Genomic DNA, 57,671 nt, shown 5'->3' with positions numbered 1-57,671 from the left:
GTAAAAAATCGGGGCGCCTCGAAAACCGAGATCGTAAGCCAGCTGGCCGGTGCGCCTTGCGGCATCCTCGAAGGTGGTGCGGTAGCCGTGGATGAAGAGCAGAGCGGCGCGGCTGCCGCTGGCGGCGATGGCCTGGCGCAGTTCCGCCATATAGCTTTCGCGCTCGGCCAAATCGGCCGAAAGCAACACCACATGCTGCTCCGGATCCTGGCGGAATTCCATCCGCAGCAGGGAAGGCGATTCCAGTTCGCCCATGCGGTGGTCGCGCGGAATGCTCACTTCGCAACTGCCATAGCGCAATTGCCCGCGGGCGGCACCGAACAGCCGCGCCGGATGGCGGTCGCCGCTCAGTTCGCGGTCGGTGGCGAAGAAGACTTTCATGACAGCATGATTAGGCGCGCCATCCAGACTGGCCGTCGCCGGCGTGCGCGCATTGCGGCGCCGTTCGACCTCATCGATCAGGTTGCGCGCGGCGGCGCGCAGGTAGCGGTCGCCGGCCAGGCCGGCCGATGCCAGGGCGTCGCTCAGGGCAAACTGGCGCGAACGCGAGCCGGGATCTTCTTCCACATCGGCAATGGCGTCGGCGACAGACGACGACTGCGCCGACAAGCGGGACTTCAGCATTTGATAGGCGGCACTGACGCCGCCTTCGCCGGCACCTGCCGTCACTGCTGTCGTAATGACGTCCATGCTGTCTCCTGGCTAATTAGTGCATATCTGACCACACACACAACGCCAAGTCCAGCACCGCGTGCATCTAGTGTTCGGGGGCCAGTTCCAGCCGGTTGATGCGGGCAGCCTTGTTGAAATCGATAGCGATGCGCAAGGCCTGCGGCTGGCATTTCGCACGGTACACGTACAAACGGTCTTCGCCATACACATTGCGCGACAGCAGTTCCAGCGCGACGGGGCGTGCGCAGCCCTTCAACGTGGCCGCCAGACCCGGTGCCGCCAGGTAGCTTGCTCCCCGTTCCGTGAAGCGCTCCGACGCGGCCTTGCCGTCCGCCACGCCCTCCAGAACTTCGGCGACCTGGGCCGTTACGTCGGGTTCCGTATCCGGAATCGCCTGTGCCGGGGCGAGGCAAAGCAAGCCCGAAAAAAATAACAAAATGTTCAATTTCACTGAGGACTCCTTCTAACGTTGCGCGTACGGTCTTGACTATGCAATTTTGCATTTTTCGTCAAGATTCACTTTAAATCAACGATCTTTTAGTAGTTATACTCGTCCATCACGCTGTTGAGTACGAAGCCCGGCGGGGCTTGATGTTTCATCCAAAAATACACCTATATAACCGCTTCAGGAGAGACTTACAACATGCGCTACACCACCCGCACCACTCTCGCTTCGATGATCATGCTGGCCTGCGCAAGCATGGCACAAGCCGGTGAAAAAACTGTAGAAAACCTGACTGTATTCACCAATACCAAGGCGGTATCCGCTGAAGCGGTATTGAAGGCCAACGCTGCGCGCTTCGGCCTGCCTGCCAACCTGAACAACCTGGCGCTGGTATCGGTCAAGGAATCGCTAACTGGCAAGCACTATTACTACCAACAAATGCTGCGCGGCCTGCCAGTTGACCGTGCCTTGATCGTTGTGTCGATCGGCAAGAACGGCGAGCTGCAAAAGATTTTCAATGAAACCCGCCACATCTCGGCCAAAGTCGATGCAGACGCTGTGAACCAAATGTACAACAAAGCCCAGATCAGCGAAGACGAGGCGCTGGACAAAGGCTGGAAGAACATGAAGGTGCAGCACCACCTGGTCACCGTGCCGTCCACTAACCTGGTGTGGGTGCCGACCAAGGATGGCGTGCAACTGGCGCGCAAAGTCAATATCGAAGCAGAAATGCCAACCGGCGGCTTCGTGCAGTACCTGAACGCCCACGACGGCAAGCTGATCGATTCTTACACCACGTCGCTGCCACGCACCAACAAGGGCGGCGAGCGTTCGATCGAAGCGCGCCAGTCGGCTCCGGGCCAGATGCTCGATATGCACGCCGCGATCCAGGCCGCCAAGCAGGCCGGCAAGACCAATTCCAATGTGACCTCGCTGAAGGCCGCCGCCGCTCCTGCCGCGAGCCTGGCGCCTTCCGGCATCAACGGCAGCGGCTATGCCTTCGATCCTGATCCACGCACCACGCTGAACACCGATGCGCTGACCGATACCTCGCCTGACGCGGCCTTCGACGCGGCCTACTCGACCAAGACCCTGCGCGACCTGACCGTGACCGCCGGCGTGTACAAGCTGACCGGCCCTTACGTCAACATCAAGGACATCGAAGCGCCGAACACCGCCCCAAGCACCACCACCAACGGCGTGTGGACTGCCAAGCGCGGCAACGATGCCTTCGACGATACCAACGTCTACTTCCACATCGACCAGAGCCAGCGCTATATGCAATCGCTGGGCTTTACCGGCACCAAGGGCATCATCGAGCGTCCGCTGGATGTCGACACCAACGGTGTGAACGGCGACGACAACTCGCACTACAGCGGCGGCTCGTCCGACTACCTGGCGTTCGGCCACGGCTGCGTCAATGACAGTGAAGACGCGGATGTGATCCTGCACGAGTACGGTCACGGCATCCAGGCCAACATCAACTCCGGCTGGTCCGGCGGCGACACTGGCGCCATGGGCGAAGGCTTCGGCGACTACTGGGCAGCGTCCTATTCGTATAGCACCCCGAACGGCAAGATCTACCACCCTGAGTGGGCCTTCAGCTGGGACGGCCACGGCGCGTGCTGGGGCGGCCGTATGATGAACCGCACTGACGCCAAATACAACAGCGCCAAGACCTATAGCGCGCACAGCTCGGTGACCGAGAATGGCGTGACGTTCCAGTCGGACGAGCTGTGGTCCTCGCCGCTGTACGCTTCGATGGTGTCCCTGATCGCCGCCGGCAAGCCGCGCGCCAACATCGACAAGATCATCCTGGAAGCGCACTTCGGCCTGGGTTCGAATATCAAGATGCCTGCGATGGCAACTGCGATCGTGAACGCGGCGAAAACCCTGTTCCCATCGGACCTGACTTACGCCAACACCTTCCAGGCCAAGTTCGAAGCGCAGAACATCCTGTCGGCCGGCTGCACCCCGGTGAGCAAGTCTGAAACGGAAAGCAACAACACCATTGCCACCGCCAACCCGGTGACCCAGTCGTGCACCACGGTCAACGCGAATATTGGCAGCAATACCGATGTGGACTACTTCGCGATCACGGTCCCGGCTGGCAAGACCCTGACGGCGACCATGACGCCGAATGCCACGTCGGACTACGACCTGAAGCTGTACAACAGCGCCGGCACCGAACTGGGCTCGAGCGTGAAAGGCACTGGCCAGGCTGACACCGTATCGCGCGCCAACACCGGCGCAGCTGCTGTGACGTGGTACGCCAAGGTGTACTACTACGGTGGTGGTACCGGTGCAAGCAACGGCACCTACACCTTGAAAGCCTCCTGGTAAGTAAAGAGCGCAGCATGCGCTATCGACCGCCTGGCCCGTAAGGTCAGGCGGTTTTTTTTCGCCTGAATTCGCTTACAATGGTTTCGCCGAGTCCGCAAAGAGACCACCATGGAAAATGACCTGGGCAAGTTCATCCTTGAGGAAGCTCCCGGCGGCATCATTGCCACCGACGCTGACGATACCGTGATTTTCTGGACCAAGGGCGCCACGGAGATCTACGGCTATAGCGCGGAAGAGACGCTAGGATGCAAGCTCGCCGATCTGATTGGCATACCGGACCATCCGTTCAAACGCGAATTCGGCGCCGATTTCGAATACCTGCGCCGCTGCAAGGATGGCCAGGCCGTCTATGTCGGCGCGGCCTGTAAGGCGGTGTTGACGGACCAGGGCGAAATCGAATACGTCATCCACAGCCAGAACGACATCACGGACGCCAAGGCCTTGCGCGATGCGCGCCAAGTCGAGTCCCGTTACCGCGGCCTGCTCGAGTCCATGCCGGACGCCATCGTCATGGCGAACTCCACGGGACGCATCGTGCTGGTCAACAGCCAGGCCGAGCGGCTGTTCGGCTTCGCACCGCGCGAGCTCCTGGGCAGACCCGTTGAGGTTTTGCTGCCGAACCGTTTCCGTGGCGGCCACGCGTCGCACCGCGCCCAGTATTTCGTGCAGCCGCGCACCCGCACCATGGGCGCCGGTCTGGAACTGTACGGGCTGCGCAAGGATGGACTGGAATTCCCGGTCGAAATCAGCCTCAGCATGATCCAGATGGAAGAAGGCGCGATCGTGATGAGCGCCATCCGCGATATCGGCGACCGCAAGAAAGCGGAGCAGAAATTCCGCGGCTTGCTCGAATCGGCGCCCGATCCGATGGTGATCGTCAATGCGCGCGGCGAGATCGTGCTGGTCAATTCCCAGACCGAGCAGTTATTTGGCTACCAGCGCCAGGAATTGCTGGGCAAGCCGATCGAGATCCTGATACCGGCGCGCTTCGCCGGGCGCCATCCTGCGGCGCGCAACAGCTTCTTCGACAAGGCGCAGCCACGCGCCATGGGCGCCGGTACCGAACTGTATGCCATGCGGCGCGATGGTTCCGAATTCCCGGTGGAGATCAGCCTGAGTCCCTTGAGGACGGAAGATGAACTGCTTGTTTCAAGCGCGATCCGCGATATCAGCGGGCGTCGCCAGATCGAGCGCAAGCTGCTGGAACAGAAGCTGGAGCTGGAACAGGCAAGCAAAGCCAAGGACCGCTTCCTGGCCAGCATGTCGCATGAGCTGCGCACGCCGTTGAACGCCATCCTCGGCTTTGGCCAATTGCTGCACAACGAAAAATTGCCCTTGAGCCAGCAGCAGCGCTATGCCTTCGCGGGCAATATCGTGCAGGCGGGGCAGCACCTGCTGCATCTGATCAATGAGACGCTGGACCTGGCCAAGATCGAGGTCGGCGCCGTCACGCTGTCGCTGGAGCCGGTGGCACTCGACGAGCTGCTGCATGAAGCGCGCAAGATGATCGAGGCGATGGCCGACGCGCGCCAGGTGACGGTCTATTTGTCGGAACCGCGCGGCTTATGCGTCAAGGCGGACCGCATCCGCTTGCGCCAGATCGTGCTGAACCTGCTCACCAACGCGGTCAAATACAATAGCAAGGGCGGGCACGTATGGGTCGCCATGGACCGGAATGCACTTGGCCGCACCTGGCTGGCGGTCAAGGACGATGGCCCAGGGCTGAGCGAGGAACAACTGGCGGGCTTGTTCCAGCCATTCAACCGACTGGGGCAGGAAGGCGGATCGGAGGAAGGCAGCGGAATCGGGCTTGTGCTCAGCAAACGTCTGGCTGAGCTGATGAACGCGACCATTGGAGTCAGCAGTACCATGGGGAAGGGCTGCACCTTCACGGTCGAGATGGAATCGGCCGAACTGCCGTCGGCGTTGATACAAGCGCCGCATCACGGAGCATCACTGGCTGCGCCCCAGGACCGCCACGGCAAGCCTTTGCTGCTTTACGTGGAGGACAATCCCGCCAACCTGAAGCTGGTGCAGGAAATCGTGAAACTTCACCTTGACCTGGAATTGCTCTCCGCCACGGATGGCAATGCCGGCGTCGCCATGGCGCGCGAACACCTGCCCGACGTGATCCTCATGGATATGAACCTGCCGGGCATCAGCGGCCGCGAAGCCCAGCGGCGCTTACGCCAGGATCCAGCGACTTGTGAAATTCCCATCATTGCCTTATCGGCAAATGCAATGCCGCTCGATGTGCAGGCGGCGTTGGAGGCCGGCTTTTTCCGCTACCTCACCAAACCCTTGGATATCGGGGATTTCCTGGAGGTGGTAGGGGAAGCGCTGGAACAGTCGCACTAGAAAGTTTCACGTGTAACGAGGTCTGGAGTGAAAATCAATATTGCTGCTTTGCTAGCATTGGGCATGCTGACGGGAGAACCAGCTGTGCTGGAAGTGAAATTTGCGATCCGCGAGGCTGGCGGACATCCGATCTTGCAGATTGCCTTGGCCAACCATTCTGGCCGTATGGTGAAGGCCTTGCGGGCGCTGGCGACCGAAGAGGAAATGTACGGCAAGCTGTTTGAGCTGCGCGATGCGGAAAGCGGCGAGGCCCTGCAGTACCAGGGCATCATGGTCAAGCGCGGGCCGCTGACAGATGAAGATTATCTTCCCATGCGGGCGGGTACCGAGCGCAGTAATGCCATCGATCTCGGCCTCGCCTATGCCTTCAAGCCGGGCCGCCATGCTTACACCATCAGCTATGCAGGCCACTATCTTCTGGATGGGAAGGAAATGCCGCTCACCGTGGGACCGCTACGCTTCGAGCATACCGGCAGGTGAGCGGCAGTCACAGTGCTTAAGGCAGGGCTGGAGTGTTCTCGCCGAAGTATTCGTGCGAGTCGGCATTGTCGATGGCCTGGGCGGGATTGCTAATTGCCAGGCTGGCGGCGCCGGATTGGCCGTAGACATGGTCGTCCGTGCCGGCCACCACATTGAAGTGGCTCATTTCATGCACCAGGGTGCCGCCTTTGGAGTCGGTACCCGTCATTGGCGCGCTCCAGAAAGCATTGCACACATAGATCTTGTAGGGCTGGGTCGGATAGACGTAAGCATAATAAGACTTCTTGCAGCTGCAATCGACCGTGATCGGCTTGTTGTCGAAAGCATCCTTGATCGCCACAAAGTGGCTCTTGACGGTGGAATAGCGGCTGGAAGAATAGCTGCCGAACCACTTGGTGTAACGCTGGCCGGTCTTGTTCGCGCCCAGGTAGCCGTTGGCGTCGTTCGACATGTTCTGAGCGGCCGATTTGGCGCTCGTGATGGTCGATTGCTGCGACGCGGTGCATTTGCTGAAGGAGAGACTGCCTGCCAGACCCACGGGATCGGCTGGCGCCTTGGCAATCGCGCCGCGCGGCAGGGTGCCTTCGATCGAAACGCTCAGTGCATCCGACTGCAGGCTGTCCGGCTGCTTCTTGTCGAAGGCGCGACCGGAAGGATCGGCGTTGCTGAACAGTTTGGCGGACTTGGTGCTGTAACGGATGGTGTAGTCGCCGGAGATGCTCATGTTATACATCTGCGACAGTTCCACCGTGGCCTTGTACGATTTGCCCGGCTGGATCACATAGTAGTCGGCTGCGGTCGGCGCAGGGCGCTTGGCGTGCAGGCCTTCGTACGCCACCTTGGCGCCGTCGCGCGTCACGTCAAACAGGGATTCTTCGATTTCACCAAACGGGGTATGCCATTTTAGGACGTACTGTGGAACTGCCGAGGTATTGGTCAAGGTGACGTGAACGACCACATCGTCGCTCGCACCGAGCGTGCGTTTGTCCATGCTGATACTGGCCGTCAGGCCGTCGGCCGCGAAGGCGCCCAGGCTGAAAGAAGCTGCAAGCGCAAAGCCGCCAAGGTGTTTCAGATTCATTCCTGTCTCCGTCCGGTTGTGGTTGGGGTAAGCCAATCTTGACGGGGAGCTGCCGGCAGTTCAATCTAAATCGGAAGGCCGCCGGCATTCCAACAACAGTTCCGTTAAGCCCTGAACATAGGGCCTGATTTTTGTCCTGAATTGGACAGCTGTAACAGCTTCAGGCGCCGCTTTCCCGGCGAATGGCCATGAGAATGCCGCAGCCAAGTCCCAGCGTCACCAGGGCCGTGAAATGCGGTCGAGCGCTCGGCGATGACGTCCGCCCTTAGTGCTCGCGCACGTAGTTTCCAGGGGCGGCGCAAAGCCAGGGGTAGTCGGTGTGAGCTTCCAGTCCCGGGGAGCGCATCGGACCGCAGCGCGCGTGCAGCCATTCGGTCCAGTCCTGCCACCAGGAACCGCGTGTGGCTGGCAGGTCCGCCTGCCAGTCCTTGGGATCGCGTCCGGCCAGCAGCGGCGCCGACCGAAATTCCTGTTTGGCGCTCCCGCCCGGCGGGTTGATGATGCCCAGGATGTGTCCCGAAGCCGTGAGCACGAAGTGCACCGGGGCGCCCACGAGCGCCGCGCTGCGGTAAGTGCTGCGCCATGGGGTGATATGGTCGGCGACTGCGGCCACAGCGTACAAGGGCTGGCGGATGCGGCCAAGGTCGATTTTCTGCCCCCGGATTTCCAGCTGGTCGGCTTGCGCCAATTTGTTGCCCATATAGAGTTCGCGCAGGCAGAACGCTTGGGTGGCGTGCGGCTGGCGCGTGCCGTCGGAGTTCCAGGCCAGTGGCGCCAGGGCCGGCGCCGGCTCCCCAAGCAGGTATTTGTGCACGACATAACGCCAGATTTGCGTATTTGGGCGCAGCATGCGGAAGCTCCAGCCGATCTGATGTGAGTCGAGGAAGCCTTGGCGCGCCATCAGCCCGTCGAGCAAGGCGACGCTGTCGTCGTCGATGAAGCTGGCGATATCGCCCGGTTTGGCGAAGTCGGTCAAAGTGGCAAGCAGGGTCCAATGTGCGACGGGGATGTCGCGCTCTTCTTTGTAACGCCGGTTAAGCCAGGCCATGAGGGCCGACAGTGCGGTGCCGCCGATGCAGTAGCCAACGGCATGCACCTGCGGCGCGGCGGCGATCGCGCGGGCCGCTTCAATCGCGGCGAGGATGCCGTCAAACAGGTGGTCCTCGAAGGTCACACCCGCCATGCCCGCACCCGGATTTTTCCAGCTGATGACAAAGACGTCGAAGCCCTGTTCCACCAAGTACTTCACCATGCTTTGCTGCGCTGTGAGGTCGAGGATGTAGTACTTGTTGATCCAGGGCGGCACCAGCACCAGCGGCATGGCGTGCACTTCGGCACACACGGGTGTGTACTGGATCAATTCCATCAATGCATTGCGCATGACGACGCGGCCGGGCGTGGCGGCGAGGTCGCGGCCAAGTTCGAACTGCGCCGGGTCAACCATACGCAGCTCGCCGGCCCACAAGTCGCGCAGCCATTCTTCAAAGCCCTGGCGCAAGCTTGCACCGCCGCTGTCGAAGGCGCGCCGCAGGACAACGGGATTGGTCCAGGGGAAATTGCTGGGCGCCAGGGCGTTGCACCAATGGCGCAGCCAGAAGGCGGCGCTGCGGGCTTCGCGCTCGTCCACGCCTGGGGTGTCGTAAATCTGCCGCTCAAGGGTGCGGGTGATGCCGAGGTATTGCTGCATCAGGCCATGGAAGAACGGGTTGGCGCGCCAGGCATCGTCGGTGAAGCGGTCATCGCCTTCGGCCGCTTCCGCCATCGGCGCCGGCATGGCGGTGGCCCAGGTGACCGTGGCAAGTTCCTGCCACGCCCGAAGTATTTCCATCGGGTGTGCCAGCCAGGCTGCGGCGACAGGGGCGAAAGGATTCGGCATGCAGGCCAGTATAGTCCTAATGCGCCATCAGCACCGGCAAGGTCATGCTCTCCAGGACCGTGCGGGTTGCGCCGCCGAGCATGATCTCGCGGAAGCGGCTATGGCCGTAGCAGCCCATGACAAGCAGGTCGGCATCGACGTCCGCCGCAAAGGAAAGCAGGGCGGAGCCTATGTCGATCTCCGTCACCTGCGACGCCACCTCCACCTTGATGCCGTGGCGCGCGAGATACAGGGCCATGTCGGCGCCCGGTTCGCTGCCGTGCGCGTCGGCTTGGCGGCCGGCATTGAAGACCGCCAAGGTCACCTTTGCCGCCTCCCGCAACAGGGGAATCGCGGCAGTGATTGCGCGGGTGGCCTCCATGCTGCCGTCCCAGGCCACCAGGATGCGCCGGAAAGGCGCCTCGAAATGACCGGCATATGGCAGCACCAGGACTGGGCGGGCGCTGTTCATCGCCACAAATTCCGGCGTTTCTTCTTCGAGCGGCGCGATCGGTTCGCCGGGATTCGCCTGGCCCAGGACGACCAGGTCGGCATAGCGCGACTGCAATACCAGGCCGTCGGCGGCGCGGTCGTCCAGCAGCCTGGCTTCGTAGGAGGGCAGGTCCAGCATCGCGCATTGCGACTCGAAGCGCCGCAAGCTGGCACGCGCGCTTTCCCGCGCTTCGTCAATGCATTGGGCTGCGATGCCAACGCCCATTGCAGTGGCATGGTCGGCATACAGGAAGCGGGAAATGCCGCTCATGGCCGCACCGACCAGGCGGCCCTTGGACATCCGCACAATCTGCGCCGCCAGCCGTACGCGGCGCTCCGTGCCGGCAGAAACGCTAACATGCACCACAACAGTCTTGAATCCCATCACAGCCTCCAATGCTGGTCGTATGGGAAAAAGTCTAGGCTCCCGGGTCAATAAACGGCATGATCTGGGTCAATTCAATTCCAATAGAGGGAGGTCGTATGAGTAGATTGCGCGTCGCGTGTTTCGCCATCAGTGTGGATGGATTCGGTGCGGGCCCGAACCAGGGGCTCGAACATCCGTTGGGCGTTGGCGGAGAGAAGCTGCACAACTGGATGTTCCCGACCCAGGCTTTCCAAGCCATGCACGGATCGGGGCAGGGCACCACAGGAATGGATAACGACTACGCCCAACGCGGTATGGAGAATATTGGCGCATGGATCCTTGGCCGCAATATGTTTGCGCCCAGCCGGGGCGCCTGGCCGGACGACAACTGGCGCGGCTGGTGGGGACCGAATCCGCCATATCACACGCCGGTCTTCGTCTTGACCCATCATGCGCGCGAGCCTCTGGTCATGGAGGGCGGCACCACCTTCCATTTCGTTACCGGCGGCATTCGGGAAGCGCTTGACCTGGCGCGTGCAGCCGCGAATGGCAAGGATGTCCGGCTGGGGGGCGGCACGGAGACGGTCCGCCAATACCTGGAGGCCGGCCTGGTGGATGAGATGCACCTGGTTCAATCGCCAATCCTGCTTGGATCCGGCGAGCACCTGTTCGCGGGTCTGAACCTGAAGGAGCTGGGCTATTCGGTGTCCGGGCACGAGTCGAGTCCCGCGGCAACCCACCTTTCGATTCGCAAGGATTGACTTTTAGATGCGAATGGTTATCATTTACGGATTCATATAAAAGCCAGCCATCGCCAGCTAATCGACTTATTTATTAGCTGAGGTGATGATGGGCAAGAAAAGATTGGCAGTGCTGCTTGGTTTGGCGTTTCCCGTGGCGGCGTTTGCGGAAGAGGCGGCGGTGATGCCGCAGATCGAAGTCTCCGCGCAGAAGGTGGACGCCTACACGACCGACCGCAGCCGCGCTGCCACGCCTTTCAGCATGGCTTTGCGCGACACGCCCCAATCCGTGTCGGTCATCACCCAGCAACGCATTGAAGACCAGGCACTGCGGACCGTCACCGATGTGGTCAACAATGCCACCGGCATCTCGGTCAACCAATACGAGACGCACCGCGCCGGCTTCACGGCGCGCGGATTTGATATCGACAACCTGCAGATCGACGGCGTTCCGACCACCTGGGACCAGCCCTGGAGCTCCGGCGAAGTGGTAGGCAGCCTGGCGATGTATGACCGTGCCGAGGTGGTGCGCGGCGCAACGGGGCTGATGACCGGCGCCGGCAATCCGTCCGCAGCCATCAACCTGGTCCGCAAGCGCGCCAGCAGCAAGCAATTGAGCGGCAGCGCGGAATTTGGCATTGGCCGCTGGAATGAGCGCCGCGCCATGGTGGACGTGTCGCGCGGTGTCAATGCCAGCGGTTCGGTGCGTGCACGCGTTGTTGGCGAATACCAGCGCGCGGACAGCTGGATCGACCTGTTGAAGAACAAGAGCCATACATTCTACGGGACCATCGAAGCCGATCTGGCGCCGCGCACAGTGCTATCGGCTGGCGTCAGCCGCCAGGAAAACGACCCGAAGGGCCCGATGTGGGGCGGTTTGCCTTACTGGTACACGGACGGCAGCCGGACCAACTTTGACCGTTCCAAGACGTCGGCCGCCGATTGGGCGCGCTGGAAGAGCGAATACGACAACAGCTTCGTGAACCTGGAGCACGGCTTCGAGAACGGCTGGAAGTTACGGGCCAGCTTCAGCCACGGCGACCGCAAGGGCGATTCGGCACTGCTGTATCTGTCCGGTGTGCCGGACCGCGCGACCGGCGTTGGCATGAGCGCTTTCGCGGGCTCCTATCTTACGCGCACAAAGCAGAATGACTTCAGCCTGCATGCCAGTGGTCCGTTTCAGCTGGCCGGGCGCAAGCACGAGGCGGCGATCGGGTATATGCACTCGAAGCAGGAGTTCAATGCCGACAGCCGGGCGGCTGATTATGCCGGCGGCTATCCTGCGGTCGGCGATTTCAATAACTGGAATGGCGCGGCTTATCCGGAGCCGAAATGGGGTACGCCCAGCTTCTATGAAAGCAGCGTGACCAAGCAGGAAGCGCTTTACGGCGTGGCCCGCTTCTCGATCACGGATACGCTGAAGACAATCCTCGGCGCGCGCGTCACCAATTACGATAAGTCCGGCGTGGGCGCCTGGAGTCCCGCTTATCGGATGAAGCATGAGCGCGAGCTCACGCCCTTTGCTGGCGTCGTATACGACATCAGCGAGCAACTGTCGGCCTATGCGAGCTACACCGATATCTTCCAGCCTCAGAACAAGAAGGACTTTGACGGCAAGATGCTGGACCCAGTGGTGGGCAAGAGCTACGAGACCGGCGTCAAAGGCGACTTCCTCGATGGCCGCCTGAATGCGTCGCTGGCGATATTCCGCGTCGAACAGGACAAGCTGGCGCAGGAGGCCGGGCTGGTCGACCGGGATGGCCTCGGCCCGCTGGCGCCCGAGGCCTATTACCGCGCCGCCAAAGGGGCCAAGAGTGAAGGCTTTGAATTCGAAGTGTCCGGCGAACTGGCACGCGGATGGAACGCTACCGCCGGCTATTCCCAGTTCCGCGCGAAAGATGCGGCAGGCGCCGATATCAACGGCGTTTACCCGCGCAAGCTGTTCAGGGTATTCACCACCTACCGCATGGATGCTCTCACGGTGGGCGGCGGCGTGAACTGGGAAAGCCGCACTGCCACCCTGGATCCGGGCGCGCCGGCCGGGAGCGGCGGCCTGATAGTGCAGGATTCCTTCGCCATCGCCAACCTGATGGCGCGCTATGACATCACCAGACAGCTTTCCGCGCAGCTGAACGTGAACAACCTGTTCGACAAGAAGCATTTCGGCATGTTTTCCGCTTACGGCGCCATTACTTATGCCGCGCCGCGCAGCGTTTCGGCAAGCCTGAAATACCACTTCTAAGGCGAGGCTGGCATGCGCGCATCGTGGACACTGGTTCACCGCTACCTTGGCTTGCTGACTGCGGGCTTCCTTTTCACCAGCGGCCTGACCGGCGCGGTGATCTCCTGGGATCACGAGCTGGACGATCTGCTCAACCCGCAATTGATGGAAGCGCGAACGGCAGGCGTTGCGCTGCCTTCACTGGAGCTGGCGCGGCTGATCGAAGAGCGCCATCCGGACGCCAAGGTCTCCTATATCCCTCTGCATGCGGTCAAGGGCGATTCGCTGGGCTTCGGGGTCGATGCCAAGGGCTTCAACCAGGTCTTTGTCGATCCGGTCAGCGGCGCTGAACTGGGCAAGCGGGAATGGGGTGCGGTGTGGCCGATCAGCAAGGAGACCTTCGTTTCCTTCCTCTACAAGCTGCACTATTCGCTGCATATTCCTGCAATGTGGGGCATTGACCGTTGGGGCATCTGGCTGATGGGCGCCATTGCCATGGTCTGGCTGGTGGACAGCTTTGTCGGCTTCTACCTCACCTTGCCGGTGCGTGCCAGGTCGCCGGCTGGCCGTGGCTGGTGGCAGCGCTGGAAGCCGGCCTGGAAGGTGCGCTGGGGCGGGGGCAGCGCCAAGCTCAATTTCGATCTGCACCGGGCTTTCAGCCTGTGGACCTGGGGCCTGTTGTTCGTCCTTGCCTTCACGGCGTTTTCCTTGAACCTGTACCGGGAAATTTTTTATCCGGTGATGCAAACGATTTCGGAGCTTACCCCGACGCCGTTCGATACACGAACCCCGCGCGACTTGAATAATCCGATCCTGGCGCGCGTCGGCTATGCGCAGGTGCTGGAGAAAGCTGGCGCCGAGGCGCGCCGGCGTGAGTGGCGGGAACCGGCCGGCAGCGTGTTCTATTCGCAGGCCTATGGCATCTACGGCGTGAGCTTTTTCAAGGCCGGCGACGATCATGGCGCCGGCGGCGCCGGTCCGGCCGTGCTGTACTACGACGGGCTCGATGGGCGGCTGCTCGGCGAGCGCAAACCCTGGACAGGCAGTGCCGCCGATTTGTTCGTGCAAGCCCAGTTTCCCCTGCATTCAGGGCGCATCCTCGGCCTGCCGGGGCGCATCCTGATTTCCTTCATGGGAGTGGTGGTCGCGATGTTGAGCGTGACCGGCGTGGTGATCTGGTGGCGCAAGCGTTCATCGCGGACCAGGGCGGCTGCGGCGCAAAAGAATGCGGCGCAGCCGGCCCTCTGAGGAAAGGCTGGCTTACGCTGAACGCTGCTGCTTGCGGCGGCGTGCGCCGGCCAATGCCAGCAGGCCCAGGCCGAAGACGGCGATGCTGGCCGGTTCCGGCACCACGGTCGCCGCGCCGCCCGTGGCCTGGCGCAGGTAGTCCAGGTAGCTATGCAGGACGATGCCCCCGAAGTAGCTGCCGAAAGCGCCTTTGTTGATGCCGTCCGGCGTGCCGCCGAAGGTGTTGGTCGCGATCAGCATCAACTCGCCATACGATTCGATGAAGGAGGGACCGCCGGAATCGCCACCGCCAATATTCGCTTCCTCGCCGTTCGCCAGGACTCTCGAGCAAGCCAGGCCGAATTCGCAGAAGGTGTCGTGGCCGTTGCCGTCGAAGTCGGCATACCAGACTTCGCGCGGACCGTTGAAATCCTGCTCGTCGTCCTGGTCGAAGAAATCGACGACGTTCTGGCCGGTGCGCTTGACGCGGAAGTCCGGCCCGATGGTGTAGCCGTTGATGCCGTCGCCCGAGGTGCCGTAGCCGGCCATGATGATGCGGGTGTTGGCTTCGAGCTGCTGGCCGGCGATCTTGTAGATCCTGGCGGCGGCGGGCGCGTCCTGGCTCAGCGTGATCACGGACAGGTCGTCATTGACGCAGAATCCGGGGACTCCAGCCGGGCAATTGCCGAAACCCGCATAGTTGGGATTCATCTGGACCTTGCTGGCCGTGATGGCCGCGCGTCCCGGGTCGCCCGGGGTGGACGAGGCATTGAAGATGACGCGCACATCGTTGCCGGGTTTATTCAGGTCGATCACGCTGCCGTTGCCATCGGTATCGACGCAATGGCCGGCCGAGACCACCTGGCGCTTGCCCACCAGCGCCCCGGAACAGATGTAGCTCAAGCCATCGTAGCGGATATTGATGCTGACCACGCCGGAGAAGGGCGAGGCGGCGGTGTTGGGATCGACGCGTGCGGCTGGGCTGTCGGGCGGCGCCCCCGCAGAGATCAGTGGTGTGATGGTGCCGCCCGGCGTTGCTTGCGCAGTGCCAGCCAGCGTTGCGATGACCAGGGTGAAGCCGAGCAGCTGTTTCCAAATGGGTTTTGCCACGATTTTTGTCTCCCTAGAAAGATTGCTTCGCGTGTATTAACACGAGGGCAATCCTAAGCAGGGAACATGCCTAAAATAAAAGCTACTTTGCATTCAAGCAGTTGCCTGCATACCGCCGTGGCAAATATGTGGAAATGTAAATATTTCCGACATTGAGATGCAAGATAGAACGTTCTAACACCTTGTTTCTTAATAGTGTTGGACGTTCGCAATATTTGACTCAGCGGTGACAATCCGCGAGATTTCCGACCGAGGTCCGGGAGCAAAATAGCTGCACACTTTTCAATGAGGCAACGTTGATTCCGCCTTCCCCCGCGGCGCATTGCCATCACACCGGACGACTATGCAAGCCATGCAAATGTGTTTCCGTATTGCGGGACTGGCTCTGGTTTTCTCCTTTGCATTGTCGGCTTGCAGTCTTTATAACGGTCTCTTCGGCGGTCCGCCCAAGCTGAAGGTGGGCGACGTGCGCGTCATTGCCGAAGCCGATGCCAACCGCAACAGCCCGGTGGTGCTGGATGTGGTCATCGTGGCCGATGCCGGGCTTGAGCAGCGCCTGATGGCGCCCGAAAGCAAATGGTTCCCGCAGGGACCCAGCCTGATCGCCAGCTATCCGGGCACCTTGCGCGTATTCCGTTGCGAATTCCCTCCCGCCAGCGAATTGAAGCTGCCACCCGCGATGTTTGAAGGGCAGCGCGCCTTGGCCGTGATCGTGTTTGCAGGATTGGCGGACGGCGAGCGCCGCGCCCGTATCGAGGGCTGGCGCGACGGTGGACAGATCACGGTGGGCCGCGAGGGCTGGGTCGCGGCGCCGCAGGAAAAAGGCGGCGCGCCGCCGCCATCGCCACCCGCCATGCATTGCAGCAGCCAGGCCTGACGAACAACCCACTTCGGAGACGCAGCGGCATGAGATCGACCAGCAATGACCGGGTAGCCATTCCCACCGACGGCATCCTGTGGCACGACGGCCTGTTGCTGGCGCCGCTGCACTTCGAGCAGCTGACGCAGCGCCATGAAGAGCTGGTCGCATACCATGTGCGCAGCGGCTACCAGTACGCCTGGGGCGTGCGCCGGCTGGAATTGCAGCCGGGCAAGCTGGCGCAAAACATCGTGGCCGTGGCCGAGCTGGAAGCGGTGATGCCGGATGGGCTGCTGGTACGGCACGGCGACGAGAATGCGCCGCTGCAGCTGGTACTGGGCGATGCCACGCTGGACGCATTGCGCGCGCCCGGTGCGCGCTGCAATATCTATCTTGCCGTGCCGGCCGAAGGCAAGACGGCCGGACGGGCACGCTTGCGCAGCGTTGAACGCGACGATGAAGAGCTGTGCCGCGTCCAGCCGAATGCGCGCCTGGTGGCCGAGGCCGACCTGGCGCCGGGGGCGGAAGTGAACCTGCCCCTGCTGCAGCTCAAATTCGAAAAGCAGCAATTGCAATTGGAAGGATTCCTGCCGCCGCTGCTGGATATCGACCTGGCGCCGCTGGATGGGCAACGGCCCCTGCGCAGCGCTGCCATGGCCTTGCAGCGGCGCCTGGCCGAAACGGAACGCCAGCTGGCCGCGGTGGCGGCCGAATGCGGCGACCGGCTACGCCGCCTGGAACTGCGCGAGCAGCTGCATTGCCTCAATGCCGGCTTGCCGCTGCTGGGCGCCACCCTTATGCTGGACACGGCCACGCCCCTGCAGTTGTATATGGCCCTGGCCCAGGTGCTGGGCCACCTGGCCATCTTGCGCAACCTGGCCGAACCGGCGCCCGAGGTGCCGCCCTACCTGCACCGTAATCCGCGCAAGACGTTCGACCCGTTGTTCGCCCTGATCGATGCGCGCCTGGACACCATCGAGCGGCGTTGCTCGGAAGTGGCGTTCGAACGCAGCACGCAGGGCTTCAGCCTGATGCTCGATAGCGATATGCTGCGCGGCTGGCCGACCCTGCACCTGTCCGCCGGCGCGGCGGCCGTGGCGGAGCCGGTGCTCCTGATCGGCGTGCGCGGCCTGGCGCCGGAACTGGCGGAGCAGTGGATGGGCGCGGCACTGGCCGCCTCGTCACCGTACCTGGACGATGTGCGCGAACGGCGCGTGCGTGGGGCAGCGCGCTACCGGATCGACGCCGACGGCGGCTTGATCTTGCTGGCGGCGGAGCGCGATCCGCTCGCCCCTGCGCCAGTGGCGGAGCGCCGCATCGACGCCGAGGGCCTGCGCACGGCCGGTACCGTGCTGTTTGCCATCGCGCCCGACCCGCAGCTGGTGCGCGCTAGCCAAAGACTGCTGCTGGAGGCGGCAGGCGGCGCCATGCCGGAGGAAATCGTCCTGCTCATTGCCGTGGAGCGGCGGCCATGATCAGCGCTATCCAGGACGACCACGTCCTGATCGGCCAACTGCTGGACTTTCACGCCGCCCTGGTGCGCATCAAGCGCGGCATTGTCCCGCCGGACGGGATTCCCGTGCTGACCGCCCCCGACAGCGAGGACAGCGTGCCGGCAACCGCCCAGCTGGCGCATGCCCTGCGCAGTGTGCTGGACCTGCAGTCCGCGCAGGCGCTCGAATACAGCGGGCGCCAGGGCCACGAGCAGGCCGAGGCGGCGCGCTACCTGAAAGTCGCGCTGGCCGACGAGACCCTGATTGCATTGCAGGACTGGCCGCAGCGCCACGACTGGATCGGCTGTCCACTGGAATTCCAGCTATATGGCAGCCGTAGCGCCGGGGAAAGGATCTTCGACCGGATCGCCGGCTTGCTGCAAACCCAGCCCGGCTCACAGCGCGAACTGGCCCAGCTCTACCTGATGGCGCTGTCGATGGGATTCCAGGGGCGCTACCGCAAGCAGGAGGGCGGGCAGTCCGACTTGCTGGCCTGGCGCCGCAAGCTGTATCGCCATGCATATGGCCGCTGGCCCGATAGCGCCCTGGGCGGGGACGACGGCCTGCAGCGCGACCTGGCCATGCGGCGCATGCCGCAACCCTATCAATACACCCATGCCGGCATTGCCCCGCGGCTGCTGCCCAATCCGCGGCGCTGGGCCGCGTACTTCGTGCTGCTGGTGCTGGGATTGCTGCTGCTGTCCCAGTTCGCTTGGCAAACGGATACCGCCGAGCTGCGAGCTGAACTGGCAAAAGTGGAAGACCCGCTGAAAGGAAGCGACAAATGACTCGCGGCGGCATTCTGGCCATCGTCATCGCCTCGCTGGGCTTGCTGCTCGCGTCGCTGCTTGCCTGGTACGTGCTGCGCTTGGCGCGCAAACGCGCCCTGGCGCGCGCCAGCGGCAAGGCGCCGGCCGCCGATAAGGGTCCGGTAGCCGCTGCCGTTGGCCTGGTGCCCGCGGTGCGCGCGGCCTTCACGGGGCGGGAGGAAGAGGGCAGCGCAGCGTATGCCATGCCGCTGGTGTTGCTGGCCGGTGAACGGGACGCCGCGCGTTCCACCCTTGAACATGCGCCAGACGATGGCAAGCCGCTCAGCTGGCATGCCTCGCCCCAGGGCTGGGTCCTGCAGGCGGACATGGCGGCCTTCGGCTTCGACAGTGAGGAAAACTGCGAAGCCTGGCAAGCGCTGGCCGAGCAACTGGAACGGCGCCGCCCGCGCCGGCCGCTGGACGGCATCCTGCTGGCGATTCCTGCCGATGCCCTGTGCGGCGCGCAGGCCTGGTCGCCGCTCGAGGTGGAAAGGCGGGCCGGCCTGGCCCGGCGCCGGCTGGGTGAGCTGCAGCGGCTGTTTGGTTTGCGGCTGCCGGTCTACCTCCTGCTCACCCGCTGCGACCAGCTGGACGGTTTCGCCGACTTCGCGATGGCGCTGCCGGACGGCTTGCGCGTGGCCATGCTGGGCTGGTCGAACCCGAACGACCCGGAAATCGCCTACGCGCCGGTCTGGCTGTCCGATGCCTTCAGCCAGATCGGCCGCACGGTGGTGGACCTGCAAGCGGAATTGGCCGCCACAGGGGCCGAAGGCGCTGGCAGCGACAGCTTCTTCCTGTTGCCGGGTGCGATTGCGCGCATGGCAGGACCGTGCAGCAGCTATGCCGCGCGCCTGCTGGAAGACGATGCCCGCAGCATTTCCCCCATGCTGCGTGGGCTTTATCTTTGCGGCGACCCGGCTACGGTGCTGGGCACGATCCCGGCCCGGCCATGGTTTGCCGGCGACCTGCTGGCGCGCAAGGTCTTCCCCGAACGGGGGCTGGCGCGTCCGCTTGGCGGTCAACTGCTGTCGCGCAACAAGGGGGTGCGCCGCTGGGCTGCCGCCTGTGCTGCGGTGCTGGTGATCTGGGGCGGGGCGCTGCTGTGGGGGCATGCCGCCCTGAAGATCCAGGCCGAGCGCTTGCACGGTGCCCTGAAAGACATCAACCAGGAACAGGAACGCCGCACCACCGACCGCGAGAAAAAGGGCCATATGGAGTATGACGCCTACAAGACGTCATCGCAGCACATCGTGGCCGCTATGCTGGACAGCCATGGCAGCTTGTCGCAGCTGGCGATCCCGGCGTCGTGGCAGTGGACCGGCTGGCAGGACCTGGACCGGCGTGTCGAAGGGCAGTTCGGGAAAGGCTTGCAGAATATCGTCTACCGCACGCTGGACAAGGCTCTCAACAAATCGGTGGAAGAACAGACCGGCGCCACCAAAGACCGCGCCACGTATAACCTGAGCGACGAAAGGGCTTGCCATATCAGGGCCGGCGGTGAGCACGCGGAATTGAGCGCCGGCGCAGTCCTGTCGGATGCGCAGGCTTTCAAGCGCCTGGACCGCTATGTGGCCGACGCCGGCTTGTTCGAGCAGGCGCGCAAGCACCTGGACAGCCTGCACCAATTGCACCAGGGCGAATACCGCGACCTGGTCAAGGTGGCGGCCTACACCGGCGCCTTTGAATTGCCGACCGAGACGGCGTATGGCGCCAGCCCGCTGCTCAAGGCCGCGCTGAACAACCAGTACCCGCCGGAAGACGCGCAGCTGCAGCGCGAGCGGCAAGTGAAAAGCATCCTGTGCGCATTCCACGAAGAGCATGGCCAGTTTCTGGCCAGCATGATCGAAAACCACCCGGCGCGGCGGGCGGCGCATGACGTCGCTGAGCATTTGCGCGCGGGACGCGCCCTCGGCAGCGCCGACCAGGAGCACGGCCTGATTCCGGCGCTGCAGCAACTGAGCGCCTGGCTCGCCGCGCCCACGCTGCGCTGGATGGACGAAGCCGAGAGCGGCGAAGGCAAGGCCTATGGCGAATTGCTGCGCAAGGTGGAGGCCAACAGCTTGCTGGGCCAGGATGCCGCCGACTGGGCGCGCAAGCAGCGCGCCGAACAGGTGAAGCGCCTGCTGCGCGAGCTGACCGATCCGGTCGGCGGCGGCCATGCCCTGGTGCAGCGAGGCGGCGACGGGAAGCTCGGCTTGACGCCGGAGCTGGCCAACCTGCAGGCCGGGCTGGAACGCCTGTCGCGGCAGGCCTTCATGGCGGAAGCCGGCGCGCCGGAAGCGCTGGCGCGGCAAGGACTGGGACCCTTGTGGGATATGAAGAAACTGAACCAGACGCTGTTGCAGGCGAACGAGGCGCGCGCCTACCTGGACAAGGAAGTGCCAGGGTTTCCCCTGCCATTCCAGCCGGAGTTGCGGCGCTACACGGGGCAGCGCCTGGCCGACAGCCTGCTGGCTTCGGCCGGCGCGGCGCTGGCGTCCGGCAGCAGCGAAGCCGACACGTATCAGCGCCTGGGGCAGGCCCAGAAGCTGCTGACCGCGTTGCTGGAGACGCTCGACGGCCTGGATGCCCCGGAACAGCATCGCATCCTGGCCGATGCCCTTGCGCAGCAAGCCAATGCCGGCCTGCGCTGGCTGGAGCGCGAGCTGGTGGAAGGGGGATTGTACCGGCCCCGCGACGGCGGTTTCGACTGGTGGCAGGGTACGCCCAATCCGGCGGCGCAAGGCTTCTCAGGCGGCGATGCCCAGGCATTGGAGGATTACCTGCTGGCGCAGCAAGCGCGTATCGAAGCGTCGGTGCGCCAGGCCCAGCCCTTGCTGCGCCTGGCCGAAGCTGCCCAGGGCAACCTGTCCAGCGCCCCGGCGCGGCGCTGGAGCGAGATCGCCGCCGAACTGGCGCGCTTCCAGGAGAAACAGCCGAACGCCCGCATGGCCCAGTTGCACGCCTTTATCCGCAACGACCTGGCCAATGCCGATGGGCGCAACTGCCAGGGGCCCATTGCCGCCCAGGGATCGGACGGGGTGGTGCTGGCGCCAGCGCGCTTGAGTTTGACAAACAAATCCGCCCCGGCGACCGGCGGTTCCGACTTGTTCAGCGAACGGCGCCGCTTCCTGGCTTCGGCATTGGCCAGCCGCTGCCTGGCATTGGGCCGGGCCGAGTTGGATCACGCCTACCTGGCCTTGCGCGAACAGTTCCGGCGCACCTTGGCCGGGCATTTCCCTTTTGCCGAAGCGGGCCGCAACAGCGAAGCGGCCAGCCTGGACGATGTGCTGGCCTACCTGCAGCTGTATGACCAGCTGGCGCCGGACAGCCAGCGCATGGCGCCTGGCCGGGCGCGCGAATTCGTCGCCGCCAGCGCCAGCGCACGCCGCTTCCTGGGGCCTTTGCTGCCGGCGGCCGAGGGCGCCGATAGTGCCGGTTACCTGTTGGGAGTGCGCTTCCGTGTCGGGAATACGGGCGAGGCGGACGGCAATAACGCGCTGGCGGGCGAACTCGGTGGCAACCGCATTGCTGCCTGGATGCTGCAAAGCGGCGATGAAACCATCAGCTGGGATGGCGGCACCAAGGGTGCGGTGCAGCAGCTGCCGTGGCGGCCCGGTATGCCGATGGTGCTCACGTTGCGCTGGGCCGATAACGTGGCCGACCTGCCGCTGGAGGATGGCAGCGACCGCTACCTGAAGGTCGAGGGCCGCCAGGCGGTGTACCGCTTCAATGAACCGTGGTCGCTGCTGCGCCTGCTGGCCCGCCATGGCTTGCCGGCCAGCGGCCCGGCGCGGCCGTCGACCTTGCGCTTCGAGCTGCCGGCAGCGCCCGGCGGGCAGCGGACCCGCGTCTACCTGCGTCTGGCGGTCATGCCGGCGCAGAAAAAAGAAGTGCTGGCCTTCCCGGTCTTCCCGGCCGCGGCGCCCGGCGATGAAACCCAACGCCTGATTGCGAGGCCATGATGCAAGCGACCACCACCGACCACAGCAGTCTGCTGGAACCGATTCCCGGCGCCGATCCTTGCGGTGACTGGCTGCGCCACGATCCGGTGTATGCCCAGATCCGCGAAGCGCGGCGCGAGGACGATCCCTCGCTGCCGCAAGGCATCTGGGTCCAGCAGCCGAAGCGCGCCGCATGGGATGTGGTTGAAACCCTGTGCAAGAAGGCGCTGGCGGGCCGCAGCAAGGATCTGCAGCTGGCGGCCTGGCTGGCTGAAGCCTGGTTGCGCCAGCGCGGCCTGGCCGGTCTGGTGGATGGCCTGCAACTGATCACCAGCCTGCTGGAAAAATACTGGGAGGGCTTGCACCCGCGCGATGGCGAATCACGCTTGTCGACCTTTATCTGGCTCAACAAGCACGGCGCCATCGCCCTCGGTTCGATCCAGCTGGCGGCCGGGGCGACGCCGGCGGGACGCTTGTTCACCCTGATGGAATGGGACCGGGTCCTGCGCAATGAACAGCAGCCGGCCCCGGCCCCGGCCAACAGCCGCAATGCGCCGCCGTCTGAGCCGACACTGGGACGCCAGCATTTCAGCGCGGCTGTCTCGATGACGCCGGCGCATTTCTATACCGACCTGCGGGTGCAGCTGCACAGCGTGGGCGTGGCATTGGACCGCCTGGCCATCGTGCTGGACGGTTTGCTGGGCGACGAGGCGCCGGCACTGGGCGGTCTGGAGGCCCGGCTCGATGACTGTTTCCGGTCATTGCAGGACTTGGCAGGCGTGCCATGGCAGGAAGAAGAGACGGAAGAGGAGGAAAACATGGGCAGCGTACAGGAAATCCCGACCAGCCGGCCGGCCGACAGCGCGGGCGCGCCGCGCAGCCGCGAGGAAGCGTTCCGCCGGCTCGATGAGGTGGCCGACTTTTTACTGCGCACCGAGCCGCACAGCCCGGTGCCTTACCTGGTCAAGCGGGCCGTGGCCTGGGGCGGCATGCCGTTGGCCGAGCTGCTGCAGGAACTGCTCGACAGCGAAAGCGACCTGAAGCAGTTGTACCGCTTGCTGGGTACACGTGGCCGCTAAGCTGCAGGCAGGCGCGCCGCAGCGCCGCGTGCAGCCGCGCGTGTATCCGAACCTTCGGCCGCTGGCCTTGCCGGCCCAGCGGCCGAGGGATATCTACACGCTGCAGGAATGGCATGGCAGCTATGGCATGCGCGGCGAAGGCGGCCGCGGCCTGTACGTGCCCAACGCGCGCTACCTGTTCGTGCGCACGACGGACGGCCAGACCCTGGTGCATCCGCGTCTGCGCCATGCCGTGCTGTCGCGCGGCGAGCCGGTGATGTATGCCGGCGAAGCGTATTTCGAAAGCGGCAACCTGCGCTGGTGGAGCAATAGTTCGGGCCATTTTCGCCCCGATCCCGAGCACGCGCCGCAGGCGGGGCTGCCGTTGAACCTGTTCCGTACCTGGGACGATGTGGTACGGCGCGGCGTGCGGCCGGCGCCGGGCGGCAGGAAGTGAGTGTCACGCTTCAAGCATGATAAAGAGCAGTGCAAGCAGCGGCGCCGGCGTGTGGGCCGGCGCTCATTCAATCGTTGCACCTAACAGGGAGTAAGCGATGTCTACCGAAAGCAGTCAGAAATGGTTGGAACGCAATCGTCCGCCCAGGGTCCAGATCAGCTACGACGTGGAAACCGGCGGCGCCAGCGCCAAGCGCGAGTTGCCGATGGTGGTGGGGATCCTGGCCGACCTCGGGGCCACCGAGGAACCCATGCCCAAGCGCCGTTTCATCGAGATCGACCGCGACAACTTTGACCAGGTGATGAAAACCATCTCGCCGACCCTGGAAATCAAGGGCATCGAGGGCCTGTCCGGTGCCGTGACGTTCGAAAAGCTCGACCACTTCGAACCCGATTACCTGGTCCAGCATGTCAAGGGCCTGGATGAACTGTTCGCGCAACGCCAGCAGCTGCGCGACCTGATGGCCAAGATCGACGGCAACGACCGCCTGCACAAGCGCCTGGCCGAGGCCGTGCGGGAAGACCCGACCTTCGCCACCTGGGGCGTCAAGCTGGGCCAGGCCCAGCCTGCTGCGGACAAGGGCAAGGAAGAAGGCAAGCAAGATGGCGCCGCCGGTGAAGCCGGTACCGATAAAGCATAAGCGGAGACCACCATGACCGAAGCGACAATCGACCAAAGCGCCAAAGCCAACTGGGAAAAGGTGCTGAATAAAATCATCGAAGACAGCGATATGGTGATGCTGTCCAACGGTGCCGACGCCTCGCCTGAAGGCGACGAAAAATTGATGGAGCAGGCGCGCGGCATGCTGCACCAGTTCGCCATGTGTACGGCCGAAGGCAAGATCCTCAGCAACGAGAAAAAAGGCCTGCTGAAAGCCATGGGCGACGCCATCGCCCGCATCGACGCCGAACTGGGCAACCGGCTGGGACAGCTGATGCGGAGCCAGGAATTCCAGAAGCTGGAGAGCTCCTGGCGCGGCCTGCATGGCCTGGTCAAGGCCAGCGAGACCGGCCCGCGCCTGAAACTGCGCCTGCTAAATGCCAGCAAGACCGAAATCGGCGACGACTTGAGCAAGGCGGTCGACGTGGACCAGAGCCAGCTGTTCAAGAAAATCTACGAAGAGGAATACGGCACCTTCGGCGGCAATCCCTACAGCATGCTGGTGGCCGACTTTGAAATCGGCCGCAACCCGACCGACATGACGCTGGTGCGCGAGCTGGCCCGCGTGGCCGCCATGGCGCATGCGCCGATCCTGCTGGCGGCTTCGCCGGCGCTGTTCGACCTGCGCAGCTTCACCGACCTGGGCAATCCGCGCGACCTGTCGAAGACCTTCGAAGCGGCCGATGCCGCCGACTGGCGCGCCTTCCGCGCCAGCGAGGACGCGCGCTACGTGGCGCTGACGCTGCCGCACTATCTGGTGCGCCTGCCATACGGCGACAAGACCATTCCGGCCCGTACCTTCCACTTCGAGGAGTTCGGCGACTTCGACTACAAGCTGAACGAGTTTGGCCAGCTGGAGGAGCCGAAGATCAGCGATCCGGCAGCGCGCCACGCGGCCTACCTGTGGGGCAACTCGGCCTATCTGCTGGCGCAGCGCGCCACGGCGGCATTCGCGCGCTACGGCTGGACGGCGGCGATTCGCGGCGTCGAAGGCGGCGGCATGGTGGAGGGGCTGCCGGTGCATACCTTCAACACCGGCGAAGGCGACCAGGTCATGAAATGCCCGACCGAAATCACCATCACCGACCGCCGCGAGAAAGAGCTGAACGACCTGGGCTTCATCGCCGTGGTGCACAAGAAGAACGAGAACTATGCGGCCTTCTTCGGCGGCCAGACGGCCAACAAGCCTATCCAGTACAGCAAGGCGCTGGCCAACGCCAACGCGCGCCTGTCGGCCCAGCTGCCGTGCATCCTGGCGGCCTCGCGCTTCGCCCACTACATCAAGGTGATCATGCGCGACAAGGTGGGCAGCTTCACTTCGCGCGCCAATGTGGAAACCTTCCTCAACAACTGGATCGCCGATTATGTGCTGGTCAACGACAACGCCTCGCAGGCGCTGAAGGCCCAGTATCCGCTGCGCGAAGCGCGCATCGACGTGACCGAAGATCCGGCCAAACCAGGGGTCTACAAGGCCACCGTGTTCCTGCGCCCGCACTTCCAGCTGGAGGAGCTGACCGCTTCGATCCGCATGGTGGCAGAGCTGCCCGAAGCCGCCGCCTGAGCGCATGCAACCCTAACCCAAGGAGACCTACGTGGACGTTATTATTCTCGACATGCCTGGCATCGCCGGCGAATGCCTGTTGAAGGACTATGTCGGCAAAATCGAATGCCTGTCCTACAGCCATGCCGTCGCCATGCAGATGACCAGCGACGTCAGCAACAAGGAGCGCACCTCCGGCAAGCCCAATGTCCAGGACTTCACCATCTCGAAGTATATGGACAAGTCCTCGCCGCTGATGAACCAGACCTGCTGCGAAGGCGGCAAGATCGGCGATTGCATCGTCACCATCGGCCGTAACGAGGCCGGCCTCGTGATGCCGCTGATGGTCTACACGCTGAAGGAAGTCATGATCTCGAGCATCAGCGCGGCGTCTTCCGGCGGCGACAAGCCGGCCGAGACGGTGACGCTGAACTTCACCGCCATCCAGTGGGACTACACGGCGCAAAAGTCGGACTCCAGCAAAGAGGGTACCGCGCCGGGCAAGTGGGACATGAAGACCAACACGGCGTCATAAGCGGTGGCCGATCTCAAGCTGCTGCGGGGCGCGCGAGCGCCCCTGTTCGACCGCTTCGGCGACGAGGACGGGGAGGGCGGTTCCGCCTTCCTGCCTTGGGCTGCGGCCCGGCGCGGTGGCGGCGGCTTGACGCTGTCCGCGCTGGAGCAGTCGATCGCCACCGAACTGGATCGCTTGCTCAACACGCGCTGCGCGGCGTCGCTGGAGCAGTTGGCGGACCGGCCGCGCAGCGTGATCGATTACGGCTTGCCCGATTACACGGCCTTGCATGCGGCGGACCTGAAGCACCGCCGCCGGCTGGGCGACCTGGTGCGCGACACTGTCGCTGCCTTCGAGCCGCGCCTGCGCGAGGTGCAGGTGGAGGTGGAAGTCAATCCGAATAGCCGGCAGGCGCTGCAAGTCGCCATCGAAGGCCGGGTGGTCGTGGATGGACGGCTGGAGCCCGTCAGTTTCAAGGTATCTGTCAGGGAGGGTGAATGAGCAGGGGCGAGGACGAACTGTACGGCTATTACCAGCGCGAGCTGGACTATCTGCGTAACGCCGGGCGCGAATTCGCCCGCCAGCATCCCGAGACGGCGCGCCGTCTGGAGCTGGGGGAGCTGGAATCGGCCGATCCGCACGTCGAGCGCCTGATTGAATCGTTCGCCTTCCTCACCGGCCGCGTGCGGCGGGAATTGGACAATGAAGCCCCCGATATGGCGGCCGCGCTGCTGGAAGCGCTACTGCCGAACAGCATGGCCCCGCTGCCGCCGATGACGATCGTGCAGATGGCGGCCGATCCAGCCAAGGGCAAGGACAGCGCCGGGCGCCATGTCGCGGCCCATACGCCGCTGGTGGCCAGCGCCATCCCGACACAGCGCGCCGCCGGTGCGGCGGAAGTGGAGTGCCAGTTCCGCACCTGCTTTCCGCTGACGCTGTGGCCTATGTCGGTGGCCAGCGCCGGCTTTGAGGAGGCCAGCGCCCATCCAGGCCTGGAACGCGAGCCCGAAGTGGCGGGCGTCCTGCGCCTGAGCCTCGTATGCAACAACGGCATGGCCTTCGGCAGCGGCGAGGATTGCATCGCGCCGGAACGGTTGCGTTTTCATCTTCACGACAGCTGGCATAACGCCGGGGCGCTGTACGACTGGCTGCTCTGCCACGTCAAGCGCATCCTAGTGGTGCCAGGCGGTCGCCGCGCCGCCCACCGCCTGGGCGAAGCGGCCAGCTGGGACGAGGCGGGCTTCGGGGCGGAAGATGCCGTGCTGCCCGAAGCCGGCCAGGCGCATCCGGCCTATCGCCAACTGCAGGAATATTTCGCTTATCCGCGCAAATACCTGTTTTTCGATGCCGGCCGCCTGGGCCAGACATTGCGCGGCTTCAGCGCCGGCCCGCGCAGGGAGCAGCAGGCGGACCTGCTCTTGCTGGTGACGCATCGCCCGCCAAGTGGCATCTCCCTGCATGCCGGCCAGTTCCTGCTCGGATGCACGCCCGCGATCAATCTGTTCCCGCGCACCACGGAAACGCTGCGCCTGGACCAGCGCCAGTATGAATACCGGCTGGTGCCCGATGCGCGGCAGGAAGCCAGCACCGAGATCCATTCACTGTTGAAGGTGGAGGCCAGCTACGCCGACGGCCAGGGCGGCATGCGCCTGACGCCCTACTATGACTTTGGGCGGGTCCTGCATGGCCAGACCGGCACCCAATGGCTGGCGCGGCGCGTGCCCGGCAGCGGCACGCGCGCCGGCGGCACCGACGTGCTGTTGTCCTTCCTGGACGTGGACAGCGAGGCGGGCTTTACCAGGATGCCGCTGGTGTCGGCCAGCGCCCTGTGCACCAATCGCCGGCTGGCGGAAGAGATACGTCCCGATCCGCCCGGGCAGTCCACCTTCCGTGCTCCGGCCTCGGCGGGGGTACTGCCGGTGCGCTGCCTGGTGCAGCCGACTGCCCAGGTCATGCCGCCGCTGGATGGACGTCAGCTGTGGCGCGTGCTGTCCCTGCTGAACCTGAATCACGTGACATTGGACCAGCTTTCGGCCAGCCGCGAAGGCAGCGCGCTGGCGATGGTGCAGCGCTTGCTGGAATTGGCCAACAGCGCCGGCAGCCCCGGCGGGACCCGGCAGGCGCGTTCGCTGGTGCGCTTCGAATGCAGGCGCGCGGTGCGTCCTGTGCGGGGCGGCCCGGTGCCCGGATTCCGGCGCGGGCATGAACTGGTGCTGGAATTCGCCAAGGGCGCCTACAGCGATGGCACGCCGCTGATGCTGGCCGCCGTGCTGCAGCGCTTCTTCCAGATGTACTGCAGCGTCAACTCATTCGCTTGCGTTACCGTAATGGCCGGCGAGGAAAGGGTGAAGGAATGGCTCCCCGCGACCAGTTCCCGATAAGCGCTCCGGCACAGCATGTGCTGCGGCATCCGGCCGCTTTCGACTTCTTTCAGGCGGTGAGGCTGCTGGAGCGGGCGCGCCCCGATGCGCAGGAGATCGGCACCGGCAGCGAAGCGCTGAATGAAGCCGTGGCCTTCCGCGGGCGTATCGGCTTCGGCTTTCCGGCAGCCGATGTGGTGCAGGCGGCGGGCCCCGATGGCTATCGGCGGGTACTGCTGGAAGTGGCGTTCATGTGCCTGGCCGGGGCCGACGGGCCTTTGCCGGCGCCGTATGCGGCCCTGGTCCAGCGCCGTGCAAGACACCACGGCGAACCCGGCGAACGTCCCGCCTATGGCCCGGATGACGATGCGAGAGACTTCCTCGATATCTTCAATCACCGGCTGGTATCGTATTTTTACCGGTCGCGCAAACGCCGCCGGCTGGCGTTGTCGGAGACCGGCGCGGCACCGCTGGAACGCATCCTGTTCCAGCTGATCGGCTTCAATGAAGGCCTGGTGCTGCGCCGCCTGCGCCGCGAGGGCGCACGGACTGGCGCCGCCATCTATTCGCGCGCGCTATTGCGGTACGCCGGCCTGCTCGCGAGCCAGAGCCGTTCGATGGCGGGACTGGAATCGCTGCTGCGCGACGCGCTGGGCGTCGCGGTACGGGGAACCGAACACAAAGGACGCTGGCTGTCGATCGAGCCGCGTTTCCAGACGGCGATCGGGCCGCATGGCCGCAACCGCGGCCTGGGCCAGGAGACGGTGCTCGGCGCGCGGGCCTGGGAACCGGGCGGCGCCATTGCGCTTGAGCTGGGGCCGATGGACCTCGTCAGCTATCGTTCCCTGCTGCCAGGCGGACCGGCACACGAAGCCCTCGTGTTCCTGACCCGGTTTTACCTGCGCGAGGATCTCGATGTGCAGGTCACGCTGGTGCTCGCTCCCGATGCCGGCCAGGTGGAAGAAATCTCCCGGCTTGGATTCGGCGCATTGAACCGGACCTCCTGGTTGGGCAAGGAAGTCGCCGGGGAACGCTACCAGGCCAGTTTCCAGCTGCCGGCGTGGAATGAACGGATGGGGGACAAACCATGAGCCGTTCGGGACTTGCACTGAAACTCAGCGCTGCCCCGGAGCTGGAAAGCCTGCAGCTGGTGGCATTGCACGGCGAAGAGGCGCTGGCCGAGCTGTTTCACTATGCGCTGGAACTCTATTCCTCGAATACCGCGCTGGACCTGGCGGGAATGGTGGGCAAGCCAGTCACGGCCAGCGTCGCGCTGCCGGATGGCGGGTGGCGGCATTTCAGCGGCAAGGTCGCGCGCATTGTGCAGGCTGGCGGCGGTACCGAAGGCGCCGTCTACCGGGCCGATTTGCGGCCCTGGCTCTGGTGGCTGACGCTGGAAGCCGACGCCCGCATATTCCAGAACAAGAGTGTGCCGGATATCATCACCGGCCTGTTCCAGGAATACGGCTTCAACGACTTCCGTAACAGCCTGACGGCCAGTTATACCGAACGGGAATACTGCGTCCAGTACAACGAAACAACATTTGCATTCATTTCGCGCCTGATGGAGGAAGAAGGGATCTTCTACAGCTTCGAACACACGGCAAGCGGACATACGCTGGTACTCCTGGATGGCGGCGAGGCTTACCCCGCCTGCACTGGCTTGACCACCGCCACCTGTGTCGGAAGCAGCTCAAGCCGCGAGCGGCCCGACCTGGTATTCCGCTGCGACGCCGAGCAGAGTGCGGTACCGGGCCGCTATGCGAGCGGCGATTTCAGCTTCATGACGCCGGCCGAGCCGCTGGCGGCGAGCGCGGGCGCGCAGGCCGGCGGCCGAATTTACGAGTATCCGGGCGGTTACAGCGACAACGGTGCGGGCCAGGCCTTCGCCAAACTTCGCATGCAGGCACTGGGGCAGGAAGCGCAGTCCCTACGCGGCGATAGCAGCTGCCGCGCCTTCACGTCGGGGTGCAAATTTACGCTCGCGGGACATGCGCGCAGCGAATTGAATGCCGAACATGTGCTGCGCCGCGTGGTCCATTCCATCAGCCAGGACGGTTACAGCAATAGCTTCGTCGCCTTCCCCGTGTCGCTGCCTTTCCGGCCGCCGCTCGTCACGCCCCGTGCGCGCGTGCCGGGAACGCAGACGGCGACGGTGGTCGGGAAATCAGGCGAAGAGATCTGGACCGATAGTTATGGCCGCATCAAAGTCCAGTTCCATTGGGACCGGCTGGGCAAAAACGATGAAAATTCCTCGTGCTGGGTACGCGTCGCCCAGGCATGGGCGGGACAGGCATGGGGCGCGTTTTTCCTGCCCCGCATTGGCCAAGAAGTCATTGTCAGTTTCCTGGACGGCGATCCTGACCGGCCGCTTGTCACCGGCAGCGTCTACAACGCCACCCAGACCGTTCCGGATGGGCTGCCGGCCAACCAGACACGCAGCACGATCCGCAGCCGTTCGTCGAAGCAAGGCAGTGCGGGCAACGAGCTGCGTTTCGAAGACAAGAAGGACAGCGAAGAACTCTACCTGCACGCGCAAAAGGACATGAAGACCGAGGTGGAAAACGACCGCAGCGCGCGCATCATCAAGGGCAATGAAAGCCTGAAAGTCGAGCAGGGTACGCGCACGGTCGATGTCAAAGGCGATGAAAGCCATGTCAACCAGGCCAATTTCGAACAAAAGGTGACCGGCAACTTCACGCTCAAGGTCGACGGCGACCTGACGATCGAGGTGGCGGGCGCCGTCAGCATCAAGGCCGGCAGTACCTTCAAGAACGAAGCCGGGACCGAATTGACCAACCAGGCCGGCACGGCATTGAACAACAAGGCGGGCACGGAGCTGACGAACAAGGCCGGCACCACCCTGACCAACGATGCGGGCGTGAGCATGACGAACAAGGCCGCCGCTTCGCAGACCGTTGATGGGGGCGGTATGCTGACCTTGAAAGGGGGGATCGTCAAGATCAACTGACATGGACGATTCGAGCAAGGAGTACGAGGTGCGCGACGAGCAGGGGAGGCTGACTGGGCGCTTCCGGCTGGCGGACGGCAAGCTGCATGGCAGAAGTACGCTATACAGCGGCGGCGGAATTATCGCCGAAATCTGCTATGCGCAGGGACTGCGCCAGGGGGAGATGCGCAGCTATGGCGCGGACGGTGCGCTGAGCAGCGTTGTGGTATATGCCGCGGACCTGCCGCACGGTGAGGCAAGCTACTTCCATGCCGATGGCGGAGCGGCGCGCATTGCCAATTATAAAGAAGGGCGCCTGCATGGCGAAGTGCGCGACTTTGCACCGGATGGCAAGCTGCTTTCGACCAGCAATTACATTGAGGGCGAACTGCAGCCGGCGCCAGTGAAGGCCGAGGCGCGGCCTGAGCGCGTTGCCGGGGGCGAGCGCAAGTCCTGGCTGGCAAGGCTGGTGGAGGGGGCGTAGCATGGATGTCGAATTCTCATTCAGCAAGCGCATGCTGGCCTTCCTAGGACTGGCCCTGGCCGCGCTTCTGGCCGCAAGTTTTGCGCTCGGCGTCCTGGCCGGGCGCGCGTTATGAAAGGAGAGTGATATGGGCAAGCCGGCAATGCTGATACAGGCCCATCTCGTTCACGGGCATGCGCTGCCGGGGCAGCGCAACGTGCAGATGCACGGGGGCGTTGAATCCTTTGCACTGGAACCCGGACGTCTGAATCTGGCGGGTGCGGTCGGGCGCCCCATGCCTGATGGCGTGCGCCAGAAGATGGAGGCTTTCTTCAAGACGGACTTCTCGAGCGTGCGCATTTATCAGGGAAACCAGGCCCAGTCCCTCGGGGCCCATGCCTTCACCATGGGGTCGGACATTTACTTCGCACCGGGACAGTACTCACCGGATACACCGCGCGGGCAGCAACTGCTTGGGCATGAACTGGCGCACGTGGTGCAACAACGCCAGGGGAGGGTGCGGGCGCCACAAGGGAAGGGCACCATGGTCGTCAACGATCATGGGCTTGAGGCTGAAGCGGACCGCATGGGGGCGCGCGCAGCTGCCTTCCGTGCCCCCATCCAGGCCAAATCCGCCACGCATAAACTGGTGATTGGCGCCTATATGCACAGGGATGCCAATTTGCCGCCGGACCTGGCGGGCCACGCCTTCGTCTCCCTCCAGGGGCCGACAGGAAACCGGCAAACCTGGGGCTTTTCGCCGCAAGGGTATAGCCGCTTCAGTCCGACGAAGGATATCGGGAAGCTGCGCGCCGGCGTGCCGGGCCAGGTTCATCGGGATGATGGTGCATTCAGCCAGCCAGGCGTCAAGACGCGCAGTTACGACCTTACCGGAGCACAGGCGCAGGCGGCGCTGTCGAAGATCAACGAGTATCGAAGCCGCCATTACAACTTCAGCGCGCAAACCCGGCAGTGCACGACTTTTGCGACCGATGTTCTGCGTGCGGCCAGTGTCAATAGCGGATTTAACGGACAAATGAGGCCAGGAGAGCTTTACCGGAAAGTCTGAATTTTTGCCTGCTGCGGCGTCGATAGCTGCTTATTCATGGATGCGACTGTTTTGGCCAGCAAATCCCCCAGCTCCTTTTGCAGGGCCGAATTGCCTTGTGTCTGGCGCTGGGACATGGTGTCCAGCGCGCGGCGCATCTGCAGCAGGAGATTTTCGGATGCCTGCTCGAAGCCTGTCCGCAATTTCTCGACAGCGCTGCCCATCGCCGCAATCGATTCGGATTGCCGCAGCATGTCGCCGTCCAGGGTGTCTTGTCGCGTACCCAGCAGCGCCAGGGTATCGCGCACCTGGCCCGCCAGCGCCAGAAGCTCTGTGTTGTCGCCAATCAGGCGGCCGAAGTCCTGGGTTGCTCCATCCATGCGGTCGGCAAGGCGGCGTGCGTGGTGCATTGCCTCCATCTGTTCGTTGCGGTATTTGCCGGTCAATTCGGCTGTGTCTTCGGCCAGGGCCTTCAACGCTGTCAGGTATGTTGCGGAATCGTCGGCGATCGCGTTTCGTAAGCCGGAAAAGGCATGCGTGAGCATTTCCGCCAGTTGTTCCGAATTCCGTTGCGAAAGGCGGCGTTGCGCCTGCTCCAGGTTTTCTTGCAGGCGCATGAGGGATTGCAAGACTTCAGCATGCTGCGCTGCCTGTAAGGTGCGTTGCTGTTCGGCTGCAAGGCTTGCCGCCAGCGACGTGCGACGGTTATTCAGGATAAGTGCCGCAATCATCAGCTGCAACAGCACAAGGAAGACGGTTTCCAGGGACATGGCGGGCAAGCTCCAGCAGGGAAGGTGTCCGCTATCTTGCCATCAAATGCACGGCCCAATGTCCTCCAATATTCACATGAATCGAGGTGTGCAATGAAGAAGCCTGTGGTTCCGCCGGTATTCAAGCCCTTTGCGGGCCGCACAATCCAGGCCAAGCTTCCAGCGGCCATACACGTGCCCCGCGGGCGGGGCTTGCCGGTGATTCAAAGGGCATCCCGCGACAAAATGCCGCAGGCGATGGATTATGTGCTCGTGCCCAACCCGGACCTGTACCGGCAGCACGTAAAGCAGCGTATTACCCATTTCGTGGCCGTCATGATGAAGGTATGGCGCGCCAATTCCCATGCGAAGGCGAATTCCACAGGGACGCCCCATGGCATGGGAAGCGCGATATCCTCGACTGCCGAAGCGCAGGTCGGCGTTGGCATTTATAAAGGGTCATTCCCCAAGACCGATGCCGCGCACTTGATGAACACCACTGTGCGCAGCGATAAACTGATGCATGGCTGGAGTCCGTCCACCAAACAGACGGAGATGCTCAACGTACTGTATTCATCCAGTGCGGCGACAACCCCGCAACATAAGGTGGATAACGTCGGACCGGACAAAGTCATCGACAGTTGCATGACGACGTTGAAAATCCGCTGGTCGGCCCGATGCGACAAAGGTGAAGCGGTTCCGGATGCGGCATCGCTGGTCAAGGAAGCCGTAGCAGAATGCCTCCAAGCGCTGGGGTCTTCTTCCAATGCAGGGCAGGCAAACTATCAGGTGGCGATCGCCGGAGTGAACCTCGTGGATGGCAGCTCTGTCTTTGACGTGGAACGCGAATACGCGATCTGGTCACAAGAATTCACCTCTTGAGAGGTCAGCAATCGCTGCAGCTCCCATTGTAGTCCCGATAGGAGCTGCCGCTGCTGCCCCTGCCACCGCAGCAATTATGCTGATGGTGGGGATGTCCAAGCACGTTGCCGGTGCAGCCTGAACCGCTGAAGCAGGTACCTTTGGTCACCCCTCTTGGGAAGGTGAAGCCTGGCTTCTTGCCCCCGCCGCCGTCGCCGCCATCATCGCCATCATCGTCGTCCTTGCCTTTGCGCTGCGAGCGTTGCCAGTCCCTGTCCCATTTTGCGTGCAAAGCCTGGAGCTGAGAGTAGTCCGGGGGGACGATTTCGGCGCGTTGGATCACTTGCGATCCCGCAGCTCCCGCTGCCATTTTCGCTTGCAAGGGCAAGGCCGACCGATGCGAAGCAGTTTTCGCCGCTTGGGGATGGAAGACTGGCGGAGGCTTGACCCCGTTTGTCTTGGCGGAGGCATCAGAGCATCCGCATCCCTTGCACTGCGCAACAGGTTCCGCCTTTGCTGGCTGTTTCCCAGCCACGGCGAACTTGAAAGGAACTTTCGGCACCTCGTTGCGGTCACTCATAGGATCTCCCGGGTTGGCCATGCCCAGTCAAGTTTCGAATCTCTGCGTGTCAAAGTCAATGTCAAATTGCGCTTGGCGACAGAATGCGCAATGCTTTGCGGCAGAAGTGCAATATGCGAAGATGGACGCATCTCTTCAAACGCTCATTAGCCAAACAGGAGCACGCAAATATGGGATGCCAGGTCTGTGCCGGCGCTGTAATGCAATGCAGTTTTGGCGCCGCACCGGCCACGCTTGCCGTCCTGCCGGCAAACGGTGTGCTTACCGGTACGCCGGCGGGAACGATCATGGACTTTGCGCCGATCGTCAACATTCCTCCATTTGGCGTCTGTTCCAGCCCGTCAAATCCCACTGTGGCGGCTGCAACGGCCGCCGCACTTGGCGTATTGACGCCCATGCCGTGCATACCCGCAACGGTCGCGCCATGGCTGACAGGAGCTCCAACGGTCTTGATCGGCAATATGCCGTCGCTGAATGACAGCAGCAAGCTTACTTGCATGTGGGGCGGCATGATCCAGTTTTCTTTCGCCGGGCAGGCGACAGTCAATATCCCTTAAGGAGCGTCCATGGCAATCGTCAAAGGGGTACGCGTACCGGCACCGGCGATCATTCAGCGGCAGCCAGCCGCAAACGCCGCGCCCAGGGCGGTTCAGGTTCCGGCTGCCTTTACACCATACGGAGAAAGGCCTGGGCTTGTCATTCAAAGAGCGACGGTGAAGAAGTCCAAGTGGAACGGAACTCCCGGGCTTTCCGCAACGGAGAAGAAGGCGCTCAAGAATAAGGAAAAGCTTGAAAAGCACGTCGCCAAAGTGGAGGAAAACAAAAAGCAGGAAATGGAGAAATGCAAGCAATCGGTGAATTTCACGGCGACATTCAATGCCCACGTCTTGCACGGTGAGGCTGCTGGTACAAGCCATTCTGGATACCATTCGGAGAACGTCACCAATCATGCATTGTTCGGAAACTGCAATGTCACGCATGCCGCCGACGGCTACGGCGTTGTCAAGGCCAGCTGCATCATGGCCAACCAGACCAACGCCAAGGGCAGCAGTTTCTTCCCGGCCGGCTGGGATATCGCTCGCATACGGCAGGAAGCCAAACATGCCTATTGCAACCCAGTTGCCAAAGGCGGGATTGCCGGGGCCGGCCCTCTGGCCTGGGTTGGCGCCTCGACAGTAGCTGGACTGCTTATCGGTGGTACCAGCGGCCTGCCGCTCAACACTGCCTTCCCTTCCCATAACGGAAACTTCTAGCGTGCTAGAGCTTGTCCTCGCGCTGAAATTGCGGCGCAAGGTTCAACGCTCCAACGAAATTTAGGTGCTGAGCTCAACAGATTTTAGGTACCAGCACGGATCAGCTGCGCCCGTCATTTCCGTAAAGTTCAACTCATCCCACCGCGCAGTGCGGTGCGAATAAATCGCCGGGGCAGTAGTTCTCCGGCCTTCAAAAAATCTAACGTCCAGAAATGGAGGAGTTTCAAAATGCGAGTCAAGATGAGCGAAGTACCGCTGAAATTACGGCGACGCGCTGCCAACCACCTCGAGTCGATCCGCGGCACCGATATGGCTGCCGGCCACGACCAGATGCGCCTTGGCGATCAAGCCTGTGCGATCTATCGTCCGGACATCGACGGCGTGGCGTATTGGGAAGTGGAAGTGAAGGGCGTCAAAGGCCCGAAAGCGCGCGACCATGCCGGAAAGAGCAGCGGCTTGGGCTTCCTGATGCTGTCCACCGGCGGGCATGACGTGCCAATCCCACATTGGAGCCTGGATACCGAGCCGCCAAGCTACGGCCTGGAAGGCAAGGGCGCCGGCAAGAGCATCGCCAGGATCGTGAAGCTTGATTCGCTGGCATATGCGGCAGAAGACGCCAAAGGCAATTACGCCAGCCACATCGGCCAGTTCCCACCCAAGATCGAAGCCGCTCTGGGCCTCACAGCACAGTCGCCATCGCAAACGGGCGAGTTTCTGGCGCAGCCGGAATTCCGCACCGAGAACGATAACAATCCGCCCAAGCTGCTGTTGGTGAAGAACGACCGCTCCACCAACGGGATCAGGGCATCCGGCTGGAAGGACTGGCATGAGGCGCGGAAGGCCTTCCCCGAAACCTTCAAGCCCCACCTGCAAAAGCTGGCGGAATATGCCCGCGGCCACTGGGAGACGGAAGACCTGATCGACACCTTCGGCGAAGGTATCCATGAGGGGCGTTCGCTGACGGTTCCACTGCTGCAGCCCGGTACCGCGACTATCAGTGGCGAAGGTGCCCGGTTCGTGAAGATGACGATGCACGACCGCAAGGCACCGGCCCTGACGCTGGAAGCACAGGCGTCGGGTGCGAAGAACGAATTGTCGTTCATGCTCGAAATCAAATACACCGACGGCAGCATGGAGACGCTGAACTATTTCATCGTCCCGCGCGGCACCCCATCGAACAAACGCGACGTGACACCACACCTGGTCGCAAACCTGGCAGGAGGTAAATAAACATGGCTTGGACTTATTACTGGGCAGCCGGCGGCACCGGCCAGCAACCCGCATACAACCAGTTCCAGTACGATGGCTGCGCCGTCGGTTGCGGGCCAGTGGCCTGGGCCATGCTGTTCTGCTGGGCCGATTACCAGGCCTCCCACGGCAATGCCTACTGGTCGCCCCGTACCGGCATCTATCGCCAGGACGGCGGCCGCGGCGCTGAAGCGGTGGCGCCCCTGTATCAGGACAATGGCGTGAACAACGTCATCCGGGAAATCAACGAGCAGGTCGATACCTTCTGCTCCTTTGGCTCGGGGGCGACCTGCCCTTGGGATATGCCCGATGCCTGGGAATACCTGAGCGGACGTACTGGCGCCACACTGCAGGCGAACTGGAATTCGCTGGGCATCAACGAAGACGGCCTGCGCGACAAAGCGATTGCGTCGATTGCGAACCGCCATACGCCCGCCATTATCGGTACCGGCTGGCTGAGCCACTACCCGCTCGCTTTCGGCTATGCGACGCAGCAGCGCACCGTCCGCAAGTGCTTCATCTTCTGCTGGAATGAGACGGTGACCGACCGCTTCTTCTACGTCAACGAAGGCTGGGGCGGCGGCGGCAGCGGCGATTGGGTCGAGGCTTCGACCTGGTTCTGTGGCCAGCTGTATCCGTAAGCGTTGAAGGTCCTGCGCATGGCGCGAGGCATAGGCCTTGATGCGCCGGCGCAGGACCGGTTTAATGGTTCAAAAACGATACCCCACGTTCACCCAGACTGTGGTTTGGCTTTCATGCGGTTCGGACCGTGCCGGGCCGCCGACAGTCCGCCGCGCTGCGATCAGCGAGGCGTTGAAGGCGCGATCGTCGTAGCGAAGGCCGAGACCGGCGCCAGCCAGCGTGCGGTGGTTGATTTCGCTGGTCCAGGGATCCCGGTTTGAGGTGATGCGGCCGACATCGTAAAACACGTAGGGCATCAGCGATCCGAATGCATAGCGCAGCTCGACCTGGGCCATTACGCCCGCATCGCCATAGCCTTCGCCACTTGGATAGGCACGTACGCCATTGCGGCCGCCCAGGCCGAATTTCTGCGAAGAGTCAAGGTTCTTGCTGGCCCACTGCGCGGAGATCCGGCCGTATACGTCGAAGTGTTCCGCCACCGATTGAATGCGCGCGAGGTCCAGGTTCACTTTGTTGAATTGGCCGTCGCTGCGCGCCGTCGCACTGTCTGTTGCCAATTGGGCGTCGTCGAGATTCAGGCGTCCGCTGGTCCAGGTCAGCGCACCATACGTGACGCCTCCACGCAGCAGTGTGTCGCGCATATCGAAATTGACGGCCAGTGGAACGCTGTTGCTGAATTTGTCGCTGCCGGTATTGGTCGCGCCCTGTTGGTCGCGCAATCGTTTGTGTTCCAGCATGGCTGACAGCGTGACGTTCCGCCGCTGCGAGCGTACCAGCGGGTAGCTCAGGCCCGCGCTGCTTACCTTGGCCGTGCCGGAAGCATTCAGCGCCGCAAAGCTGTCGGCCAGAGCGTAGTAGGAACGGTTATAGCCTACACGGCCGCGCAATCCCGATGCGCTCAGGGGAATGGCGTAGCTGGCAGAGCCGAACCACATTTGCTCATTGGTGTACATGCCCTGGAATGACAGCTGGTCGCCGAGAGTGAAGGGGCTGTCGATGTCGAGGTTGGCGTGGGCGCGGTTTCGCCCGGTGTAGCGGGTGCCGTTGTTGTCCACTCCAATCTCGCCCGCATAGCGGTGATCGCGCTGAACCTTAATGGCTAGATCGCCTGTGCCGACGTCCTTGCCCGGACGGACCACGGGTGTGCTGCGTACGCCCGGCTGGTCATCGAGGATCAGGGTGACGCGCTCGAGCTGGTGGCTTTCAATCACACTGCCAGGCTTGAGGGGCGACAGGAAACGCTGCGCCGCGGGAGCAAGGTTCTTGTCGCCGTGGGTCGTAATCGCGCCATAGCGGCCTTCCAGGACCTCAATGCGCAAGGAGCCCTGCTGCAAATCCTGTTGCGGCAGGTAGGCGCGCGCGAACGGATAACCCGCATTTCGATAGTACGCCGAAAGCTTGTCGGCTAAGGCGTTCAGTCCAGCGAAGTCGAATGTCTGACCGATTGCGGGACCCAACGCCGCCACGAGCTCCTCTTGCGGAATCAGGCTGTTGCCGCTGATGGTGACTTGCTTCAGTGTGACTGTCAGTCCACCCGGCGGGATAGTGGCGGGTGGCGCCGGTGGCGGCAGAGGAAGCGGCGCCGCGGGAGTGGGTTCCCGCAACGCGCGCTGGCCGTTTTCCTGCAATGATTGGGCGCTTTGCTGCGCCAGGGCCGCCTGGGTGAAGGCGTAAAGAATGGTGGTCGTCAGAATAGTTTGAGCTGGTCTCATTTCGTCCTTCAACGCTGTCGGAGTGTCCAGCCCATTCTATCTTTACTTCTGGTCGTTTGTCGAAGCCTCCGTGTTGGCTGCGGAATCGGATGGCATCTGGATGCCGCCCTTGACTACGAACACGCTCAGGAACTTCACATCCCGCCCAGCGGTCAGGCTTTGGGTCGCAGGCGTGTGCTCGCGGGTGTTGGAACCCGATTGCACATTGCCGGACTCGGTCACGTCAGTGTAGTTCAAGCCACCCACGCCCAAGGAAGGCATCTCCGGCGTCGAACCGCCGACGACTACAGGGTTGGCAGCTTGCGCGGCGATAGCCTTTTTGATTTCGGGCTGCGGCACTGGAGCTGTTGCCGGTGCAGGAGTCGGCTCAGGTGAGGCTACAGGCGCGGGAGTTGCGACCGGGGTCGGTGCCGGCGTGGCCACCGCGACCGGTGTCGGGGTTGGCGTTACGGCTGGAGTACCTTGCGGCACAGTCGGTTGTGCCGGAGTGGATGGAACTTCGGCGGGTGGGACCACCGCCGCGATAATGTTGGCGGTCGTCGCAGCGTTGCCGGTAATACTGTAGTTGCCGGAATCATTGCCGGCCAGAGCCAGGTGGCTCACATTCACGGTGATGCCGTTGGCTGCATTGGCTTGGGCGAAGCGGGCTGTCGCGGCGCTGCCGTTGATATGAACATCATCTCCAGTGATGACACCCGCCAGGGTTCCGGTGGAAGTCAGGGTGGCCGCAGTTCCGCCATCTTCGATTTTGTTGGCTGCGCTAACTCCGGTCACAGCCAATGACTTAGGCAGGATCGATGCCGTGATGCCGGTTGGCATGGTCACTTGGTAGTTGGATGCCAGCCCAGTGCCGTCCGCAAGGGTGAGGCCACTCACGATTACCGATTTGCCGGTAGCGGCGTTACGGTCCGCAAATGCGCCGGTCTGGCCGGAGAAGTTCAAGGTCTCCGATCCCACCAGGCCATTCAGGGAGCCGCCGGTCAAGGTTGCAGCCGTGTTGGCGTCGTAGGTCTTGTCGGAAGCAGCCATACCGACGACGGTCAGAGTTTTGCGGGCAATGGAGGCCGTGGTGCTGGCCTGGCCGGTGATGGTGTAATTGCTTGCATAGGCGCCGCCATAGCTGCTCGAGATATTCACGGCCTTGCCATTGCCAGCATTGGCATCAGCGAATGCACCCGTTGCGCTCAAGTTGATCGACTCGCCAGCCACCAGGTTCGAGAAAGCGGCGTTGTTCAAGTTCAGTTGTGCTACGGTGTTGCCGTCATAAGTCTTGCCCGTGGCGGTGATACCGGAAACGGTCGTCGCGCGCGGAGTGATCGAAGCGGTCAGTCCGGTTGGATTGCTGATGGTGTAGTTCGAAGCCAGGCCGCTGCCGTCGGACAGGGTCAGGCCGCTTACGCTCACTGCTTTGCCGTTGCCGACATTGCGGTCGGCGAACGCGCCGGTCTGGCCGGAGAAGTTCAGGCTTTCCGAACCAACCAGGCCGTTCAGGGTGCCGCCGCTGAGGCTTGCGCCGGTGCTGCCGTCGTAAGTCTTGTCGCTGGCGGACAGACCGGTCAGTGTCAGCGCTTTGCGGGCGACGGAAGCTGTGGTGCTGGCCTGGCCGGTGATCGTGTAATTGCTCGCATAGGCGCCGCCATAGCTGCTCGAGATATTCACGGCCTTGCCGTTGCCAGCATTGGCATCAGCAAACGCACCGGTTGCGTTCAAGCTGATCGACTCGCCGGCCACCAGGTTCGAGAAGGCCGCGTTGTTCAGGTCCAGTTGGGCGGTAGTGTTGCCGTCATAGGTCTTGCCGGAAGCCGTAATGCCGGAAACGGTCGTGGCACGCGGGGTGATCGAAGCGGTCAGTCCGGTTGGGTTGCTGATGGTGTAGTTCGATGCCAGGCCGCTGCCATCGGACAGGGTCAGCCCGGTTACGGTGACCGCTTTGCCGGTGCCGGCATTGCGGTCGGCGAACGCACCGGTGTGACCGGAGAAGTTCAGGCTTTCGACACCTACCAGGCCGCTCAGCGTGCCGCCGCTCAGGCTTGCGTTGGTACTGCCGTCGTAGGTCTTGTCGCTGGCGGACAGACCGGTCAGGGTCAGCGCCTTACGGGCGATGGAAGCGGTGGTGCTGGCCTGGTCGGTGATGGTGTAGTTGCCCGCATAGGCGCCGCCATAGCTGCTGGAAATGCTCACTGCCTTGCCGTTGGCGGCATTGGCATCAGCAAACGCGCCGCTTGCGTTTAAATTGATCGACTCGCCAGCCACCAGATTCGAGAAGGCCGCGTTACTCAACTCCAGTTGGGCGGTGGTGTTGCCGTCATAGGTCTTGCCCGAAGCGCTAATGCCGGAAACGGTCGTGGCGCGGCGAGTGATCGACGCGGTAAGGCCGGTGGGATTGCTGATAGTGTAGTTTGATGCCAGGCCGCTGCCATCGGACAGGGTCAGACCGGTCACGGTCACCGTTTTGCCGTTGCCGGCATTGCGGTCGGCGAACGCGCCGGTGTGACCGGAGAAGTTCAGGCTTTCGGCACCTACCAGGCCGCTCAGCGTGCCGCCGCTCAGGCTTGCGTTGGTGCTGCCGTCGTAGGTCTTGTCGCTGGCGGACAGACCGGTCAGGGTCAGCGCCTTACGGGCGATGGAAGCGGTGGTGCTGGCCTGGTCGGTGATCGTGTAATTGCCTGCGTAGACGCCGCCGTAGCTGCTGAAGATATTGACTGCCTTGCCGGCTCCTGCATTGGCGGTGGCGAATGCGCCGGTAGCGGACAGATTGATCGATTCGCCAGCCACCAGGTTCGAGAAGATGGCGTTGCTCAGATCCAGTTGCGCCGTGGTGTTGCCGTCATAAGTCTTGCCTGACGCCGTAACACCCGAAACGGTCGTTGCACGCGGCGTGATCGATGCCGTCAGCCCGGTGGGATTGCTGATGGTGTAATTCGACGCTGAGCCACTGCCGTCAGACAGTGCCAACCCGCTCACCGTCACTGATTTCCCCGTCCCCGCATTTTTGTGTGCGAACACGCCAGTCAGTCCGGAGAAACTCAGGGTCTCGGAGCCGACCAGGCCGCTGAGCGTGCCGCCGCTGAGCGAAGCGTTCGTATTGCCGTCGTAGGTCTTGTCGCTTACGGACAGGCCCGTCAGCGTCAGGGCCTTTGCGCTCACCGACGCGCTGTTACCGGCATTAGCCGACGTCAGGCCGGGGAGGGCGTAGTTCGATGCCAGGCCATTGCTGCCATTCGCCAGCGTCAGCGCGCTAAGGTAGCTGGCGCCGTTCACATTGGCGCTGTTTGCGGTCGCGCCGCTGTAGTTCAGGTCTTCGCCGGCTACCAGGTTGCCGAAGGTGACGTAGCCGCTCATGCTGGTATTGCCGTTATAGGTCTTCGCGGCGGATACCGTCAGCGTACGCTGCGTAATGCTGGCCGCAGCGCTGGCCGAGGTGCCGGACAAGGTGTAGTTGCCGGCATCCGCGCCGCCAAGGCTGATATTGCTGATGTTGACGATGTAGTTGCCAACGTCCTTGCTGCCAAACGAGCCGGTGCCGCTCAAGGTCACGCTGTCGCCCGCAACGACGCCGGTGGTGGATACCGCTGCGGAAGTGGAGCCGTCATAGACCTTGCTGGCGGCAGTTGGCGTCAATGACTTCGGAGTGATCGTGTAGCTGCCGGTGTTGAAATAGCCGACCGCGTAGGTGGTGCCGCCGCTGGCGTAGCTGGATGGGTTGTTGGCATCACCGGTGAGGGTGACATAGGTGCCTGCATTTTTGCTGCTGGTGGTGTAGGCCACGGATGGCGACAGCGACGAAACAGAGAAGCCGCTTGGACCGCCCAGCGACGAGAAGCTCAAGCCGGTGGCGGTGCTGTTGCCGTCGTAGGTCTTGGTGCCGTTTCCGCTTTGGATCACATACAGCGGAGCGGTCGCCATGCTGACAGCCTGATAGCTGGCGTACAGGTAGCTGTTGTTCGAGCCCGGAATAACCAGGGTCCCGCAATTAGGATAAGGCGAAGCGCAGTCCGACAATTGCGGCGCCTGGGTGTAAGCCGACAATTGCGGCGCGCCGTTCACGAACACCAGCCAGCTGGCGACGGAAGGACCCTGGAACACGATGCGCGCGCGGCTACCGTAAGATACCAGCCCGATCGCGCCTTGGTCCAGGTTCGCCTGCGTCGCGCCGGAGGTGGAGTTGACGGCATTCAGCAGCATGCCGCCACCGGTGGCGCTGCCCACCGTGGTCAGGGTGTTCGAGGAGCCTTCGAAACCGACGCCGAAGGTCTTGATCCCGCCGGTGCTGACGCCGGTGATGAACAGGTTGCCGGTGCCGGACTGGATGGTGGCGTTGGACATGATGTAGATGCCGCCAGTGTTCGCGGAATAGCTGCCGTTGTTCGAGCCGACCAGCGATTTTCCGTTGATGATAATGTTCCCGCCTTGCGAGAGAATCGATTTGGCGCGTTCCACAACTACGCCGGCGGTGGTATTGCTCGAGTTCAGGGCGTAGCCGATGCCATTGACCGCGGTGCCGTTGGCGCCGCCGATCATGATATTGCCGCCGTTGGAGTTCAGGTTGGCGTTGATGTCGATACCGCCCACGGTGGCGCCGGCCGCATTGGCCGCGCTCAGGGTCACGCCGAGTTTGCCGACCGTGGAAGTGATGTCGGCGTTGACCGCGATATTGCGGTCCGCGCGCAGAGTCAGCGTGGCATCGCCGCCGCTGCTTTTGGTGATGGCGCTGGCGACGGTGATATCGCCGCTGCCGCTGCCCGTGGCGCCGTAGCTGGAGTTGCTGGATTGGGTGGTGACGGTGACGCTGGTTCCCAGGTTCAGTGCACTGACGATATTGCTCGCAGCGCTGGCATCGATCGTATAGTTGTAGGGGTCGATCAGCCAATGACCACCTTGGCCGTGTGCCGCGCTGGCGTCCATCTGCACGGCGCGGGAAGTCGCCACGTCGGAAGCCGAAGTTTCGATAAAGCCGCCGTTACCGCCTTGTGGAGCGCTGGCATCGAGGCGGCCCGCAATATCAATGCGTCCATGTTCCATATCGCCCAGCAGCAGAATCTGGCCTTGTTCGCCGGATGCCATCGTGCGGGCCTGAACCAGGCCGGTGTTGTTGATCACGGTGCTCACCAGGTCGCCGGCGGCTTTCGCCGTCATCAGCACAGTACCGCCATCGGCGCGCACTGCGCCGCCATTCTCGATCAGCGCATCGATGGCGCCTTTCTGGATCTGCAGCTTGATAGGCCCGCCCAGGTCCAGCATGACTTCGCTGCCGGCGCCAATCAGGACATTGCCACGTTCGGCGGAAATGTCGCCAACATTGCTCACACGTGCCGCGACCAGCGCCACGGTGCCGCCATTGGCTGCCTTGATATTGCCCTGGTTGATCACCGCATTCGCGCTGGCGCCTTCCAGTTTGTAGTTACCGGACATGAAGTCCTGGTTGCTCATGTTAAGGGTCGAGGCGAGCAGGCCGCCGACATTGACTTGCGCGGTAGGCGAAAACAGCACGCCGTTCGGATTCAGCAGGAACACCTGGCCATTCGCCTTGAGCGCACCCTGGATCTGCGATACATCGGTACCGGTCACGCGGTTCAAGGCGACAGCGCTGGAAGAGGGCTGTACGAAGTTGACGCTATTTCCTTTACCGATGGAGAACGAATTCCAGTTGATCGCCATCCTGGCGCCGCCCTGGTTGATCGTCATCGTGCCGCCTTGCTGGGCGATATTACCCTGGCCGGCGACAACCACGCCGCCGGTCGGCAAGTCGGCTGAATAGGCCGCCGCACTCGCGAGTGTTGCGCTCACCACAGCCATCGCGCGCCGCGCGGCACGGGTACGCTTGGCCTTGCCTTGCGAGCCACCCAGTTCCGAACGCACTTGCCAGACGCCCAGGCAAGCATTCCACACGACTCTGAAAATCTGGTTCATAGCGCTACCTCATATCGATGATGTCAGGTGACCCGGCAAACGCATACTGATGAAACGGTGCCAGACTGGACAGCAGGATTCAGGGCTGTGAAAGTTGTCGCAGGGAGCGACTGTTCGGTGCGCGGAGGCGGGGCGTCACCAGGAGGAGCAAATTTCTGTAGGGCAAGCTGATTCTACATAAGTGCTGCAGTTTTTGATCGGCAAGATCAACAAATAGTCAGTTACGTTGGTTAGAGGCGTCAGCTATCAACCGAGTAGTGTTGCTTTGGCATTTGGCTGAGCGCTTGACCGCGACTTGGCATCTCGACTAGACTGCCGTCCGTGGCGCGCTCTAGCGCTACCGTAGGCGTTACCGTCATCCAACGCGTCCAATTCGGCAGGAGCCCAGCAGGGCAGTTCCGACGACCCACGACGCCATCAAGATGACCGCATATTCCTGCCGTTCCGGGCTCACGCCCATCAGAACATTGACATTTCAAAACCACAGTTTTCATGCGGACCAGGTTCGTGGGTTTTCAATCAACCGACTTACCCCATGGACCCCTCTATGAAAATCACAGGCAACACCATTCTCGTCACTGGCGGAACCAGCGGCATCGGCCGCGGGCTGGCAGAAGCCCTTCATGACCGCGGCAACCGCATCATCGTAACCGGCAGGCGGCAGGCGCTGCTGGACGAAATCATGGCCGCGAGGCCCTGCATTACAGGTTTGCCGCTTGACGTAAACGATGCCGGCTCGCTCGCGCAGCTGTCGATCCTGCTGCGCGAGCGTTTCCCTGCGCTCAATGTGGTGATCGCCAACGCCGGCATTTCGCGTGCCGAAGACATGGCATCCGACAGCTGGACTTCAGCCGATGCGGAAGCCATTGTGCAGACAAATATTCTGGGAGTTGTGCGTATCGCTGCTGCCACTTTGCCGCTGATTAAAGACAAGCCGGATGCAGCCTTTCTCGCGACCAGTTCGGCGCTCGCCTTCGTCCCCCGCGCCGATTTTCCTGCCTACTGTGCCAGCAAGGCCTTCCTGCACTCATGGCTGCAATCGCTGCGGCACCAAATGCGGCGCTTTCCGGTTGAAGTACTCGAACTGTCCCCACCGTATGTGCAAACGGAGTTGACCGGCGCGGCGCAGGCCAGCGACGCGCGCGCGATGCCGCTGCAAGACTATATTTCAGAGGTGCTGCAGATACTCGAAGGGGGAATAGCGCCACGCGGCGAACTCCTGCTGGAGCGTGACCTGGCGCGGCGCTGGGCAGAAAGGGACAACCATTACGACGCGATATTCAATGTCATGAACGCGATTTAAACAGCTGGGAAACGCCTGTTCACCAGGCGTTTAGGAGTTCCAGATCGACGTTTGAGCGTCTACAGGCTTGCGTTAATCGATGTTTCGAGAAGGTAGTTTTTATCGGAATGATCGCGGCCCCGATCTGTCGTGGCAGGCGTCCGAGGCGAGCTATCGATCCGGCTTACACCTGTTTCTGGGAACAGAATCGTCATTCCCTTTTTTGTGCAGAAGCGCAAGGCCGGCTTTTGTATATCGTACTGAATCCATGGATTGCTCTTGATTGCCGGATTACAGAGAGTGACGTTGTGGGTTCCGATTAATCTCTCGCGGGTAAAAATCTTGACACGCATGTCGACGAATTCGTCGTCGACTTTGCGCTCCTTGCAACTCTCTCCGGTCCGGCATTTTTCCCAGTGGCTTGCCGGATACATGGTTAGGCCGATCCAAAGCTTTTTATCTTCGCTGTAAATCAAACGTTGGATGCGATCCATCCCTCCGCTTCGATTGGCGGTAAGGAAGGGAAGCTCCGTCGACGCTTCATCGCCAATTTTCACGAAATACCGGAAATCGGACGCTTTAACGGAATCCCGCAGGCCTTCAGGAGTAAAAACGCTGTCGACGTAATTCGTCCGCTCCAGGATGATCTGCGTTGGCGCACCTCCGCCCGAGGAGTAGATCACTTCGGGCGCAACGGTGCTGGTGCGAAGCGGGGCACAAGCAATGAGAACAAACGGAAAAAGGAAACAGGCATACTTGAATTTCATGCGGTCGACCTGGGTACGTGCTTAAGCGATGGGCGCCATGATAACAGGTGGAACGCTGGAAGCCGCGATCACAGGGACTCTGGCGGAACAGGTATTACCGTAATGCGCTTGACGGTAATGACGACGTCCTGGTACATGCTCTTGTAGTTCTTGTCCTTGCCCTCGGCGTTTGACAATTCTGCGAGCGAGAAGTCCTTGCTCCCGAAATACTGGTTCTGTGGCGAGATCGGAATTTGAACGAGTTTAGGTAGTGAGCGAACCATCTTCTGGCGCTTGCCGGCGCACGCCGCGGACTGGCAGATCTGAATCTCGATGTAGTCGACTACGGTATCCAAAGTCACCGTATAGCTACCTACGGAAAGCCGCGCGGGTTTTTTAGGCTGCTGCGTAACGGTCAGTCGCACGCGCTCCCCGCGCGGCGGTTTCTGGAGATCGAATACGCCAATCGAATTTTGACGAGGTTTCAGGCCAATGCTGGCTTCGTCGATCCGGAAGACATTGAAATAGCTCTTCTGCATGGAAAGAAGGCGCTGTGTTTCCTCTTCCATCTCTTTGGCGGTATTGACGGTCGGCTTGATTTCTTCCGCTGGCGGCGGGACTGTTGCGGGCATCGGCACCGATTCTGCAGCTGCCGGTTTCTTATTGGCGGCTGGCGGGACTGGCTCCAAGACCGAGCACGCCGCAAGCAATGTGGTGAGAACGACGGTCAGGGTGTAATGCGTGTGTTTCATCTTTCCCCTCGCTGATACTGGTTTCTGGCTTAGCGGGCGATGCGGAAGCCTACTCTGGGATCGGAGTTGGCGCGATCATCCCAGGTGCGGGCGGAGGGGCGAACGTCGGCCTCGGTCGAATCATACGCCCCGCCTTTTTGCACCTTTTTCCTGCAGGCGGCGCTTTCGCCGGCATCGCGTTTTGTCGGCGCATCGGCGTGGCTGCCATACCAGCAATCGTCCACCCACTCAAAAACATTCCCGACCATATCGTAAAGGCCATGGTTGTCCTTGAAGCTGCCCACTGGCGCCGGGCCCGAGATCGGAAGGTGACTGCCGCATTGTCCGCAATGGGCGTTGTCCTGGCCTACGGCATTTCCCCAGGGATAGGCCGCACTTGCGCCGGCGCGCGCTGCGTACTCCCATTCCTCCTCGGTAGGCAGGCGATAAGCGATTCCGGTCTTGCCGGATAGCCAGCGGACATATTGCTGGCTGGCGTCCCAGCTCACTTGCGTAATGGGCAGATTCACCGAGGCGGTTGGCGGAGTTTTGACTGCAGGGCAGGCGCCATCGCTGACACACAGTTGCCATTGCTCGATGCTGACTTCATATGCCGCGATGCTGAACGCGGCGATCTTCCTCGTGACGGCCCCGAACTCCTCCCCGGCGGCGCGCATATCGCCTGGCATGGCTCCCATCCGGTAATCTCCCGCTGGAATCTCAACCATCACAGGGCAAGCCGGCGTTCCATCACCGAGCTTGAGTGTACAAACTGGCGCAGCTGGCGGCGAAGGCGGCGCTACCACTTTGGGTGGCGCGACTGGAGCCGGCTTCACAGCCGCTTGGACATTGGGCTTCGGTTTCGATGCCGGCCAGAACAAGGCGGCAGAGAGAATGGCAAGAACGCCAGCTGCGCCGGCAAATTTCAGGGGACGCTGCCAGTTCGGCTTACCGTCGTAGTCAGTGGCAGCGTATTCGGCAGGCTGCTGCGACAAAGCAGCTGGTCGCGCAACCGGCACGATTGTCGCCTCCGAGTCGCTAGGCAATTCCCGGGCGGCGCTGCCGGTCCTCCGTCCCGAAGTAGATGCAACACGATCCGCTTGAGCTTCGGGAATGGGAACAAAAGGCATGGAAACTGGAACGTGCACGACTGGTGCGTCGAGGCCGAGCATCTCGCGGAATTGGCTCACGCTTTGCGGTCTATGTTCGGGACGCAAGTTCAATGCAGCATCGAGTGCTTCGAGAACCTGCGCGCTGTAGCGATCCTTGGCGCTGACAGCGAGCGGCACGATCGAGTCGGACAACAGGCGCGACATCGCGGCGGGGGGAACCGACTCGGTGATGATGTAATACGCGACCGATGCCAGCGCATACAAGTCGGTCCAGGGCCCATGGCTGATGTGGTTCATGTCGCCATACTGTTCGATGGGCGCATAGCCCGGCTTCAGGATGACGGTGAGGGTTTGTGTCGCATCGCCGATGACATGGCGCGCGGCGCCGAAGTCCAGCAGGAGAGGCGTACGCCCATCAATCATCAGGATATTATCCGGTGCGATATCCCTGTGATAGCAACGTTTATCATGCAGCACCTGCAATGCATCGAGGATCTGGCCGAGGAACTTCTTCAGCCATGCCTCGTCGGCGAACGGCGTCCGATCGTGCTTCAGCATCTGTTTGAGCGTCGGCGCATCGTAGAACGGCATCGCCATATAGCCCGTTCCGTTACCCTCCCAGAAGCGATACACCTTGACCAGGGACGGGTGGTCGAACTTGGCCAGCAGCTGCGCTTCCTTGACGAAACTTTGCAATCCAATCCTGAAAGCTTCGGCGTAGTGCTCGGACAGTATGGTGACATGGGTGTTGTCCTGGCGACCCGCGAAAGAGACCGGCATATATTCCTTCACCGCCACGTCGCGCCCGAGTGAATGGTCGTAAGCGCGGTAGACGATACCGAACCCGCCCTGGCCAACGACGCTTTTGATCTCGAACTCCGCCAGCATCGTGCCGGGCGTGAGCGCATGCGGCGACACGCGGCCTGGGCGAAGCAAGGTCTGTTCATTGGCGCTGAAAGACGGGTCGTTCATGTCGCTCCTGGTTTTGAAGGAAACGCTTACCGATAACGAATGCTGTCGATTTACTCATGCTCCTTATTTCGAAGTATAACGATTAGTCGCTGGTCTGGTGCAGGAAAAATTCAATCAAGGCGCAAGGCGGGGAGCCTTATCTGGAAGGCGGTATGGGAAATCGGTCTTTCGTTTTTTAACGGAAATTCCATTGGCGCGCACGTTACAAAGCGAGAGATTTGAATGATATTTCGGAGATAAAATTGTAGAAGACGCCATAGTTCTTGCGCATCGATTTCGCGAGGAACCGCGGCCATTGCGGCCTGTCAAGACAGTGCCGATCCACCCGGGGACGTATCAGTTGAACGTGGAGGTTACTGCGTGCTTGATATGAATGAGTTGCTGGCGGAGGTAAGTGAAGATCCGCCATGCGGACCATACCTTGAATACGATCCCCTGTACCAGGAACTTGAGCGCATTGCAGGTGGCAAGGCGGAACAAAGGCTTGGGGACAAGGTGGTACCTGCCGAACCTCCCGACTGGTCGGAGCTGATAAGCAAGTCACTGAATCTCTTCTCGCGTACGAAGGATTTGCGTGTTGCAGCGCTATTGACGCGCGCTCTGGTGCGCACCGAAGGCATCGCTGGGCTGGACGAGGGGCTCTGCCTCGTTCGCGCAATGCTGGAACGCTACTGGGATCAAGTCCATCCACGGCTTGAAATTGAAGGCGAGCATGATCCAGCGGTGCGCATGAACACGCTCGCTTCGCTGGCTGACGGCAGTGCCCTGTTGGCCGACGTGCGCAACGCCTTGATCGTTCCTCCCGGCCCAATGGGGCGCGTCAGCGTGCGGGACTTGCTGATCGCGATGGGTAAGTATAAGGCGGTATCCGGGGAGGTCACGCCGGCGATGGGACAGATATCGGCAGCTATCGCCGTCGCCGCTTCGAAAGACCGCAGCGTCTTTGAGGATGCGCGCCGCGCCATCGAATCCACTGATGCAATCCGCTCGCTGCTGCTGGACAAGGTCGGGCAGGGGTTAGCGATCGACCTCGCCGCCTTGCGTGAGATGCTGAAGTACGTCGTATTGGCCTACGACGAGGCGATGGGCGGTGCCGCGCCGGCGGAAGGCCAAGGCGAAACAGAGCAGGGCGCAGTCGTTGTGCCGGGCGAAATCCGCGATCGCGAAGATGCCATTCGGCAGCTGGAAAAGATCTGCCTTTTCTTTGAAAGGACTGAACCTGGAAATCCTGCGCCTTTGCTGATTCGCCGTGCACAGAGGCTGATGAACAAAAGCTTTGTGGAAATCATCCAGGACCTGGCACCCGACAGCTTGGGCCGTATCCAGGACATCGCAGGAGTGAAGAAGGGCTAGTTGCGTCTTTTTGTGTACCGGGAGAGCGGTTCCAGCTTGCGGACGCTCAATGTTTTGGCTTTCCATGTAGGAGCAGTCATGGCAAAAGACAGCAGTCAGAAGTTCATCGCCCGCAATCGTGCGCCGCGCGTACAGATCGAATACGACGTGGAATTATATGGGGCTGAGAAGAAGATCCAGTTGCCGTTCGTGATGGGGGTGCTGGCGGACCTGTCCGGCAAGCCGGTCGAACCATTGGCGCAGGTGGACGACCGCAAGTTTCTGGAAATTGATGTCGATAATTTCAATAGCCGCATGAAGTCGCTCAAGCCGCGTGTGGCTTTTCAGGTACCGAATACGCTGACCGGCGAAGGCAATATCAGCGTCGATATCAGCTTTGAAAATATGGACGACTTTTCGCCGGGCGCCGTCGCCCGCAAGACCGATGCATTGAACAAATTGCTGGAGGCGCGCCAGCAGCTTTCAAACCTGATGACCTATATGGATGGCAAATCCGGCGCTGAGGAGTTGATCTCGAAGGTGCTGAGCGATCCTGCCTTGCTCAAATCCCTGGCGTCGAGCGCGAAGCCGGCTGATGGCGTCGCAAGCTGAGATTCCCCCAATTCATGCGGTCTTTTACCGGAGCTACGGAAATGCCAGATACCGAACTGATAGCCGAAAAAACGGATAGCGTCGCCCTTGCGGAAAGTGAGTTTGCCTCCCTGCTGCAAAGGGAATTCAAGCCGAAGAGCGACGAGGCAAAATCCGCCGTCGAAGAGGCCGTCCGCACGCTGGCGGAGCAGGCGCTCGCCCAAACCAGGCTTGTCGGCACTGACGTCCTGAAATCGATCGAGGCGATCATCGCAGCACTCGACGAAAAGCTGACCGAGCAGATCAACCTGGTCATGCACCACCCGGACTTCCAGAAGCTGGAGGGCACCTGGCGTGGCCTGCATTACCTGATCAACAACACCGAGACCGACGAGATGTTGAAGATCCGCGTGATGAACATCACGAAGTCGGAATTTGGGAAAACGCTGAAGCGCTACAAAGGCACGAAGTGGGACCAGAGCCCGCTGTTCAAGAAGATTTATGAAGAGGAATATGGCGTATTCGGCGGTGAGCCGTTCGGCTGCCTGGTGGGGGACTTTGCCTTCGACCACAGCCCGCCCGACGTTGAACTGCTTGGCGAGATGGCCAAGGTGTCCGCCGCCGCGCATGCTCCCTTCATCGCCGGGGCCTCGCCGACCGTGATGCAAATGGACTCCTGGCAGGAGCTTGCCAATCCGCGCGACTTGACCAAGATCTTCACGACGCCGGAGTACGCGGCTTGGCGCTCCCTTCGCGAATCGGAGGATGCCCGATATATCGGCCTGGCCATGCCGCGCTTCCTGGCCCGTTTGCCCTATGGCGCCAAGACCTCTCCGGTCGAGGAATTCGACTTCGAAGAGGACACGGGCGCAGCTGACCATAGCAAATATACCTGGACCAATGCCGCCTACGCGATGGCGGTGAATATCAACCGCTCGTTCAAGCTGTATGGCTGGTGCTCCCGGATTCGCGGCATTGAAGCGGGCGGCTCGGTCGAAGGCTTGCCTGCCCACACGTTCCCGACCGACGATGGCGGCGTCGATATGAAATGCCCGACCGAAATTGCCATCAGCGACCGGCGCGAGGCCGAACTGGCGAAGAATGGCTTCATGCCCCTGGTCCACCGCAAGAATTCGGATTTTGCCGCCTTCATCGGCGCACAGTCGCTGCAAAAGCCATTCGAGTATGACGATCCGGATGCGACCGCCAATGCCAACCTGGCCGCACGTCTGCCTTACCTCTTTGCCTGCTGCCGCTTCGCGCATTACCTGAAGTGCATCGTGCGCGACAAGATCGGCACCTTCAAGGAGCGCGAAGATATGCAGCGCTGGCTGCAGGACTGGATCATGAATTATGTCGACGGCGACCCGGCGCATTCTTCGGAAAGCACCAAGGCGCGAAAACCTTTGGCGGCAGCCGAAGTGGTGGTTGAAGAGGTGGAGGGCAATCCAGGCTATTACACCTCGAAGTTTTCGCTGCGTCCGCATTTCCAGCTGGAGGGATTGACCGTTTCGCTTAGCCTGGTTTCCAAACTGCCATCGGCGAAGGCGGCGTAAAGCAAGTACTGAACTGGAACGCAAACTCACTTACTCAAGGAGAAAGGCCATGGCTGTCGATATGTTTTTAAAGCTGGACGATATCAAGGGCGAGTCGCGCGACGACAAGCATAAGGACGAAATCGACGTGCTGGCCTGGACCTGGGGCCTGAGCCAGTCGGGCACCATGCATTCGGGCGGCGGCGGCGGTGCGGGAAAAGTCGCCGTGCATGACCTGAACCTGACCAAGTTCGTCGACAAATCCTCGCCCAACCTGATCATGGCCGCATGCAATGGCAAGCACCACAAGGAAGCCCAGCTGACCATCCGCAAAGCCGGTGAAAAGCCGCTGGAATACATCAAGATCACGATGAAAGAGGTCCTGGTCTCTTCCATCGAGACGGGCGGCAGCGGCGGCGAAGACAGGCTGACGGAGAACATCCGGCTGAATTTTGCCGAATTCAAGATGGAATATACGCCGCAGAAGTCCGACGGTGCGGGCGAAGCGGCGGTGGAAGCCGCCTGGCATATCGCGAAGAACGTGAAGGCCTAGCGGCCGGACGGGAGGGCAGATGGCGCAAGGCGATATGTTCCTGAAAATTGATGGCGCCCGGCAGGGGGCCATCAAGGGCGAGGCGCAGGATTGCTCGCACAAGGACGAGATCGATGTGCTGGCGTGGTCCTGGGGCATGGAGGGCAATTACATGCACGGGCAGGCAACCGGGAAAACGGCGGTGCGGGACCTGAAGGTGTCGAAGCGCGTGGACCGGGCCAGCACCGCCTTGATGGCGGCGCTGCGCAGCAATGAGGTACTGAAGGAGGCGGTGCTCACGGTGCGCAAGGCCGGGGGCGCCAATCCGGTCGAGTACTTCAAGATCTCCATGGCAAAGGCGCGTATTTCCGCCATCAATGTGCAGTCAAGTCCGCCGGGCGAGTTCGCCGAACTGACCGAGGAACTGAGCATTGCCTTCAGCAAGCTGGTGGTGGAGTACAAGCCGCAAGGCGCCGACGGCGCGGGGCGCGGCAGCACATCGTTCGAGATGGATATTTACGAGGGCCAGTAATGATTTGGAGCTTAGCCTCATGAGCGATAGCCTGGATGCCGAACAAAGCATGCGCGACGGGGATCCGGCCGTCGCCCTGCAACTGTTGCAGGAATCGGTGCGACGGAACCCGGGCGACGCCAAGATGCGTATTTTTCTGTCCCAGCTCCTGCTTGTGCTTGGCCAGTGGGAGCGGGCGCTGACGCAGCTTGGCGTCGCGGCGGAACTGGATGCCGCGGCACTGCCGATGGCGCAGATGTATGGCGCTGCCATCCGCTGTGAAGCCCAGCGTGCGCGCGTATTCGCCGGCAGCGCCGCGCCGTTGGTCTTCGGCCAGCCGGATGCCTGGCTGGCACTGCTGATCGAGTCCTCGCTGCATGCCGGGCGCGGCGAAATGGAGCAGGCGGAAAAACTGCGTGACATGGCATTTGAGCGGGCTCCCGCATCCAGCGGAACGGTCGACGACCAGCCTTTTAACTGGATTGCCGATGCGGATCCACGCCTGGGCCCGGTACTCGAGGCCATCATCAATGGAAAATACTATTGGCTGCCCTTTTCCAATCTCAGTGAAGTGGTGATCGAGGCGCCGCAAGACTTGCGCGATGTGGTCTGGATGCCGGCACATTTCGCATTTTCCAATGGTGGGGAAGCAGTCGGGCTGGTGCCGACCCGCTACCCGGGATCCGAACTGTCCTCCGACAGCGCGCTTCTGCTGAGCGGCAAGACCGATTGGCATGAAGTGGCACCCGGCATGTACCAGGGCCTTGGCCAACGTATGCTTGCCACGGACACGGGCGAGCTGCCGCTGATGGATATACGCCGCATCGCGATCGATGCGCAGGCAAGTTCCGCAGGCACGCAAGGAATGGGATAGCACATGGGCGACCTTACGCCGCAAGTACGGCTGCAACCGGGCTTGCTGGACCGCCTGGTGGACGAATCGCCGGAAAACAAGCAGGACGCGCATGGCGACCGCCTGCTTGGCAAGGAGCGCTTGCGGGCGGCGGTCCTGCGTGATCTTGCCTGGCTGTTCAATGCGGTGCGCCCGGGCCGCGACGCCGGGCTGGCGGGCTATGAGCACGTGCAGCGTTCCGTAATCAATTTCGGCCTGCCGGCGATGTCCGGCGAAACGGTGTCGACCCTGGACCTGGTCGGCATGGAGCGCAATATCCTGCAGGCCATCCTCGATTTCGAGCCCCGCATCATCCCATCTTCGCTGGAAGTGCGGGCGCTGTCGCTCGATTCCATACTGGACCAGCATAATATCGTGCGAATTGAGATCCACGGCGATTTGTGGGCGCAGCCCGCGCCGCTCGAACTGTGCCTGCGCACCGATGTCGATCTCGAAACGGGTGTGGTGGAATTGCAGGACCTGGGTAAAGGAGGCTGAGATGGATCCGCGCCTCTTACGCTACTACAACCAGGAATTGCAGCACTTGCGTGAAATGGGCGCAGAATTCTCGCGCCAGTTTCCCAAGATCGCCGGTAGGCTTGGCATGGATGGCATCGAAGTGAGCGATCCATACGTGGAGCGCCTGCTCGAAGGCGTCGGCTTTATGGCGGCCCGCGTGCAACTCAAGCTGGATGCCGAATTTCCGCGTTTTACCCGGCGTTTGCAGGAAATCGTCTATCCGAATTTCCTGGCGCCGACGCCGGCGATGCTCATCGCCCAATTTCGTCCCCAGGCGGACGATACCAACCTGGCGCAAGGGTTGAAGATTGCCCGCGGCAGCATCCTGCGCAGTGCCCCCGGCAAGGGCGACAGTGTCGCCTGCGAATTCAGGACCGCGCAGGATCTTTCCTTGTGGCCGATTGAAGTAGCGTCGGCGGAATACTTTTCCTTTGCG

48 protein-coding genes (2 of these 48 only partly in view) are annotated in these 57,671 nt (G+C 62.2%); 35 read left to right on the top strand and 13 right to left on the bottom strand.

Annotated elements, in window-relative coordinates; genetic code table 11:
- Both H597_RS34515 and H597_RS0128805 read right to left on the bottom strand, forming a co-directional pair.
- A protein-coding gene (locus tag H597_RS34515) for an alpha/beta hydrolase (RefSeq protein ID WP_028105169.1) crosses the window boundary here: on the bottom strand, positions 1-690 show its 5' portion. 591 nt of this gene lie to the left of the window's left edge; 690 of the gene's 1,281 nt are visible here — the first part of the coding sequence; its start codon is at positions 688-690; its stop codon lies off the left edge, out of view.
- Between the two features lie 67 nt (positions 691-757).
- Positions 758-1,123, bottom strand: a complete 366-nt coding sequence (locus H597_RS0128805) for a hypothetical protein (protein ID WP_028105168.1) — start codon at positions 1,121-1,123, stop codon at positions 758-760.
- 192 nt (positions 1,124-1,315) lie between these two features.
- Between H597_RS0128805 and H597_RS0128800 the strand changes: the two genes are divergently transcribed.
- The 3 genes from H597_RS0128800 to H597_RS32880 all read left to right on the top strand — a co-directional run bounded on the left by H597_RS0128800 (position 1,316) and on the right by H597_RS32880 (position 6,298).
- Entirely contained in the window at positions 1,316-3,460 is a 2,145-nt protein-coding gene (locus H597_RS0128800; protein ID WP_028105167.1) for a hypothetical protein, read from the top strand.
- 108 nt (positions 3,461-3,568) lie between these two features.
- Entirely contained in the window at positions 3,569-5,818 is a 2,250-nt protein-coding gene (locus tag H597_RS32885) for a PAS domain S-box protein (protein WP_083941343.1), read from the top strand.
- A 27-nt stretch (positions 5,819-5,845) separates the two neighbouring features.
- Positions 5,846-6,298 carry a hypothetical protein gene (locus tag H597_RS32880; protein ID WP_154668330.1) on the top strand — a complete coding sequence of 151 codons (453 nt, stop codon included), beginning with the start codon at positions 5,846-5,848 and terminating at the stop codon, positions 6,296-6,298.
- A gap of 16 nt (positions 6,299-6,314) precedes the next feature.
- Here H597_RS32880 and H597_RS0128785 read toward each other — a convergent pair whose 3' ends face one another.
- The 3 genes from H597_RS0128785 to H597_RS0128775 form a co-directional block, all read right to left on the bottom strand.
- Positions 6,315-7,379, bottom strand: a complete 1,065-nt coding sequence (locus H597_RS0128785) for a M35 family metalloendopeptidase (RefSeq protein WP_028105166.1) — start codon at positions 7,377-7,379, stop codon at positions 6,315-6,317.
- A 265-nt stretch (positions 7,380-7,644) separates the two neighbouring features.
- A complete protein-coding gene (locus H597_RS0128780) occupies positions 7,645-9,255 on the bottom strand; it encodes a PHA/PHB synthase family protein (protein WP_028105165.1) in 1,611 nt (536 codons plus the stop codon).
- Between the two features lie 16 nt (positions 9,256-9,271).
- Complete coding sequence (locus H597_RS0128775) at positions 9,272-10,111, bottom strand: universal stress protein (protein WP_028105164.1); 840 nt, start codon at positions 10,109-10,111, stop codon at positions 9,272-9,274.
- Positions 10,112-10,209: 98 nt separating this feature from the next.
- Between H597_RS0128775 and H597_RS0128770 the strand changes: the two genes are divergently transcribed.
- From H597_RS0128770 to H597_RS0128760, 3 genes are all read left to right on the top strand, one after another.
- Positions 10,210-10,854, top strand: a complete 645-nt coding sequence (locus H597_RS0128770) for a dihydrofolate reductase family protein (RefSeq protein ID WP_028105163.1) — start codon at positions 10,210-10,212, stop codon at positions 10,852-10,854.
- A gap of 85 nt (positions 10,855-10,939) precedes the next feature.
- Positions 10,940-13,075, top strand: a complete 2,136-nt coding sequence (locus H597_RS0128765; protein WP_035375435.1) for a TonB-dependent siderophore receptor — start codon at positions 10,940-10,942, stop codon at positions 13,073-13,075.
- A gap of 12 nt (positions 13,076-13,087) precedes the next feature.
- Positions 13,088-14,302, top strand: coding sequence for a PepSY-associated TM helix domain-containing protein (locus H597_RS0128760; protein ID WP_028105161.1), 1,215 nt, complete (start codon positions 13,088-13,090; stop codon positions 14,300-14,302).
- A 12-nt stretch (positions 14,303-14,314) separates the two neighbouring features.
- On the opposite strand, the gene H597_RS0128755 is transcribed toward H597_RS0128760, so the two are convergent.
- The gene (locus tag H597_RS0128755; RefSeq protein ID WP_028105160.1) at positions 14,315-15,391 is read right to left on the bottom strand and encodes a trypsin-like serine protease; all 1,077 of its coding nucleotides are present in this window, start codon (positions 15,389-15,391) and stop codon (positions 14,315-14,317) included.
- 358 nt (positions 15,392-15,749) lie between these two features.
- Between H597_RS0128755 and H597_RS33685 the strand changes: the two genes are divergently transcribed.
- From H597_RS33685 to H597_RS33670, 15 genes are all read left to right on the top strand, one after another.
- The gene (locus H597_RS33685; RefSeq protein WP_154668329.1) at positions 15,750-16,268 is read left to right on the top strand and encodes a hypothetical protein; all 519 of its coding nucleotides are present in this window, start codon (positions 15,750-15,752) and stop codon (positions 16,266-16,268) included.
- A gap of 29 nt (positions 16,269-16,297) precedes the next feature.
- Positions 16,298-17,725, top strand: coding sequence for a type VI secretion system baseplate subunit TssK (tssK, locus tag H597_RS0128745; RefSeq protein ID WP_028105159.1), 1,428 nt, complete (start codon positions 16,298-16,300; stop codon positions 17,723-17,725).
- The gene (locus H597_RS32870) at positions 17,722-18,531 is read left to right on the top strand and encodes a DotU family type IV/VI secretion system protein (protein WP_035375434.1); all 810 of its coding nucleotides are present in this window, start codon (positions 17,722-17,724) and stop codon (positions 18,529-18,531) included. The genes tssK and H597_RS32870 overlap by 4 nt, the downstream gene beginning before the upstream one ends.
- Positions 18,528-22,496, top strand: a complete 3,969-nt coding sequence (locus H597_RS0128735; RefSeq protein WP_028105158.1) for a type VI secretion system protein — start codon at positions 18,528-18,530, stop codon at positions 22,494-22,496. Before H597_RS32870 ends, H597_RS0128735 begins: the two co-directional genes overlap by 4 nt.
- Entirely contained in the window at positions 22,493-23,554 is a 1,062-nt protein-coding gene (gene tssA, locus H597_RS0128730; RefSeq protein ID WP_028105157.1) for a type VI secretion system protein TssA, read from the top strand. Before H597_RS0128735 ends, tssA (H597_RS0128730) begins: the two co-directional genes overlap by 4 nt.
- Positions 23,544-23,990 (top strand): hypothetical protein, encoded by a 447-nt coding sequence (locus H597_RS0128725; RefSeq protein ID WP_028105156.1) that lies wholly within the window; start codon positions 23,544-23,546, stop codon positions 23,988-23,990. The genes tssA (H597_RS0128730) and H597_RS0128725 overlap by 11 nt, the downstream gene beginning before the upstream one ends.
- Before the next feature lie 97 nt (positions 23,991-24,087).
- Entirely contained in the window at positions 24,088-24,630 is a 543-nt protein-coding gene (gene tssB / locus H597_RS32865) for a type VI secretion system contractile sheath small subunit (RefSeq protein ID WP_051294186.1), read from the top strand.
- Positions 24,631-24,642: 12 nt separating this feature from the next.
- Positions 24,643-26,211 carry a type VI secretion system contractile sheath large subunit gene (gene tssC, locus H597_RS0128715; protein ID WP_028105155.1) on the top strand — a complete coding sequence of 523 codons (1,569 nt, stop codon included), beginning with the start codon at positions 24,643-24,645 and terminating at the stop codon, positions 26,209-26,211.
- A gap of 31 nt (positions 26,212-26,242) precedes the next feature.
- Positions 26,243-26,725 (top strand): Hcp family type VI secretion system effector, encoded by a 483-nt coding sequence (locus H597_RS0128710; RefSeq protein ID WP_028105154.1) that lies wholly within the window; start codon positions 26,243-26,245, stop codon positions 26,723-26,725.
- Positions 26,726-26,728: 3 nt separating this feature from the next.
- Positions 26,729-27,205 carry a type VI secretion system baseplate subunit TssE gene (tssE, locus tag H597_RS33680; RefSeq protein ID WP_051294185.1) on the top strand — a complete coding sequence of 159 codons (477 nt, stop codon included), beginning with the start codon at positions 26,729-26,731 and terminating at the stop codon, positions 27,203-27,205.
- Positions 27,202-29,085, top strand: a complete 1,884-nt coding sequence (tssF, locus tag H597_RS0128700) for a type VI secretion system baseplate subunit TssF (RefSeq protein ID WP_028105153.1) — start codon at positions 27,202-27,204, stop codon at positions 29,083-29,085. The genes tssE (H597_RS33680) and tssF (H597_RS0128700) overlap by 4 nt, the downstream gene beginning before the upstream one ends.
- Positions 29,058-30,155, top strand: a complete 1,098-nt coding sequence (gene tssG, locus H597_RS0128695; protein WP_028105152.1) for a type VI secretion system baseplate subunit TssG — start codon at positions 29,058-29,060, stop codon at positions 30,153-30,155. Before tssF (H597_RS0128700) ends, tssG begins: the two co-directional genes overlap by 28 nt.
- A complete protein-coding gene (locus tag H597_RS0128690; protein ID WP_028105151.1) occupies positions 30,152-32,035 on the top strand; it encodes a type VI secretion system Vgr family protein in 1,884 nt (627 codons plus the stop codon). The genes tssG and H597_RS0128690 overlap by 4 nt, the downstream gene beginning before the upstream one ends.
- Before the next feature lies 1 nt (position 32,036).
- Positions 32,037-32,498 (top strand): toxin-antitoxin system YwqK family antitoxin, encoded by a 462-nt coding sequence (locus tag H597_RS33675; RefSeq protein ID WP_051294184.1) that lies wholly within the window; start codon positions 32,037-32,039, stop codon positions 32,496-32,498.
- A gap of 127 nt (positions 32,499-32,625) precedes the next feature.
- Complete coding sequence (locus H597_RS33670; protein ID WP_051294183.1) at positions 32,626-33,546, top strand: eCIS core domain-containing protein; 921 nt, start codon at positions 32,626-32,628, stop codon at positions 33,544-33,546.
- Here the strand turns inward: H597_RS33670 and H597_RS0128670 are convergent.
- On the bottom strand, positions 33,531-34,295 hold the full coding sequence (locus tag H597_RS0128670) for a hypothetical protein (RefSeq protein ID WP_028105150.1): 765 nt from the start codon (positions 34,293-34,295) through the stop codon (positions 33,531-33,533). The genes H597_RS33670 and H597_RS0128670 overlap by 16 nt on opposite strands.
- A gap of 93 nt (positions 34,296-34,388) precedes the next feature.
- Here H597_RS0128670 and H597_RS0128665 point away from each other — a divergent pair, with 93 nt between their 5' ends.
- Positions 34,389-35,156 carry a hypothetical protein gene (locus H597_RS0128665; RefSeq protein ID WP_028105149.1) on the top strand — a complete coding sequence of 256 codons (768 nt, stop codon included), beginning with the start codon at positions 34,389-34,391 and terminating at the stop codon, positions 35,154-35,156.
- Positions 35,157-35,160: 4 nt separating this feature from the next.
- On the opposite strand, the gene H597_RS35290 is transcribed toward H597_RS0128665, so the two are convergent.
- On the bottom strand, positions 35,161-35,715 hold the full coding sequence (locus tag H597_RS35290) for a hypothetical protein (RefSeq protein ID WP_154668328.1): 555 nt from the start codon (positions 35,713-35,715) through the stop codon (positions 35,161-35,163).
- Between the two features lie 170 nt (positions 35,716-35,885).
- Here H597_RS35290 and H597_RS32845 point away from each other — a divergent pair, with 170 nt between their 5' ends.
- The 4 genes from H597_RS32845 to H597_RS0128645 all read left to right on the top strand — a co-directional run bounded on the left by H597_RS32845 (position 35,886) and on the right by H597_RS0128645 (position 38,857).
- A complete protein-coding gene (locus H597_RS32845) occupies positions 35,886-36,272 on the top strand; it encodes a DUF4280 domain-containing protein (RefSeq protein ID WP_035375460.1) in 387 nt (128 codons plus the stop codon).
- Between the two features lie 9 nt (positions 36,273-36,281).
- On the top strand, positions 36,282-36,968 hold the full coding sequence (locus H597_RS0128655; protein WP_083941341.1) for an EndoU domain-containing protein: 687 nt from the start codon (positions 36,282-36,284) through the stop codon (positions 36,966-36,968).
- A 228-nt stretch (positions 36,969-37,196) separates the two neighbouring features.
- Positions 37,197-38,198: a hypothetical protein gene (locus H597_RS0128650; protein WP_154668327.1), complete on the top strand. Its 1,002-nt coding sequence runs from the start codon at positions 37,197-37,199 to the stop codon at positions 38,196-38,198.
- A gap of 2 nt (positions 38,199-38,200) precedes the next feature.
- Positions 38,201-38,857 (top strand): hypothetical protein, encoded by a 657-nt coding sequence (locus H597_RS0128645; RefSeq protein ID WP_028105146.1) that lies wholly within the window; start codon positions 38,201-38,203, stop codon positions 38,855-38,857.
- Between the two features lie 69 nt (positions 38,858-38,926).
- On the opposite strand, the gene H597_RS0128640 is transcribed toward H597_RS0128645, so the two are convergent.
- Both H597_RS0128640 and H597_RS0128635 read right to left on the bottom strand, forming a co-directional pair.
- Complete coding sequence (locus H597_RS0128640) at positions 38,927-40,582, bottom strand: ShlB/FhaC/HecB family hemolysin secretion/activation protein (protein ID WP_154668326.1); 1,656 nt, start codon at positions 40,580-40,582, stop codon at positions 38,927-38,929.
- Positions 40,583-40,612: 30 nt separating this feature from the next.
- Positions 40,613-46,480, bottom strand: coding sequence for a YDG domain-containing protein (locus H597_RS0128635; protein WP_028105144.1), 5,868 nt, complete (start codon positions 46,478-46,480; stop codon positions 40,613-40,615).
- A gap of 547 nt (positions 46,481-47,027) precedes the next feature.
- On the opposite strand from H597_RS0128635, the gene H597_RS0128630 reads away from it, so the two are divergent.
- Positions 47,028-47,783: an SDR family oxidoreductase gene (locus tag H597_RS0128630; RefSeq protein ID WP_028105143.1), complete on the top strand. Its 756-nt coding sequence runs from the start codon at positions 47,028-47,030 to the stop codon at positions 47,781-47,783.
- A gap of 59 nt (positions 47,784-47,842) precedes the next feature.
- Here H597_RS0128630 and H597_RS0128625 read toward each other — a convergent pair whose 3' ends face one another.
- The 3 genes from H597_RS0128625 to H597_RS33665 all read right to left on the bottom strand — a co-directional run bounded on the left by H597_RS0128625 (position 47,843) and on the right by H597_RS33665 (position 51,323).
- Entirely contained in the window at positions 47,843-48,529 is a 687-nt protein-coding gene (locus H597_RS0128625; protein ID WP_028105142.1) for a hypothetical protein, read from the bottom strand.
- A gap of 68 nt (positions 48,530-48,597) precedes the next feature.
- Positions 48,598-49,260, bottom strand: coding sequence for a hypothetical protein (locus tag H597_RS0128620; RefSeq protein ID WP_154668325.1), 663 nt, complete (start codon positions 49,258-49,260; stop codon positions 48,598-48,600).
- A gap of 29 nt (positions 49,261-49,289) precedes the next feature.
- The gene (locus H597_RS33665; RefSeq protein ID WP_051294182.1) at positions 49,290-51,323 is read right to left on the bottom strand and encodes a bifunctional serine/threonine-protein kinase/formylglycine-generating enzyme family protein; all 2,034 of its coding nucleotides are present in this window, start codon (positions 51,321-51,323) and stop codon (positions 49,290-49,292) included.
- Between the two features lie 369 nt (positions 51,324-51,692).
- On the opposite strand from H597_RS33665, the gene tssA (H597_RS0128610) reads away from it, so the two are divergent.
- The 8 genes from tssA (H597_RS0128610) to tssF (H597_RS0128575) form a co-directional block, all read left to right on the top strand.
- Positions 51,693-52,676 (top strand): type VI secretion system protein TssA, encoded by a 984-nt coding sequence (gene tssA / locus H597_RS0128610; protein WP_051294181.1) that lies wholly within the window; start codon positions 51,693-51,695, stop codon positions 52,674-52,676.
- A gap of 78 nt (positions 52,677-52,754) precedes the next feature.
- Entirely contained in the window at positions 52,755-53,267 is a 513-nt protein-coding gene (gene tssB, locus H597_RS0128605) for a type VI secretion system contractile sheath small subunit (RefSeq protein WP_028105139.1), read from the top strand.
- A 41-nt stretch (positions 53,268-53,308) separates the two neighbouring features.
- Entirely contained in the window at positions 53,309-54,802 is a 1,494-nt protein-coding gene (gene tssC / locus H597_RS0128600) for a type VI secretion system contractile sheath large subunit (RefSeq protein ID WP_051294180.1), read from the top strand.
- A 49-nt stretch (positions 54,803-54,851) separates the two neighbouring features.
- Positions 54,852-55,334, top strand: coding sequence for an Hcp family type VI secretion system effector (locus H597_RS0128595; RefSeq protein ID WP_028105137.1), 483 nt, complete (start codon positions 54,852-54,854; stop codon positions 55,332-55,334).
- Positions 55,335-55,368: 34 nt separating this feature from the next.
- Positions 55,369-55,845, top strand: coding sequence for an Hcp family type VI secretion system effector (locus tag H597_RS0128590; protein ID WP_211232099.1), 477 nt, complete (start codon positions 55,369-55,371; stop codon positions 55,843-55,845).
- A gap of 19 nt (positions 55,846-55,864) precedes the next feature.
- Positions 55,865-56,698: a type VI secretion system accessory protein TagJ gene (locus H597_RS0128585; protein ID WP_035375432.1), complete on the top strand. Its 834-nt coding sequence runs from the start codon at positions 55,865-55,867 to the stop codon at positions 56,696-56,698.
- A 3-nt stretch (positions 56,699-56,701) separates the two neighbouring features.
- On the top strand, positions 56,702-57,214 hold the full coding sequence (tssE, locus tag H597_RS0128580) for a type VI secretion system baseplate subunit TssE (RefSeq protein ID WP_028105134.1): 513 nt from the start codon (positions 56,702-56,704) through the stop codon (positions 57,212-57,214).
- A 1-nt stretch (position 57,215) separates the two neighbouring features.
- Positions 57,216-57,671 carry the start of a type VI secretion system baseplate subunit TssF gene (gene tssF, locus H597_RS0128575; protein WP_028105133.1) on the top strand. It continues 1,419 nt past the right edge of the window, so the window shows 456 of its 1,875 coding nt (coding positions 1-456); it begins with the start codon at positions 57,216-57,218; the stop codon falls past the right edge of the window.

Source organism: Pseudoduganella violaceinigra DSM 15887, assembly GCF_000425385.1.
GTDB lineage: Bacteria > Pseudomonadota > Gammaproteobacteria > Burkholderiales > Burkholderiaceae_D > Rugamonas > Rugamonas violaceinigra.
The sequence above is the reverse complement of the archived record's forward strand: the minus strand, read 5'-3'. Positions and strand labels throughout refer to the sequence as shown.

Coding starts and splice junctions, on each gene's coding strand:
- H597_RS32870 (WP_035375434.1), top strand. CDS start 17,722: ATGATCAGCGCTATCCAGGACGACCACGTCCTGATCGGCCAACTGCTG.
- H597_RS0128770 (WP_028105163.1), top strand. CDS start 10,210: ATGAGTAGATTGCGCGTCGCGTGTTTCGCCATCAGTGTGGATGGATTC.
- H597_RS35290 (WP_154668328.1), bottom strand. CDS start 35,715: ATGAGTGACCGCAACGAGGTGCCGAAAGTTCCTTTCAAGTTCGCCGTG.
- H597_RS33675 (WP_051294184.1), top strand. CDS start 32,037: ATGGACGATTCGAGCAAGGAGTACGAGGTGCGCGACGAGCAGGGGAGG.
- H597_RS0128735 (WP_028105158.1), top strand. CDS start 18,528: ATGACTCGCGGCGGCATTCTGGCCATCGTCATCGCCTCGCTGGGCTTG.
- H597_RS33685 (WP_154668329.1), top strand. CDS start 15,750: ATGTGTTTCCGTATTGCGGGACTGGCTCTGGTTTTCTCCTTTGCATTG.
- H597_RS0128620 (WP_154668325.1), bottom strand. CDS start 49,260: ATGAAACACACGCATTACACCCTGACCGTCGTTCTCACCACATTGCTT.
- H597_RS0128760 (WP_028105161.1), top strand. CDS start 13,088: ATGCGCGCATCGTGGACACTGGTTCACCGCTACCTTGGCTTGCTGACT.
- H597_RS0128765 (WP_035375435.1), top strand. CDS start 10,940: ATGATGGGCAAGAAAAGATTGGCAGTGCTGCTTGGTTTGGCGTTTCCC.
- H597_RS0128585 (WP_035375432.1), top strand. CDS start 55,865: ATGAGCGATAGCCTGGATGCCGAACAAAGCATGCGCGACGGGGATCCG.
- H597_RS0128650 (WP_154668327.1), top strand. CDS start 37,197: ATGCGAGTCAAGATGAGCGAAGTACCGCTGAAATTACGGCGACGCGCT.
- tssB (WP_051294186.1), top strand. CDS start 24,088: ATGTCTACCGAAAGCAGTCAGAAATGGTTGGAACGCAATCGTCCGCCC.
- tssA (WP_051294181.1), top strand. CDS start 51,693: ATGAATGAGTTGCTGGCGGAGGTAAGTGAAGATCCGCCATGCGGACCA.
- tssE (WP_028105134.1), top strand. CDS start 56,702: ATGGGCGACCTTACGCCGCAAGTACGGCTGCAACCGGGCTTGCTGGAC.
- H597_RS0128630 (WP_028105143.1), top strand. CDS start 47,028: ATGAAAATCACAGGCAACACCATTCTCGTCACTGGCGGAACCAGCGGC.
- H597_RS0128655 (WP_083941341.1), top strand. CDS start 36,282: ATGGCAATCGTCAAAGGGGTACGCGTACCGGCACCGGCGATCATTCAG.
- H597_RS0128775 (WP_028105164.1), bottom strand. CDS start 10,111: ATGGGATTCAAGACTGTTGTGGTGCATGTTAGCGTTTCTGCCGGCACG.
- H597_RS32845 (WP_035375460.1), top strand. CDS start 35,886: ATGGGATGCCAGGTCTGTGCCGGCGCTGTAATGCAATGCAGTTTTGGC.
- tssC (WP_028105155.1), top strand. CDS start 24,643: ATGACCGAAGCGACAATCGACCAAAGCGCCAAAGCCAACTGGGAAAAG.
- H597_RS0128670 (WP_028105150.1), bottom strand. CDS start 34,295: ATGTCCCTGGAAACCGTCTTCCTTGTGCTGTTGCAGCTGATGATTGCG.
- H597_RS0128590 (WP_211232099.1), top strand. CDS start 55,369: ATGTTCCTGAAAATTGATGGCGCCCGGCAGGGGGCCATCAAGGGCGAG.
- H597_RS0128780 (WP_028105165.1), bottom strand. CDS start 9,255: ATGCCGAATCCTTTCGCCCCTGTCGCCGCAGCCTGGCTGGCACACCCG.
- H597_RS32885 (WP_083941343.1), top strand. CDS start 3,569: ATGGAAAATGACCTGGGCAAGTTCATCCTTGAGGAAGCTCCCGGCGGC.
- tssK (WP_028105159.1), top strand. CDS start 16,298: ATGAGATCGACCAGCAATGACCGGGTAGCCATTCCCACCGACGGCATC.
- H597_RS0128785 (WP_028105166.1), bottom strand. CDS start 7,379: ATGAATCTGAAACACCTTGGCGGCTTTGCGCTTGCAGCTTCTTTCAGC.
- H597_RS0128635 (WP_028105144.1), bottom strand. CDS start 46,480: ATGAACCAGATTTTCAGAGTCGTGTGGAATGCTTGCCTGGGCGTCTGG.
- tssB (WP_028105139.1), top strand. CDS start 52,755: ATGGCAAAAGACAGCAGTCAGAAGTTCATCGCCCGCAATCGTGCGCCG.
- H597_RS0128625 (WP_028105142.1), bottom strand. CDS start 48,529: ATGAAATTCAAGTATGCCTGTTTCCTTTTTCCGTTTGTTCTCATTGCT.
- tssG (WP_028105152.1), top strand. CDS start 29,058: ATGGCTCCCCGCGACCAGTTCCCGATAAGCGCTCCGGCACAGCATGTG.
- tssC (WP_051294180.1), top strand. CDS start 53,309: ATGCCAGATACCGAACTGATAGCCGAAAAAACGGATAGCGTCGCCCTT.
- H597_RS0128645 (WP_028105146.1), top strand. CDS start 38,201: ATGGCTTGGACTTATTACTGGGCAGCCGGCGGCACCGGCCAGCAACCC.
- H597_RS33665 (WP_051294182.1), bottom strand. CDS start 51,323: ATGAACGACCCGTCTTTCAGCGCCAATGAACAGACCTTGCTTCGCCCA.
- H597_RS0128800 (WP_028105167.1), top strand. CDS start 1,316: ATGCGCTACACCACCCGCACCACTCTCGCTTCGATGATCATGCTGGCC.
- H597_RS0128665 (WP_028105149.1), top strand. CDS start 34,389: ATGAAGAAGCCTGTGGTTCCGCCGGTATTCAAGCCCTTTGCGGGCCGC.
- H597_RS0128595 (WP_028105137.1), top strand. CDS start 54,852: ATGGCTGTCGATATGTTTTTAAAGCTGGACGATATCAAGGGCGAGTCG.
- H597_RS33670 (WP_051294183.1), top strand. CDS start 32,626: ATGGGCAAGCCGGCAATGCTGATACAGGCCCATCTCGTTCACGGGCAT.
- H597_RS0128690 (WP_028105151.1), top strand. CDS start 30,152: ATGAGCCGTTCGGGACTTGCACTGAAACTCAGCGCTGCCCCGGAGCTG.
- tssF (WP_028105153.1), top strand. CDS start 27,202: ATGAGCAGGGGCGAGGACGAACTGTACGGCTATTACCAGCGCGAGCTG.
- tssA (WP_028105157.1), top strand. CDS start 22,493: ATGATGCAAGCGACCACCACCGACCACAGCAGTCTGCTGGAACCGATT.